Source organism: Kitasatospora sp. NPDC034023, assembly GCF_055575795.1.
On sequence record NZ_JBVIRY010000034.1, the window covers coordinates 55,258 to 110,094 of the forward strand.

Consider the following 54,837-nt stretch of genomic DNA (forward strand, 5'->3'; position numbering starts at 1 on the left):
GAAGTGACGCTGCGGATCCACGGGACGGTCGAACAGATCCGCGCCCGACTTCCCGCCAGTGTCGCGATGGTGGAGGAGTCCCCCGCCCCCGCGGAAGGCACGGATCCGCACGCCGAGCGTTGGTTCCACGTCGAGTTGAGAGCAGAGCGGCTCGACTGGTTGCCTCCGGTACTCGCCTCGCTGGACCGGCCGTTCGTCATTGAGCGACCGGACGAACTCCGAGACCTTGTCATCGCGCTCGCCGACCGGCTCACAGCCTCTGCCCGCCGAGCCTGACGCCGCCGCCTCCTCCGAGCAACGCGACGACGGGCGGTGGCGGGTCAGGCCCGTGCGGACGAGGCCTCAGCGACCGGCACGACGGCCTCCCAGACGAAACCGTCCGGGTCCGCGAACGAGTCCGCCGTGCTGCCGAGGACGATGCGGTGCGAGCCGGTGCCGTCGACGGGGACGCCCACCTCCTTGGCCAGCGCGCGGCGCTTGTACAGCGCCAGCTTGACGGCGCCGGTCTCGCCGGTCTCGCCGGTCTCGCCGGGGGCGAACTCGGTGTACTTGCCGCCGAAGCTCTTGGCCACGGTCAGGCCCCGGCCGACGTAGAAGTCCCTGGTGGCCTTGACGTTCTCGACGCCGAGCAGCAGGACGACGTCGTCGATCTCGCGGGTGGCCGGGCCGGTGTCCTTCTTCGCCGAGGTCGCGACCTTCCAGGCCGTCCCGTCCGGTGCCTGGACGACGCCGCCGTAGCCCCACAGCGACTTCGCCGCGGGCTTGAGCACAGTGGCGCCGGCGTCCACGGCGGCGGCGAGGAAGGCGTCGACGGTGGCCGGCCGGGACACCGTGAGCGCCAGGGCGAAGCCACGGAACCCGGTGGACGGCGCCTCGGACTTCTGCAGGCGAACGTGCCGGTCCACACCGAAGGCGGTGTAGAAGCGGTGGGCGGCCCCGGGGTCGGCCACCTCGAGGGTGACGGACGCGAGGGACGCGGTGGACGCGGTGGACGCGGTGGTTTCGTTGTTTCCCATGTCCGTCACGCTACGGGCGGCCGGGCGGCCGGGGCTTCTCGATTCCTGATCGGTCTCGTCCGCGACGCCCCGGTTACGCTGACCATGATCAACACGAGAAGGTCGAAGGAGGTACGCGCATGGATCTCGCCGGGAAGACCGTGGTGGTGACCGGGTCCTTCCACTTCGAGCAGCTGTAGGCCCCGACGCACACACAGGGCGCCGGGGCGGACCGGAGGCCGGGCCGATCAGACGACGGAGGCCCGCTTGGGATCGACCGGGTCGATCGCGTGCTCGTCGAAGAGGCTCTCAAGGGCCTCCAGTCCGCCCTCCCGCCGGAAGTCCTTCTCGGCCCGGGTGATCGGCAGGAGCCACAGGATCCGGGCATGGGCCCCGCCGTCCCAGCGGCAGACCTCGAACTCCGGCCCCAGCGGGTACGGCAGGCTCACCAGGTAGTGGTCGCAGTCGGATTCGTCCAGCCACGGCCGGCCGATGGGAACGGTGTGCCCGACGTCGAGTCGCTGATGAACGGGCCCGCAGTGGTAGTACGCGTTCATGGTGACGCTCTCCAGGTTGGCCCACTCGTCACGTGGCGCCGCGAGGAAGAACTCCGTCCCGTGACCGTCGTGCTGCGTCGCCTCCCAGCAGCCCGACGTCACGTAGAGCCACCAGTCGCCCGGATTGGCGGGATGGATTCGGAAGATCCGGAACCCGGGCACGCGGTCCTCGATCGGTCCCACGACACCGGCGACCTCGTCGATGACGCGGCCGGGAAGGGTTGTGCGCAGGTGGTCGAGGAGGGCGGTGCGTGCTGCGGCGTTCGGCATCCGCTCATGATGCCCCAGACCACCCCGGTCCAGCCGGCGGGCTGTAGATCATCTTGTAGTAACCTCGCTCCGCCGAGGGACGGGGGAAGCGGCGTCACCCTCGTGCGGAGGCCGTGCACGGGCCTCCCGCCGATTGCGAAAGTCGTCGAAGATGTCCGTCCTGACCTATCCCGAGGCCGTCGGTGTCGGCCTGCTGCAAGGTGTCACCGAGCTGTTCCCGGTCTCCAGCCTCGGCCACGGAATCCTGTTGCCCGCGCTGGTCGGCGGGCGCTGGCGACACGACCTCGACGTGTCCGCGCCGGGCTCGCCGTACCTGGGCATCCTGGTCGGACTGCGCCTCGCCACCACCCTGGCGCTGGTGATCAGGTTCCGGCAGGACTGGGCGCGGATCACGCGGGGCCTGTGCAGTTCGGTCCGCCGCCGGATGATCCGCGAACCGGACCAGCGCCTCGCCTGGCTGGTGATCGCCGGCGCCACGCCCGTCGGTATCGCGGGGCTGGCCGTCAGCGGGGTGTTCAAGGCCGCGCTGGGCAGGCCCGTCCCCGCCGCCGTCTTCCTCACCGTGAACGGCCTCATGCTGTTCGGCGTCGAACTGCTCCGGCGCGACGGTTCCGGTCGACGACGGGCACAGCCGTACGTCGCCGCAGGCGACGAGCACCTCTCCGCCGAGGGACAGTCGGACCGCCGAATCGTCCAGCTGAGCTACTGGCAGGCGGTCGGCATCGGGGCGGCGCAGATCACCGCCTTCCTGCCCGGGATCAGCCGCACGGGGATCACCATCGGCGCCGGCATCCTCAACGGCCTGTCCCACGAGGACTCGGCCCGCTTCGCGTTCCTCCTCACGGCACCCGTGATCGGGTCCGCCGCCCTGTTCGAACTGCCCTCGCTGATCGCCGCGTACGGCGCCGACCTCGGCGCGCAGGTCCCGGTCGCGAGCGTCCTGGCCTTCATCGGCGGGTACGCGGCCGTGCACTTCCTCAGCAAGTACTTCAAGACGCACACGCTGAAGCCGTTCGCCTGGTACTGCTCACTGGCCGGGCTCGGCGGGCTGGCCTACCTCACGCTCTGAACTCCACCGCGAACGACCGCACGGCCCGGGGGCCGCCGCCCCTTCTCCGGCCCGGGGATCCGCCGCCCCTTCCCCGGTGCGGGCACGGCAGTCCCCGCACGGCTTCCCCCACGGCCGTCCCCCGTACGGCCGTCCCCGCACCGCGGGCCCGTTCAGAACCCGGTCGGCAGCCGGGGCGTGTACGGCGCTTCCAGGGTCTCCGCCTCTGCGTCGGTGAGGTGCAGCCGCAGGGCGGCCGCGGCGTCGTCGAGGTGCCCCGGGCGGGTCGCGCCGACGATCGGGGCGGCGACGACCGGGTTGCGCAGTACCCAGGCCAGTGCGACCTGTGCCATCGGCACGCCGCGGGTCTCGGCGAGGGACCGCACGGCGTCCACGATCGGCCGGTCGACGTCCGCGAAGAACCGTCCGGCGACCGGGTCCCCGGCCGAGCGGGCGGTCTGCTGCCCGTACGGGCGGGCCAGCCGGCCCGAGGCCAGCGGGCACCAGACCAGGCCGGCCACCCCCTGGTCGGCGAGCAGCGGAAACATCTCCCGCTCCTCCTCGCGCTGCACCAGGCTGTACTGGTGCTGCATCGACACGAAGGCGGGGCCGCCGTCCCGGGCCGCGGTGTGCTGCAGCTTCGCGAACCGCCAGGCCCACATCGAGGAGGCGCCGACGTAGCGGACCTTGCCCGCCGCGACCACCTCGGCCAGGGCCGCCACGGTCTCCTCGACCGGGGTCGCCGGGTCGAAGCGGTGCAGCTGGAAGAGGTCGAGACGGTCGGTGCCGAGGCGGGCGAGCGAACCGTCGACCTGCTCCAGGATGGCCCGCCGGGACAGCCCGGAGCCGCCCGGACCGTCATGCATCGGCAGGCCCGCCTTGGTCGCGAGGACGACGTCGTCGCGGCGGGTGTAGCGCCGCACCGCGCGGCCGACCAGTTCCTCGGAGGTTCCGCCGCCGTACACGTTGGCGGTGTCCCAGAAGGTGATGCCGAGTTCCACGGCCCGCCGGAAGAGCGGCGCGGCGGCGTCCTCGTCCAGCGCCCAGGGGTTGTGGCCCCGGCCGCTGCCGCCGAAGCCCATGCAGCCGAGTGCGATCCGGCTGACGGTCAGGTCGGTGGTGCCGAGCTTCACGTATTCCATGTCCTGCGCCCCGCTCACGCCGGGTACGGGGCGGCGGCCCGAGCGGCCTTCAACGCGCCTGCCCACCAGTCGAGTTGGTCGAGCAGGACCTTGGCGTAGCCGGGCGCCTGCGGGTCATCCGGGCGGCCGTCCGTCCAGGCGGTGAAGTAGTTCGGGAACGCCAGGCCGTCCCGGATGGTCACGGCGTGCAGTTCGGTCAGCACGTTCTCCAGGTGCAGCACGGCGTGCCGGCCGCCGGCCGCGCCGCCGTAGCTCACGAAGGCGACCGGCTTGGCCGTCCACTGGGTGAAGTGCCAGTCGATGGCGGCCTTCAGCGAGGCAGGGTAGCTGTGGTTGTACTCCGGTGTGACGATCAGGACGGCGTCCGCGCCGTCCAGGGCATCGGTGAGCTTCGCCATCCCGGCCGGGCGGGGGTAGTCGGCGCCCGCGAACTTCGGCGAGGCGGCGGGCAGGGCCAGCGGCAGGTCCACCTCGGCCAGGTCGATCACCTCGACGTCGAACCCACCATGGGCGGCCGCCTGTTCGGCCACCCATGAGGACACCACCGGTCCGAACCGGCCTTCCCTGACACTGCCGACCAGGACGACGAGCTTGTGCGTGTTCTTCTCCATGCCCACCACCCTCGTCCCGCCGGCCCACCGCAGCCAGACCGTGCCCAGACTGGCCCCCGCAGGGCCACCCTCCCCCCGCGCGGGCACGCCCTGCGCCTGGACATCGGCGGCCTCACCCTCTCCCCCGACCGTCGCCGCCTCGCCGTCCTGTCCGCCACCGACGACAACGGCGGCTGAGGCCGGCACCCGACCGGCTGGGGCCGCGCCGGCCGCCCGGCATGGTCAAAGCGCCAGGCCCTATGGTGATCCGATGGACGTGGGGGCGGTACTGATTGCGATCACCGGTGTGACGGGCACGCTGGGCGGTGCGTTGCTCACTCAGCGGGGCGCCGACCGGGCCAAGAAGCGTGAACTCGAGATGGGCCACGCCATCCAGGAGGCCCGCGAGAACCGTGAACTGCGGCGGCGGAGCTACACCGAACTCCACCGGGATTCCCGGCAGTTCGCCACAGCGCTGAGCCGTCATCTGTACGTCGTACGGGACCGTGCGCCCGGAGAGGAGGACATCCGGGCGCTGGAAAGGGCCAAGGACGCCCATCGCGACCACTGGTCCGAGACTCTGATGGTCGCCCCCGACACGGTGATCGGGCCGGCCAGCGAGCTGAACGACGCCCTGACCCGGGTCTACGGGCAGATCAAGCGCATCGAACAGGGCAACCCCAGGAGCGGCGAAACCCTGCGGTCCGCCGCCGAGGCGCAACAGGCACTCTGGCCCCTCATACGCGCCACCAGGGAGGCGATGCGTGGTGACCTGGGTGTCACGGGAGCCACCCCCTGGCCACAGTCGAACTCCGCCGACGACCCGGCGATGATCGGCGACTTCGAGGAGCCGCTCGGCGAGCCGGATTCCTGAGCCGGGCTGCCGGGCTGCCAGGCTCCCGGGCCCATGAGAGAGCCGCCGGAGAGCTTTGACCGGGACATCGTCGAGCGCCGGCACTCAAGGCGACCCCTCGGCCTCCCGGCTGCACGCTCGTCCGCGCACTGCCTCCGGACGAAATCCTCGGGTCTTCTTGTCGGCCTCAGATCTACTCGGCGCTCCACGACCACGCTGGTGTAGCCGAGGTGAATGATTGGCACACTGTTCCTTCACCTCGGCTGAGAGGGTGTCAGGGTCGCTCCAAGGACACCGGTGCCCCGGAGAGCGCCTTCCCCATCGGACATCGCCGCCCTGTCCGGCTCTCACCGGGCGGGGGCCGGGTCCGTCAGAAGTCGAGGTCGACCGTGACGCGCCTCGTGCCGGGAGCGATCGTGTCGGCGTGGACCATGCCACGAGCCCGGTCGAACTTCCCGGTGCCGCCGGTGATCCCGTTGTCGAACGAAGGCGGAGGGCCCGGGTTGAGGAAGCCGAAGACCATCCCCTGTACGGAGAGCTGGCCGCCGGGCAGGTTGTAGGTGACGACGCACTCCTCCGCTCCGCCGTTGTCGACCCGGGTGGTGGTGCAGGTGCCATCGGTGTCGCCGACCTGGTTGCCGTCCTGGTCGAACAGGACCGAGTGGAAGACGGCCCGGTCGCCCTGGGCGGGGGCGCCGCCGGGGTTGACGGGGAAACGGGTCTCCTGCGCGAGGTGACCGATGAGTGTGAAGACCCGGTCTCCGCCCTTGGCGGGGGAGGAACCGGTGTCCGTCGCGGCGGCGGCCGCGACCGGGGCGCAGGCGAGAAGGGCGGCCAGCGCGGTGGCCGCGCCGAGACAGGCTGTTCTGATGGGGCGCATCGGGTGGCTCCTGAGGTTGATGTTCGTGGATGGCCGGGTGGCTGGATGGCCAGATGACCATTCATAACCTCGGCGCTGCCGCCGCCCGGAACGTCCCGGCACGACCCACCGCAGATCCGACCTATCGGACCAACCCGGGACGCGAGACGGCCCACCCGACCGGACGCGTCGCGCGGGCGGGATCCATGCCGTGAGCGGCCGCCGTCTCATCGTCGGCCCACCGCGGCTCACGATGATCAATGGCGGCCGCACCGGTCCACCCACCGGACCCGGCCGGCACCATCTCGCACGACGAGATCACGCTCGACGAGGTCACGCTCGACGGGATCACGTTCTACGAGGTCACTACAAGCGTTCGGTGAGCAACTCCGCCAGGCCGTCGACCAACTCGGTGAGCCAGTCCAACCGCGGTCCGCTGCGGGCGATCCGGAAGCCGTGGCGGCGGCCCCAGAACGCAGCCTGGACGGCGTGGAACTGGGCCCACCGTTGGACGCGTTCACGGTCGAGTTCCGCGGCCTCGGCGAAGACGTCCAGGATGCGGTGGACAGCCTTGCGCGGGTCGCCCGCTTCGAGGAGCGTCAGCGCGCGGGACTTCAGCAGCGTGCCGCTGTCGTAGGCGGGATCCCCCGCGTACCCCTTGGGGTCGACAGCCAGCCACGGCTCCCGACCGGCGCGCAGGATGTTCCGGGCATGCAGGTCGCCATGGATGAGAGTGTCCGGCTGGGCCCGGCCCAGCTCCCGCACGGTCGCCACGGCAGCGTCCAGCACCTGACGCGGCAGCGCGTGCGTCAACTCCTCGGCGTCCTTGCGTAGTTGCTCCTCCCAGGCATCGGCCTGCGCGCGCAGCCGGGGCAGGCCGGGCGGTGCGGGGACGGCCAGGCGGCGATTGAGCCGTCCGGCGACCGTCACCACCTCGTCGCCGTCGTGGACCTCCGCCAGGGTCGACGGCTGAACCCGCTCCAGCAGCATCGCGAACCGCTCGTCGTCGCGCTCGTGCAGCAGGACGGCGCCGCACCCGCCCCACGCGACGAACGCATCCGGCTCATGGACGTTGCCGGGATGCGGGAACGACACCTTCAGCACGGCGCGCTCCTCAGCCCGTCGCCGTGCCGGAACAATGATGCCGACGCCACCGTGCATGACCTCGCCGTCCGGCACGCACCCCCAGCGCCCCAGCAAGTCCTCCACGATGCCCGGCAGATCGGCGAGCCACGCCGCCCCGGCCTCCCCCTCCCGGTCGACAGTGCCCTGTGCGAACTCCTCTGGCATCGCGATCATCCCAGCACCCTACGCGCCGGCCCGCCGCAGGCACCATGCCCAAGCCGGTCGCAAGCCGGCCGCAGACCGGCCGCTGCCGCCCGGCAGGCCGGGCACTCCGAAGGTCGCGACGACCGGCTCACGGCCGCTGAGCAGGACTAACCGCAGAGCAGGACGAGCTCAAAGAACTCCGCGAGGACGTCGCCGAGTTGAGGCGGGCCGACGAGATCCCCAAGGCCTCCGGCGCACCGTCACCGGGTGGCCCAGGCTCGGCATGCGGGCTGGTGCCAGGTCGTCCGCACGACCCGGCCGCCGGGCACCGTACGCTCGCTGGCCCAGGTCCGGCAGCACCCGGCCGCCGGTCGGCGCGGCCCGGCCGGTGCCGGGCCTCCGGTGGCCTGGCGGGCGGGCAGAGGCGTGGGCGCGGGCTTGGCCGTCCGGCTCCGGCGGCGTCTGGCGGAGGAACTGGTGGAGGAAGTCGTCATGCCCGCCGTTGTGCCACCCACCGCCTCCACCCAACCGCGCGTCATCCGAACGGGTGACCCACATGGGGCTCTACCGGCCAACGAGACGAGGGGCGAGTGGGGGCCGCGGCCGGCGGGCTCGTCGTCCCGGGCCAGGGCGCGGCAAGCGGGGCGGGTGCCGATGCAGGGGCCGGTGGTTCGGATGGTTCACCGGGCGGTCATAGGCGGCGGACACCGGCACCTCCCGCTCGGCAGCGTGCGACGGTGTCGCGAGACCGAACGCGGCGCCCGCCACGACGGCGTTCGTGACGGCCACACTCGCGAACCCACCGGTCATATCCGGCATGTGATACCGCCCCCGTTCATCACCCGCCCTGGTGGCGGGAGTTGATACAGAAAGAAACTCACCGGCCGCAGGCGCTCACGTTCCTCGGGGCGAGCCGCAACCGGAGGCCGCGCGGCGGCGTCCACTCGGATACGAACGGCCGACCGGCCGCCGTAATCCTGGGGGGATTTCACACATGGCGATCAACGACGCCGTACCTGCGCCACCGCCGCACAGCCCTCTGCCGCCCTGCCCGAGCTGCGCGCTGACCGACCAGGTCCGCAGCGTGCCGGCGGTCCACCTGAGCGAGCGGCGCAACGTCACCGTGCGCGACTCCGGCCGCGACGGCGGCACCTCGACCCGCGAAGAGGTGTCCGCCCTCGGCCGGGCCTTGGCGCCAGCGCCGCCGACGACCAGCACGGTGGTTCAGGCACTGGCGATCCTGGCCTTCATGACGCTGGTCGGGGCGGTCTTCACGTTCATCGAGGGCATGAGGCAGCGCAATGCGCGCGTCCACCAGGAGCCCGACCTCTCGCCGCCAAGCTGGGTGACCAAGCACCCGGGGTTCCCGGGCGACTTCCCCACCGATCTCCCTGGTTTTCCGAAGGCCGCTCCGGCCTCCCCGGTCCCGCACGCGACGGCGGCGCTCGCCGACGCGAACGACATGCCGGTCCCACTCTTGGTGTCGTTCCTGCTCCTCGCCGTCGTGATCGCCCTGGTGGCAAGCGCGACCGCGCTGGCCCTCGCCAGGCGGCGGCGTCTCGCGGGCCGGCCGCAGGCCGAGCGGCTCTGGAACCAGGCCTGGTACTGCGCCCGTTGCGGCACCGCGCACTTCCCGCCCACCGCCGGGCAGGGCACCAGAGCGCTCGGCCTCGTGGAGTTCCGCACCGTGGTCTGGACGGCGGGCGGCTACGGCGACCTCGCCGAGCGGTATCGGCTGTAGACAGGTCCGACACCTCCCGCCCGTCGTCCGGCCGCGCCCCGTCGCGGCCGGACGACCCGGCGGGATGAGATGCCGATCCATGCCCGCACATGTGACCAGGCCACACCCTGCCGCCCTTGGCCGGACACCCTTCGCCTGCCGCACCCGCGCCCCCGAGCAGGTGATCAGCGGCTGTTGTCCGGGGGGTAGACGCTGAGGTCGCCGTAGGCCGGCAGAACGCCGGCCGGGTCGCCGGGTTTGCCGTGCAGGACGGCGTCCAGGAAGGCGAGGGTGGCTGCGGCGACGACGCGCGGGCTCTCGGTGCGGCCGAGGGAGCCGACTATCGAGGGCACGGGCGGCAGGTACAGGGCGCCGTCCGTGAACGTGAGGTGTGCGGCGCCGGGGATGGTGAGCCGGTAGCCCGTCGCGGTGCTGGACTTGAGCGCCTCGGTGAGGCGGGGCAGGTAGCGCGGGTCGGTTCGCGGGGTGACGGCCTGGGTGAGCGCGAGCGTCGGCTGGTCGAGGGCGGGCGAGGTGGGGCCGTGGGGGTAGCCGTCCAGGTCGATGACGGCGTCGAACCGGCGATCCTGCCGGGCTGCCTGCAGGGCGGCAGCACCACCCATGGAGTGGCCGGTCACCGCGACCCGGCTGGTGTCCAGGCGTCCGCGCAGCGGGTCGGCGGTCTCACTTCGGTCCAGACCGTCCAGCTGGGTGAGGACGAAGCTGAGGTCGGCGGCTCGAACCGCTGTCCAGCCGGCCGCCAGCTTGTCGTCCTGGTCCGGGTCGCCGGAGGACGCGGTCTCGGTGGTGATCGTCCGGCCGTCGGCGAGGACGACGGCGGCGGAGTCGTACGGGTGGTCGAGGGCGGCCACCACATAACCGTGGCCGGCCAGTTCCTCCGCCCAGGCAGTGTTCTGGGTGCGCACTCCGCCCGACCCGGGAGAGAACAGGACGACGGGGAACCGTCCCCCCGTGCCGTCCACCGGGGCGTCGAAGACCGAACGGGTGCGGGCACGCGGAATACCGTCGAGCAGGAAGCCGGGCAGGCCGACCCCACGGGCGAGGGCGTCGGAGACGGTGCGCGCCTCCTGCTCCGTGCGCCCGAGGTACTGGGCCCGCTGCGTGCCTGCGGGGCTCGTCTGCGCGGGGTACCAGAGCTGGACCACGACGGTGCGCCGGTCGTCCGGATCGGCGGTGAAGGTCTCGGGACGGAGTGGGTCGGTCCACTGCACCACGCGGGTGCCGACCGCGAAGTCGCCTGACGGCTCGGGGAACACGGGTACGGGAAAGGCCCAGGCGGCCACCGGGCCCGTGGCGATCAGGCCGACACAGGCCACCGATCCCGGCAACGCCAGCCACCAGCGGGCCCGCCACGCCGGCCGGCCGGTACGGCGTCGCAGCAGGGGAGCGAAGGCGAACGGCAACGCGAAGGCAGCGCCTGCCAGTACCGGCAGCATCTGCCAGCGGGGCCCCGCCACGCTCAGCACGATCGCGGACACCACGAGAACCGCCCCGGCCGCGATCGTGACGGGTGGGCGGGCACTGGGGGGAAGCCAACGCGCCACCACAAGCGCGACGGCAGCCAGCACGGCAAGGAATTCCGGAGGGGACATGTACAGTCCCGCGATGATCTCGGTCACCCGGCCATACTCGGCGCCGGGTAGGCGCTGCCACATCGATCCCGGGTCGCCCTCGTGTGCAACCGGGGTCGCCATCCGTGGCAGGTCCCCTTGCCACCGGAGCAGCAGTCGAGCACGCCGGACCATCGGGCGCCCTGCGACCACGGGAGGTAGCGGGACTCCTCCTGCGGTCGTACCTCGGCACGGTGCGATCAGCCGGTGGACTCATGTGCTTCACGGGCCCTGCGGCCTACCGTGACAGGGCTGCGGCATGTGCCGGGCAATGCGAGGCGTACGTTCCCCGGACCCGGCCCGGGTCCGGCCGTACACGGTGGCGGCCCCGGCCGGGGCCACCATGACGCTGAATCGAGAGGAACGTGTGATGACCGAGACGGCCGAGGAACCCGGCAATGCCCACCGGGCACGCCACCGGAACCGGGTGCCGGACCGGGTGCCGGACCGGGTGCCGAACCGGGTGCGGGAGCCGAACCGGGTGCGGGAGCAGTGGGCGAGGACAGCCCTACGGCTGACGAGGTACGCCGACCCGGCCGCCGCACGAGCGGCGCGAGTGGTGGCAACCAGCGGGCGCTGGGCCTCCCGGCTGCCGCCCATGGCGTGGGACTCGCTGCTGCCGACGCTTCTCCTCCTCAACGTCGTGACCACACAGCCGCCGCAGAAGCTGCCGGTGGCCGTGGCCCTCACCGCCGCCCTCGCGCTGCCCCTGGTGTGGCGGCGCCGGGCCCCGCTCACGGTGTTCGGCGCCGTGGCGGCCGCGGCCTTCGTCCAGTGGCTGACGGACGTCCAACTGCCGGCGGACATCGCCCTGTTGGTGGCCCTCTACACGGCGGCCGCGCACTCGGGCCGACGCGGCACGCTCGTCGCCGGTGCCGTCGTGGAGGCGGGGGTCCTGCTGGCCTGCCTGCGCTGGGCGACGGAAGGTGCGTTCCTGACCCCCTTCGTCGCGGTCACCGCGATGGCCGTCGCCGCCGCCGTCCTCGGTGTGAACGTGCGGACCACACGCGCCTACCTCGCGGCCCTTGAGGAACGGGCGGCACACCTGGAGCAGCAGCAGGACCAGCAGGCACGACTGGCCGTCGCCGAGGAAAGGACACGTATCACCCGGGAGATGCACGACATCGTCACCCACAACCTGTCCGTCATGGTCGCGCTCACCGACGCAGCCGTCTACGCGCAGCACCGCTCGCCCGACAAGGCCACCACCGCGATGCTCCAGATCTCCGAGACAGGCCGACAGGCCCTGACCGACATGCGGCGCTCGCTGGGCATCCTGCGGACCGACGAACCGGACGCGGAGCGCCACCCGTTGCCCGGCATCGCACAGCTGGCGGCCCTCGCCGACCAGATGTGCGCCGCCGGGCTGCCGACCCGCCTCGAGGTCCGGGGCGGCCACACCCACATACCCGCCACCGCACAACTCACCGTCTACCGCCTGGTACAGGAAGCCTTGACCAACACCCTCAAGCACACGCCCGCCGGCACCCACGCGAAGGTCCGGATACGGTGCTCGGCCGAGACCGTCACCGTCGACATCACCGACAGCGGTCGCCGCCCGCCACGTCCCGGCGCCACACCATCCGGCCACGGCATCCCCGGCATGCGCGAGCGCTCGGCCGCCTACGGGGGCACGTTGCGGGCCGGACCGCTTCCGGGCGGCGGCTGGGGAGTCCATACCCGCCTCTTCCTCGGCAGCGACGGAGCGGCGTCCACATGACGATCCGCATCCTGATCGCCGACGACGAAGCGCTGCTCCGGATGGCCTTCAGCACCGTCCTGGAGGCGCAGCCCGACATGGCGCCGGTCGGCGAAGCCGCGGACGGCACCGAGGCCGTACGCCTCGCCCGGGAGCTGAGCCCCGACGTCGTCCTCATGGACGTCCGGATGCCCGGGACCGACGGGATCGAGGCGACCCGGCAGGTCATCCGGGTCTCGCCGCACAGCCGGGTGCTGATCCTCACCACCTTCGACCTCGACGACTACGCCTTCTCCGGACTCAACGCCGGAGCCTCGGGCTTCCTGCTGAAGAACACCAGGCCCGAGGAGCTTCTCAACGCGATACGCAGCGTCGCCGCGGGCGACGCGGTGATCTCCCCGCGGATCACCCGACGCCTGCTGGAGAACCTCCGCCCACACATCCCCGACGGCCGCAGCGCCGACCACGACGAGCGGCTGGGCCGGCTCAGCGCCCGTGAACGCGAGGTGCTCGTCCAGGTGGGCCGCGGTCTGTCCAACACCGAGATCGCGGCCACCCTGTACCTCGCGGAGGCGACCGTGAAGTCCCATCTGGGGCGTATCCTGCACAAGCTCGAACTCCGCGACCGGATCCAGGCCGTGATCTTCGCCTACGAGAACCGCCTCATCCACCCGGCGTGACATCGCCGCCGGAAGCGGCGCACCGGGGCGCGGGGCGCGAGGCGATCGAGCGGATGTTCCGCGACACGGTGACCGTCCATGCCGACGGCGCTTCACCGAGCGAGGCGTCCGGATCACCCTCGTCGTCGACGTCGGCCACCACCTGCGCGCCCCGGGCACGCACCCCTCATGAGCGGCGCTCATGGCGCCCGGCGCGGCATGAGCAGCGTGCCGCCCGGGTGCGGTCAGACGGGCTGCCAGAGCTCGATCCGGTTGCCCTCCGGGTCGGTGACCCAGCCGAACCGGCCGACGGCCGCCATCTCCTGCGTCTCCTCCGCCACCTGCGCCCCGGCGGCCCGCAGCTGCGCGAGCATCGCGTCCAGGTCGCGGACCCGGAAGTTCAGCATGGTCTGCTGGGTGCGGGAGCCGAAGTAGTCCGTCCCGGACTCGAAGGCCGCGAACACCGTCGGCCCGGCCTCCTGGCCCCACAGGCCGTGCTCGTCGGCGTCCAGCCCCAGGCAGTCGCGGTACCACGCACTCAGCGCGTCCGGGTCGGCGGCCCGAAGGAAGTACCCGCCGATTCCAAGCACTCGTTCCATGCCGCCATCCTGCCAGCCCGGCGCTGCCGGCTGCGGGTCTCGGCTGTGGAGTCGCGGCCCCGTGTCGTGCCCGATTGACCGGGTTGCGGAGCAGGCGTCGGGTAGCTTGCTTGCCTGAGAGCCGTCCACGCGCCCCGGCTGTCCGATCGAGCGCCAAGTCGATGCTGTCGCAGGGAGAGTGAGCCTCGCATGCCGGAGCTGCTCGGCCGCCATCGCGCGGTCATGCCGAGGTGGATGTCGCTCTACTACGAGGAGCCGATCGAGATCGTGAGCGGCAAGGGGCGCCGCGTCACCGACTCCGACGGGCGCAGCTATCTCGACTTCTTCGGCGGCATCCTCACCAACATGCTCGGGTACGACGTGCCCGAGGTCCGGGAGGCCGTCGAGCGGCAGTTGCGCACCGGGGTCGCGCACACGTCGACCCTGTATCTCCTCCGCACCCAGGTGGAGTTGGCCGAGCGGATCGCGGAGCTTTCGGGCATCGCGAACGCCAAGGTCTTCTTCACCAACTCCGGCACCGAGGCCAACGAGACGGCGCTGCTGCTCGCCACCAACGCTCGCCGGTCCGACCAGGTGCTCGCCCTGCGCAACAGCTACCACGGGCGCTCGTACGCGGCCACTGCCGTCACGGGCAACCGGAGCTGGAAGAACTCCTCGCTCTCGCCCGTCCACGTGCACTACCTGCACGGCGCCGACCGCGCACGCTTCCCGCAGCTGTCGGACGAGGAGTTCCTGGCCTTCTGCGCGGACGATCTGCAGCACGTCGTCGACACGGCCACCGCCACGGACGTCGCCTGCCTGATCGTGGAGCCCGTCCAGGGCGTCGGGGGTTTCACCGCCGCACCGGACGGGCTCTTCGCGAGATACCGGGAGGTCCTGGACCGGTACGGGATCCTGCTCGTCTCGGACGAGGTGCAGACGGGCTGGGGCCGTACCGGAGAGCACTTCTGGGGTATCCAGGCCCATGGCGTGACACCCCAGGTCATGACCTTCGCGAAGGGCCTGGGGAACGGCTTCGCGATCGGCGGTGTCGTCGCGGACGGCACGTTGATGGACGCGCTTCCGGCGAACGGCATCTCCACGTTCGGTGGCAACCCGATCGCGACGGCGGCTGCCAAGGCCACACTCGACTACCTGCTCGCCCACGACCTCCAGGCCAACGCGCACCGGCTCGGCAGCCTGCTGATCGACGGCCTGCGGACGGCGGCGGAACGGCTTCCGGTCGTGCGGGACGTCCGGGGCAAGGGCCTGATGTTCGCCGTCGACCTGGTCGACCCCGAGACGGGAGCGCCGAGCCCGGCGCTGGCCGCCGCCGTGCTGGAGCACGCGAAGGAGCGGGGCCTGCTCGTCGGCAAGGGCGGCCTCTACGGCCACGCCCTGCGGATGGCTCCCCCGCTCACCCTGACCGAGGACGAGGCCGGGGAAGGGCTCGGCATCCTCGTCGACTCGCTTGCCGCCGTCTGCTGACACCGCCCCGGGCGACGGCGAGGGCGACGACGACGGCCACGGCCACGACGATGGCGATGGCGATGGCGGAATCCTCCGCGATTGCCTTTAGAGGCCGCACAGATAGGCGGCTGATGGGACCAGTCGGCGGACGAGACAGGCACAGGATCAGCGACCGGATCGTCTTCGACAAGCTGCTGCAAGTCCTGCGGTTCGGCTGCTCCTACGAGGCGATAGCGGACTCCACCTGCTCGGCCGCCACGATTCGAGGCCGCCGCGACGAGTGGATCGGCCTGGGCCTGTTCGCGCGGTTGAAGCAGATCGCCCTCCAGGCCTATGACCGCGTCGTCGGCCTCGTCCTCGACCAGATCGCCGTGGACGGTGCCATCACCAAGGCCCCCGGCGGCGGCGAAGCGGCCGGACGCTCACCCGTCGACCGGGGCGAACAGGACATGAAACGGTCCGCAATGACCGATGGGTACGGCATCCCGCTGGGCCGCATCCTGGCCGGCGCCAACCGCCACGACTCGCCGCTTCTGGCCCCAACTCTGGACCTCCTGGACGGACTTGGGCCGCTGCCCGGTGAGATCACCGTCCACTTCGACGCCGGCTACGACTCGGACAAGTCCCGTGCCGTGCTCGACGAGCGGAGGCTGCGCGGTCAGATCGCACGCAAGGGGACCAAGGCACCGGTCCAGGCCACCCGGCGATGGCATGTCGAGCGCACCCACGCCTGGCAGAACGCCTTCCACCGACTCGCCTGCTGCTACGAGCGCCGCTCCAGCGCCATCGACGCCTTCTTCGACCTCGCCGACACGATCATCACCGTCCGCAGTCCGATCCGCCGAGCCTGGACCACCCATCGCTGGGATACCCACCCCCAACGCCGACCATGACCGGCCGCCATCTACACGATCTTTAAAGCCACATGAGTCAGCCGTGGCCGAGCGGCGCGCCGTGCCAGCGCCAGTTCGTCCGGCGGGGGCGATCAGGCGTCTCGATGCGTCCGGTGGCCCACAGAAGAGTCGACCACGGCGTGTCGATGACGAGGACGTCGGGGAACAGCCGCGCCAGGACTCGCTCACTCAGGTCCTGCGGGGCTTCCCAGACGCGATTCAGCCCCTGGGTGATGTCGTGGGTGTGGACCAGGGTCTCGACGACGCCCATCGCCGCAAAGCCCTCCGGGTCGGACGCGCCGAAGACGTGCGGGGCCAAGGTGGTTGCGTCGGTGGTGTCGACGACCGTCGCGAGCAGTCCGCCGCAGGCCTCCACGACGGTCAGGAGTCCCTCGGGCCCTGCCTCGTGATCCCCGAAGATGACATTGGCCGGGCCATCCGGTCGATCACTGGAAATGCGCAGTGGGACGCGCGGTACGGCGATGGGCTGCGCGAGCCCGAACCGTAGCGCGTAGGTGAGCAGGTCGTCCGCGAGGTGTTCGAGAGTCTCCCAGCACGTCCACTCCAAACCGCCAGCCGGGGCGTGCCATCGGGCAGCCGGGACATCTTCCAGGGCGTCGACGCAGTGGGCGACGGCCTGGCGCACGTGCTCCCCGCGCACCGGCATGTGAGGTTCTCCGGGCTGTGGCATGCGGGGAGCCTACAAGGCCGAAGCGATGTGATCGGCCAGCAGCCCTGGCCGCCTTGGCCACCGCAGCCGGGTCCGTGTCGGTCTTCGACGCGACGAGTCGCACGAGGTGCCCTCACCAATCGCCTATCCGCGCGTCCTCTTAGTTGAATTCGAGACATTTCATGTGCGGCCGCCGAATTCCCGACTGAGACGCATGTCACCCTTCCATTCCGGTACACCGGAAAAGGCCGCTGATGGGGCCTCAGTTCGCCATGGAATCAGCCCAACGGCAGGCTCGCGGCTGCGATCCGAAGGTCCATCAAGGTGCTAGCCTCTCTTCTTGCGAGTGGGAGGCCAGTTCCTCCTGACTTCGCCTCAGTATCGACCGAATGATCTGTGCGCATCCGGCTTCCCGGTGCCGCCCGCTCGGTCCGTTCTCCTCACAGCCTCAGAGCAGGAATTGATGCCGGTTCAACCAATAGCGGAACTCATACGGTTCGCGCGCCGCAATTCGCCCTTCTACGCCGAGCTGTACGCCGGCCTGCCGGACCGGGCCGTGCGACTGACCGATCTCCCGGTCGTCCCGCAGGCCGAGTTCTGGCAGGCGAACACACCTCGCGGCAACCGGCTGCTGACCGGGCCGCTGGAGGAGGCGGTGGTCTTCAAGAGCGGTGGCACCACCGGCTCGCCGAAGTTCTCGTTCTACAGCCGGGAGGAGTGGCGGGAGTTCACCACCTCCTTCGGCGCCGGGCTGGTCGATGCCGGACTGCGCCCGGGGCACCGGGTCGCCGACCTCTTCTACGCGGGCGACCTGTACGCCAGTCACACCTTCATCCTCGACGCACTGCACCGCTCGCCCGTCGCCAACGTCCGGCTGCCGATCGGCGGGGCCGCGCCGCTGGAGTCGACCGCGCAGACCCTGGAGCAGTTCGAGGCCGAGGTGGTGGCCGGCACTCCGACGACGCTGTGCGCGCTGGCCGACCACCTGCTGGCCTGCGGTCGCGAACTCCCCTCCGTGGAGCTGCTGTTGTTCGGCGGCGAGGGCCTCTACCAGGACCAGCAGCCGCTGCTCGGCAAGGTGTTCCCCAACGCCCGGGTCTCCTCGATCGGCTATGCCGCCGTCGACGCCGGGCTGCTCGGCCGACCGGTGCCCGGAGCGGACACCCGGGTGCACCGGGTGTTCACTCCGGAGACGGTGGTGGAGATCCTCGACGAGCACACCGGCGAGCCGATCACCCGTGCGGGCGTGCCGGGGCGGGTCGTGGTGACCGACCTGCGACGACGGCTGATGCCCGTGCTGCGCTACCCCGTCGGGGACCGCGCGGAGTGGACCGACCCCGCCGCCGGGCAGTTCCGCATCCTCGGTCGGGCCCAGGAGGGCGTCCGGGTGGGACCGGTGTCGCTGTACACCCAGGACGTGCTCGACCTCGTCCGGGCCGCCGACCCGGACGGCCGGGTGACCGGTGCGCAGCTGGTCGTGCGCCGCTGGGACGGCCGGGACGGCCTGGTGCTGCGCCTTGCCTGCGACGGGAATCCCAGCGGGCTCCCCGAGCTGGCCGCCGGTGTCGAGGCCGGGATCCACGCGGCGCGGCCGCTGTACCCGGAGGCGGTCGCCGCCGGATACGTCCATCCGCTGTCCGTCACGTGGGTGCGCCACCAGGAGCTCATCGTCAACGCGCGGACCGGCAAGCTGATCCGTGTCCTCGATGAACGGCCGCACTCGTGACGGGCCCCGCAACGGCCTCCGGAACAGCCCCCGCGACGGCCTCCGGAACGGCCCCCGCAACGGCCCCCGCAACGGCCGGCCGCCGCCTGCCGCTCGTCCTGCGCAACCGGTTGTTCGGCGCCGTGTGGGCCGCCCAGGTCCTCACCCAGGCCGCCGGACGGATGTTCCAGGTCGGCGCGGTGTGGTGGCTGGTGGGATACGCCGCCGGCGCGGACCGCGGTCTGGCCGCCGGCGTCTTCCTCGCCGTCAGCACCCTGCCCGCGGTCGCGCTGGCACCGCTGGTGGCCAGGGTCATCGCCCGCTGCCCGCACCGTACCGTGCTGGGTGGCTCGGCCGCCGTCGCCGGTCTGGTCGCCCTCGGCACGGCCGTCTGGACGTACACCACGGCACTGCCGATGGCCGTCGCGTACGGCTCGACGCTGCTGCTGGCAGGCTGCCAGGCGGTCTTCGACCCCTGTCTGACCACCTCCGTGCCCGAGCTGGTCGAGGATGCCGACATCGAGGCCGCGACGGGTTTCGAGCTCAGCACCCAGTCGCTGGCCGGCGTGGCCGGCGGGCTGCTGGGCCCGCTGGTGGTCGACGCCGCCGGTCTGGCGGGGATCATCACCGGGTGCGCCGGCGCCTACCTGCTGGCGGCCGCCCTGATCGGCGCGACCCGCTTCCCCACCCGCCCGGACGCCCCGGCCCCGGACGGCCCGGCCCCGGACGGCGGCGGGCCCGCCGCGGCACGGCCGCTTCGCCGGATCCTGGCCGAACTGCCTTTCGTCCGACGGGTGTTGCTCTGCTTCGCCGCGGCCAACCTGTTCACCACGGCGGTGTTCGTGGTGATGCCCCTGTTCACCCGGACGGTACTGCACGCCGACGGCTCGACCGTCGCCGCGCTGGAGGCGGCGCTCGGCGCCGGCACGCTGGTGGGCTCGTTCACCGGCGGTCGTCTCCCGGGGGCCCCCACCGTGGTCGGCGCCGGATGTCTCGGCCTGCTGGCCGTCGCGCTCGGCCTGCCCGGCCTGGTCGGTGGCCAGGCCGCGGCAGTGGGGTCGATGGCGGTCGCGGGCTGGTGCGTGGGCGTGATCGGTGTCCGGTTCGTCGCCCTCTTCCAACGGCTGGTACCGGCCGGGGACCGGGCCGGCTTCTTCGCCATGATGCAGGCGCTGCTGGGTGCCACCTTCCCGGTGTCCTCGCTGGTGTTCGGCCTGCTCGGCGACCACCTCTCGCCGCGCACACTCTGCCTCGTCCAGGCCCTCGGCGTCCTCCCGGTCGCCGCCGCCCTGTGGTGGACCGGCCGGCGCGAACCGGCCGCCCCCGGCCCCGTGGCGGCCCCGCCGGAGGAGCTGCCCCCGGCCCCGCAGGAGGAGCCGTCCCCCGCCCCGCAGCCGATCGGAGACGCGCGATGACCGTGACGATCGCCCCCGCCGCCCCGCAGGACGTCGCCCAGCTGCGTCAGCTCTACTTCGACGTCTACGGCCACGGCTACCCGGTCGCGCTCGGCAGCGACCCCGCGGAGATGCGTCGCCTGATCGCCGACCCGCACACCCACTGGCTGACCGCACGACGCGAGGACACCGGACACCTGGCCGGGTCGGTGGCCGTGCAGACCGACCCCGGCAGCCGCATCGGCAAGCTGGTGGGCCTGGCGGTCCACCCCGAGCAGCGCGGCGGCGGCCTGGCCGGCCGGCTGACCGCCGCGGTCTGCGCGGACGCCTTCGCGACCGGCGCTCCGGACTCGATCTACGCGACCGTGCGGGTGGTCACCCCGGGCCCGCAACAGGTCTTCGCCCGCAACGGCTTCCGCGCACTCGGCCTGCTGCCGAACGCCGTCGAGGTGGCCGGCTGCGAGAGCCTGGCGCTGTTCGCCCGGCACGCCGACGGTGTCCTGGCCCGACGCGAGAGCGTCGACCAGGTGCCCGGAGCCCTGCTCCCGCTGCTGGAGGCCGCGCGGCAGAGCACCGGCCTCGGCTACGGCGACCCGCAGCCTTTGGACGCCCCCCTCGCCCCCACCGGGCGCAGCGCTCCGGTGACCGCGCCGATGGAGCTGATCACGGCGCCCGGGTTCGTCCGCCGCCGGTTCCTGGAGCTCTTCCCCGATCCGGCGCAGCGGTTCTTCCCGCTGCACGTGCCGAACGCCGTCCTCACCCCGCCGGACGGCGCGTTCGAGGCGTACGCCGACCTGGACCCGGTCGCGGCGAGCTGCTCACTGGTCGCCGTGCACCCGTCCCCGGCAGCCGTCAGCGGCGCGCTGGAGCCGCTGATGGCGGCGGTCACCCGCGCGGGCGCCGACTACGTCGAGACGCTGCTGCCGCTGGCCGACACCGCCGGGCTGCACGCCTTCCTGGCGGCCGGGTTCATCCCGAGCGCCGTCTACCCGGCGATGCGCCGGATCGGCGAACGGTTCCACGACTACGTCGTGCTGTCCCGCACCAGCCGTCAGATCGACTTCAGGACCACCGCCGTCGGCAGCCCGCTCCAGCCGTACCTGCCGGCCTACCTGACCGCCTGGACCTCGACCTACCTGCCCCTTCCCCTTGCCGAGGTCGCCCCATGACCAATCCCGAGGTTGCCCCGTGAACATCCATCTCGCGCCGGTCGAGGTCCCCGACCCCGCCGCGCTCCCGCACGTCCAGCAGCTGTGCGACCTGGCCTCCCCGTACGCGGCCGGGCCGGAGACCGACCGGCTGTTCGCCGCCGCGATGGCGGAGAGCCACACCTGGCACGCGCAGCGCTCGCCGTTCTACCGCTCCCTGTTGGACGGCCCGGCGGAGGTCGCCGCACCGACCGTCGGCGCGGACGTCCGCACTCCCCTGGTACACGCCAACTTCTTCAAGCGGCACGAGGTGCTCTCCATCCCGCGGGACGAGGTCTTCCTCCACCTCACGTCCTCCGGCACCACCGGCCAGAAGTCGCAGATGTTCTTCGACGGCTGGACGATCCGGTCGGCGCAGCGCATGGTCGCGCGGATCTTCGACCACTACGGCTGGATCACCCCCGACCAGCCGGTCAACTACCTGCTCTACAGCTACGAGCCCGCTCCGCAGCTCAAGCTCGGCACCTCGTTCACCGACAACTACCTCTGCGACTTCGCCCCGGCCAACCACACCACGCACGCACTGCGGCACACCGGCGGCGGCCACGAGTTCGACGTCCACGGCTGCATCGCGGCGCTGCAGCGCTACGCCGAGGACGGCCTGCCGGTACGGATCCTCGGCTTCCCCGCGTTCCTGCACTTCACCCTGGAGCGGATGCGGTCCCTCGGCCTGCCGCCGCTGCGGCTGCCGGCCGGCTCGCTGGTCCTGCTCGGCGGCGGCTGGAAGGGGCACACCGACCGGCAGATCGGCAAGGACGAGTTCTACGCCGCGGTCACCGAGCAGCTGGGCATCCTCCCGGAGCGGATCCGGGACACCTTCGGCTCGGTCGAGCACTGCGTGCCGTACATCGAGTGCGAGCACCACCGCCTGCACGTCCCGGTCTGGTCGCGGGCCGCGGTGCGCGACACCCGCACCCTGCAGCCGCTGCCGTTCGGCGAACGCGGCTTCCTCCACCTGGTCTCGCCGTACATCACCTCGGTGCCGGCGCAGAGCGTCGTCATGGGCGACCTCGCCTCGCTGCACCCGGCGCAGGAGTGCCCCTGCCCGCTTCCCACGCCGTGGTTCACCATCCACGGGCGTGCCGGGGTCAGCCGCAACCGCAACTGCGCGGCGGCCGCCGCCGAACTCCTGAAGGGACTGTCGTGAACCCCGAACTCGTAACGGCCGGAGCGCACTTCTGGCAGGGATCGTTCGTCGACGACGAGGAGGCCGGCCGCCGGCTCGCCGAACTGCCCGAGCTCGCCGCCCAAACCCTCGCCGAACCCCTGCCCACCGAGCTGGTGCTGAGCGCCTGCCAGCGCCTCGCCGCCGCCCTCGCCACGCCGGACGGCCCCGTCCGCACCCGCCTGCTCGGCGTGCTGACCGACGGCGGCACCGACCCGGAGGAGGCGTCGGCGACCCTCTCCGAGATCGCCGTCGCGATCACCCGCCCGGCCCTGGAGCGCAAGCTCCGGCGCGAACTCGGCGGGCTGCACCCCGAGCGCCTCACCCGACCCGACGCCCGGGAGACCACCTTCGAGGCCTGGGCACCGGTCGGGCTGCTGGTCCACATAGCCCCGGGCAACGCCGCCGCCGTCGCACCGCTGACCGTCATCGAGGGCCTGCTCACCGGGAACCTCAACGTGCTGAAGACCAGCAGCGGCGACACCCCGCTCGCCCAGCACCTGCTCGCCGAGCTGGCCGCCGCCGACCCGACCGGCGCCCTGGCCCGCCGCATCGTGGTGCTGCGCTTCTCCTCCGCCCGCACCGAGTGGCTGCGCCTGCTGTGCGCGCCCGCCGACGCGGTGGCGGTCTGGGGCGGCGAGGACGCCGTCCGCTCGGTCGCCGAGCTGGCTCCGGCCGGCTGCCGGCTGATCGAGTGGGGCCACCGGATCTCCTTCGCCTACCTGACCCGTGACGCCTGGTCGGACGGGGTGACGCTGGACGCGCTCGCCGCCGACGTCTGCCGCTTCGAGCAGCAGGCCTGCTCCAGCCCCCAGGTGATCTACCTCGACACCGAGGACGACGGTGAGGTCTTCGCCTTCGCCGAGCGCTTCGCGGCCCACCTCGCCGACGCCTCCGCCGAGTTGCCCCGGCCCGACCTCGATCCGGCGGAGCACGCCGAGATCACCACCACCGAACTCATCGCCCGGTTGGAGGAGCACCTCGGCCTCACCCGGGTCGTCGCCGCCGAGGACGGGTCCTGGCGCGTCCTCGCCGACACCCGCCGCGCCCTGGCGGCCTCGCCGCTCAACCGCAGTGTCTGGGTCAAGCCGCTGCCCCGGACCTCCGTGATGACCGTGCTGCGCCCGATGCGCCGCTACCTGCAGACCGCCGCGATCGGCGGCAGCCGCGCCGACGTCGCCCGGCTGTCGCAGGCCGTACTCGCCGCGGGCGTGTTGCGGGTCACCCCGGTCGGCGGGATGCTCGACGGCTACCACGGCGAGCCCCACGACGGCGTCTACGCGCTCCAGCGCTACAGCCGGCGCGTCAGCGTCCGGGCGGACGAGGCCTTCGCCACCACCGCGTGCCTGGACGACCTGGCGGCCCCCGCCGTCCTCCCGGCCGCTCCGAACGGCCCGCTGCTGGACAAGGCCGGCGTGCAGGAGCAGTTGCGCACCCTCGCGCCCGTCCACGCCCACCTGTACTTCCGCAGCGGCGGCAGCACCGGTGCCCCGGCCCTGTCGGTGTTCACCAACGCCGACTACGACACCCAGATGCGGGCCGCCGCCGACGGCCTGCTCGCCGCCGGGTTCGACCCGGCCCGGGACCGCGCGGCCAACCTCTTCTACTGCGGCGGCATGTACGGGAGCTTCATCAGCTTCTTCTCGATCCTGGAGCGCCTCAACGCCACCCAACTGCCCATCGCCGCCGGCTCCGACCACGCCGCCACCGCCCAGGCGCTGGTGACGTACGGCGCGAACGCGGTGTTCGGCATGCCGTCCTACCTCTGGCAGCTGTTCCACTCCGAGGGCGCGGCACTGCGCGCGTACGGCGGGATCCGCAAGGTGTTCTACGGCGGCGAGCACTTCACGACGGAACAACGCCGGGTGCTCACCGAGGAGTTCGGCGTCGAAGTGATCCGCTCGGCGGCGTACGGCAGCACCGACCTGGGGCCGCTCGGCTACCAGTGCACCCACGCCGAGGGCTCGGTCCACCACGTCCTGACCGACCTGCACACCCTGGAGGTCCTGGATCCGCAGGCCGACCGCCCGGCCCCCGCCGGGCAACCGGGCCGCCTGGTCTTCACCAGCCGCACCCGCGCCGGACAGCGCCTGGAGCGCTACCAGATCGGTGACCTCGGCCGCTCGGTCGAGGGCGTCTGCCCGTGCGGCAGCCACACCCCGCGGATCGAGCTCCTCGGCCGGTACGGGGACGTCGTCCGGGTCGGCACGTACTTCTTCAACGTCCGGCGCTTCATCGCGGTGGCTGAGGAGAGCCTCGGCTACCGCGGCGAGCTGCAGCTGGTCCTGGACGCCGGCGCCGGCCGGGAGCGGGTCACCGTCCGCCTCGACCGGAGGTACGCCCCCGACGCCGCGGCCGCAACGGCTGCCTTCCCCGCCGCCATCCCCGAACTCGCCTCCGCCGTGACCGAGGACCTGCTCGACTTCACGGTCGAGACGGCCGACAGCGGGGCCTTCGAGCGGACTGCCACCAGCGGCAAGCTCCGCACGGTGATCGACCGGCGGCAGCCCACGGCGTGACCCCGTCGGTGCCGGTGCAGGGCCCGGTGCAGGGCCCGGCACCGGCACCGGCACGGAGACCGGCACGGGCACGGGCTCGGCGCGTTCGACGCCGGAGCCGGCGCTCGGATCGGGATACGGGGGAACCGGACCTCCCTCGTCAGTCGGGCTCCCGGTAGGCCCGCACCAGCGCACGCCCGGCGAGTGCGCCGCCGTAGACGGTGTAGCCCACGCCGATCAGCCAGGACTGGACGACCAGCACCGTGCCGACCGTCCCGTAGGAAGTCGCGTTGGACACCAGCAGCGGTGCGAAGACCAGCCGGGAGAACAGCCTCAGGCCGGCCAGCGCCACGATGGCTGCGACCGCCCCCGGCAGCAGGTCCCGGTACGGGACGCGACCGGCGAGCAGCAGGTGCTGGAGCCACCAGAACAACAGGACGCCGCCGAGGGTCGTGACAGCGATGCGGAAGGCGGGTTGGACGCTCGCGTGCCGCCAGGGCGAACCGCTGGAGGCGGCCAGCAGGATGTATCCGATCAGTCCGGCCAGGCCGAGCGTCTGGCGCCAGACCGAGTGCCAGGGACCGCGGTCCAGCCCCCAGGTGCGCTCGTAGACGCCCTGCACGGCGGCCATCAGGGAGATCCCGAAGACCGCGAGCGCGGCCAGGCCGAAGCCCGTGGTGGTGCTGAGCACCTGTCCCCGGGAGGCGAAGAGGCCGTGCACGGCGACGGCGCCCCGGCCGGTCAGACCCAGGCCGTCGGTGATCCACTCGGTGATGCCACTGCCCCGCGACGGGAAGGCGGCGGCGATGACGATCAACAGCGGCACGAGGGTCACGAAGAACAGCGCCGCGAAGGCCATCGACCGCTGCAGCAGTTCGATGGTGCGGCCCCGCTCCCACACGTCTGCCGCCGTCACCCGGAGGACCTGCCACCAGCTGCGGTGGGCCGACGTGAACGAACCCCTGCGGCGCATGTCACGGTACCCGGGGGCCGTTGTCGAACACCCCGAGCCCGGTCCTGGACCCGCCCGTCATATCGCCGTCCCGGGGCCTTGTCGGTTGACAACAGTCGGGCATACCGGTTCCTTGCATCTCTGGTGCGGTCGCACGCTCCTTTCCGACGTGTGGCCGGAAGCACCGGCCGTCAAACCGGCTCTCGGGCACGAGGCCCGCGTCGGCGCGGTTCGTGCCCGGCGGCGGCGTCGGTGGCCCGGGCCGTTCACTCGGTGGCGCTGGGCACCTTCAGGGGGTCGCGGGTGGCGGTCCTCTTCGCCTCTTCGAGCCGGTCGCCCAGCTCCTGGAGGCGGTTGCGGCCCATGGCCTTGCGGACGTCGGGGAACCAGTCCTGTTCGTCCTCCTCGATGACGGCGTGAACCGTCAGTTCCTCGATCACCTGGTCGGCGATCCGGCGCTTCTCCGCGAACGCCTCATCGCCGGCCTTCTCGAAGGCCTTGAACAACTTCTCCACGCTCTTGTGGTCTTCCCTCAACAGCACGATCGCGTCCTTGCAGGGTCCTCCCGGTGTCGCTGGGACTGAAGGTCGGTCGCACAGGTACCCGCCGAGCGAGCCCCCAGACAGGCACCCGGAGTGGACCACTCGCATGCCGCAGGACCCGAGCGGCCTCGGCGACAAGCCCGCCGCCCCCGCGCTACGAGAGGGGTGTCTCCCCGTCCGAGGGGCAGCCGGTTCGCCGACGCGGACGGCACGGGAGGACCGGGGGGTTCGTTCTGTTCGCCGACGGGTGCCCCCGGAGCCGACCGGCCCGGCGGCACGAAGCCGTACCGTCATGGCAGGGGTGCGGTTTCCACCACCTGGATCCGGGCGGGGCGAGTCAGCACTCGGTGGCGCCCCTCTGCGGTGATCTCGACCTGCAGACGACCGTCACAGTCGGTGTAGACGAGATGCCCGGCAGGGCCCAGTCGGCTCGTGGCCGCGACCAGCGAGGACCTGAGGACGCCGGTGGAATCGCGTAGCCACAGGAGATAGCCGGTCGCATACGGGCGGGGCGGCCCGGCGGTGGTGACCGGCTTCACGGGCTCAGCCCCGAAGACCGCACGGACAGGGCTGCCACTCATGGCGCCAGGCTGTCGGCGGCCGGCGGCTCCGGGCCCTCGTCTTCCTCCGCATCGCCCTCGGCCTTTGCCCGTACGTCCCGCGGGGTGGGAGCCACGATGCTCCGTTCCTCCGCGGACCGTTCCCGCGTCTCCTCGTCGGGCCGAGTGTCGTCGTTCTTTCCGCTGCGGGAGGTGCCCATTGCGTCGTCCTTTCGTCAGTTTCAGGGTCGAGGTCCTCGGACCGGGCCGCAACGCGAGCCCGTCCGCAGGCGTCACCCCGGGAGGTGACGCCCTCGGTCCGCAGGGCGGGAAAGAGGTCCTGCGGCCCAGATGGGCGCCCCCTCGCTCGACCACAGGTTGCATCGGTAACCTCCGTTGCGCCGCCGTCGGAATCCCGCGTGTACCCGGGGCGGCCGGGCTCCACGCGGCCGTTTCCGACCGTCACTGACCCGGGCGACTGTGCCGCGTCGTTTCCGTCCCGTCCCGTTGGGCAGTCGCGAGAACCGGGAGCCGACAACAATCGCGAGCCGACCACAGCGGAAAGGGTGTTCACCAAGGGCCGGCGGACGGGCACCGGGGACGAAGGTCCTGCCACGACCGACCACCCCGGCCGCCGGAGCGGCGCACACTTCGAAGGAGTGACGACATGACGGACCCGGACGGCGAGCGCCTCCTCGCGCTCTACCTCAACGACCACCTGGCCGGCTCCTACGCCGGTGCGGCACTCGCGCACCGGATCGCCCGCGAGCACCAGGCAGAGCCCGCCGCACCCGAACTCCGCGCCCTCGCCCAGGAGATCACCGAGGACCGCGACGAGCTCGTCCACCTGATGCGGGCCCTCGGCGCACGACCCCGGTGGCGCCGGATGCTGATGGGCGCCGCCGCCGAAAAGGCCGGCCGGCTGAAGCTCAACGGGCGCCTGGTCCACCGATCCCCGCTCAGTGACCTCCTGGAACTGGAGGCCATGCGCTCGGGGGTCCAGGGCAAGCTCGCACTCTGGCGGGCGCTGCGGGCGGCGACCACCGACGACCTGCTCGACGCCCGCCTGCGACGGCTGGAGACCCGGGCCCAGCACCAGGCGGACATCCTCGACACCCGGCAGACCGAAGCCGCCCAGGTGCTGCCGCCGGTGCGCGCCCGAAAACGGCCCATGCCGGAACGCCCGCAACCCGTCCGGCCCGCAGGACCGCAAGTCCTGTGACCGACCTGCCGGGATTCGGAAGGAGCGAAGGAATCCCCGGCTCTCGACCGCAGGCCCCCACCGGGAGAACGAGCGCGGCGACAGCACCGGAACCCGCAACGTCCGACCGACCGCGATCCGGTCCCTGTTCTCCTACGCAGCTCTCCAGCACCCCGAACACGCCCTGCTCGTCCAGCGCGTCCTGAAATGAACGCGCCACCGGCAGCATCGGTCGGCGCCCGCATCACCTCACTCGCCTCCTCGCCGCGACCGTGCCGAGTCGGCAGCTCGGAAATGTGCACCGCCACGTCGCCGGGCACGATCGACGCCTCAACGGCCTGGCGGTACGCGACGATCGCAAGAGAACCGCTCCCGTCGTGATCACTGTGGCCGCAGCTCGTACAGTCCGGTCCGCGCGGTGGGGTGTCTCTCAGCGGTGGGAAGGGTGAGCCGGTCCGCCAGACGGCGACGACGGCCACGACCACGCCCGCCAGCGTGACGATTCCCACCAGACCGATGATGGTCTGCGCAGCCATGAGCGCCCCCGTGTGCGACCGGTTCCCCAGGCACCATCAGAGCAGCCGTCGGCCGTTCGCGTCGACGTCGCCGGCCAGCAGACCGTCCGGCTCACCGAGTGACCCGGGCCGCCGAGCCCTCCCATATCCCGCATCTCCGATCAAACGTCACATACCTTGCCAGCGAGCAGAAGCGAGGACGCGTCCTGCGTCCGTCGCCCCGTCACTGCGCGCCCGGCCGCGGCAGCCGAATCCGGCCCGACCCAGGGCCCGGGCTTCGGCGAAGCCCCGGCCCTCAAGGAGGCAGCACACCGTGCAGAAGATCACTCGACTCGCCGTCGCCGTCGCAACCGCCCTCGCGACCGCGGCCGTTGGTGCCCCGGCCGCGTCCGCCGCGTACGGCGGCGAGGGCCATCCCCACGGCGGGGACCACGCCGTCTTCGTCCAGAACGACAACCCTGCGGGCAACCAGGTCATCGCCTACCGGCGAGCGGACGACGGCCACCTCACCCCTGCCGGCACCTACGACACCCACGGCCTCGGCGGCGTGCTGGCCGGATCCGTCGCCGACCACCTGGCCTCCCAGGGTTCCCTCACCTACGACCCGCGCCACGCCCTGCTGTACGCCGTGAACGCCGGCAGCGATACCGTCTCCGTCTTCTCGGTGGACGGCGACCGGCTCGCGCTGCGGCAGGTGGTGGGCTCCGGCGGCCGCTTCCCGGTGAGCGTCGCCGTGCACAACAACGTCGTCTACGTGCTCAATGCCCTGGACGGCGGCTCGATCCAGGGCTACACCGTCCGCGATGGACGCCTCCACAAGGAGGCGGGACGCAACCGCTGCCTCGGCCTCGACCCGAACGCCACGCCCCAGTTCACCACCACCCCGGGTCAGGTCGGCTTCACCGGCGAAGGCTCCCAGCTCGTCGTCACCACCAAGGCGAACAGCAACAGCCTCCTGGTGTTCAACCTCGACCGCTCCGGCGCCCCCGCCGACACGCCTGTCACCACCCTGCTGCCCGGCGCCGTCCCCTTCGCGTTCGTCCCCAACGGCCGCCACGGCCTGTTCCTCACCGAGGCCGGCACGAACGCCGTGGCGACCTTCACGATCCACCCCGACGGCACCGCCACGCAGGAGGCGTTCGCGGCCACGAACCAGGCGGCCACCTGCTGGATCGTCGCCGTCCACGACCTGCTCTACACCTCCAACGCGGGCAGCTCGACCCTCACCGGCTTCCGCACCGCCGACCGAGGCCGCCGGCTGACCGCCCTGGGCAACACGCCCACCGACCCCGGCACCGTCGACGCCGCGGTCTCCTCCGACGGGCACTACCTCTACGCCCAGACCGGCGTCAACGGCATCCTCGACGAGTTCGCGGTCAACGACGACGGCTCCCTCACCCCGCTCGGCTCCCAGACCGTCCCCGACGGCGCCGGCGGCGAAGGCATCGTCGCCTTCTGACGGGGAGGACGTTCATGAGCGTCTCCCGGCGGGGCCAGACCCACCCTCTGACCGACCTGGGGTCCTCAACGGGATTCGTCAGCCCCGTCCGGGAGCCGCTCGGGTACATCCACCGCCCCGCCCGATCAGGCCCGTTCCGCCGCTCCGCCGCCCTCGATCTCTCTCCGGCCTCCGCCGCCGCGCTGTGCGAGGCTTCCGTCCCAGGGCAGGCGAACGGAGTATGCCCTTCCCGTGTTCTCTCGTCCCGGCGGCGCGTGCCGTGCCGTGCGACTGCCGGCGGTGCCGTCTCCCTGACGAAAAACCGAGCGAGGGGAAAGCGAGGAGCACGGCCGACGCGGGACCGGCTACTGCGGGGGCCAGGACGCCGGCGGGGCCGGGCGATGTGGGCGGACCTGACCTACTGCGCTCAGGGCGCCGGCGAAGGTCCCGTGACCGACTGCAACAGAGCCGCCCGCTTGGACATCGATGGCGGTACCGAGCCGCCGGGGCTGGCATGATCCATGTCGCCAGAATCGACATCACCGGGGGATTCGCCACCATCATGTCCATCAGATCTCGGGGGGCCGCCCTGGCGGCCGTCGCCGCGCTCGGCCTGAGCGCCGCCTGCACGCCCACGTCCACGCCCACGTCGACGTCCGCATCCACGTCCGCATCGACCGGCCCCACCGTCACCGCCACCGCGCCCACGAGTGCGGCCACGAGTGCTGCGAGCACTCCGGGTTCGACCGCGGCGACCAGTGCACCCGCCCCGGCCACCACCACGCCACCGGCACCGGAGCCGGCACCGGTCGGCGATCGGGGCCCGGGCTGCCGGACCGACGACCACGACCAGAGCAAGCCGACCGCCACCCCGCCGGGGACGGAGTTCAAGCCGCTGGGCTCGCTGCTGGTCCCCACCTCCCGCACCACGGGCCCGCTCCTCTACGATGGCGGCTTCTGGCATTGCTTCGCGCACACCCCCGAAGGGGCCTCCAGGGCCGCCGCGGTGCTCGCGGCGATCGACACCGGCCACGACGACTGGGAGCAGGCCGCCCGGGCCCAGATCTACCCGCCGAGCGCCGCCAAGGAATACGCCGACCACCGGCTCCAGGACCCGCTCCACGCCGAGGGCATCGGCTCGGTGAAGGTGGTCGCCTTCTCCGTCATGACCTACACGCCGGAGCGGGCCATGGTCATGCTGATCGTCGACCTTCCGGGTGCCCGGCCCGGAAGCCACAACTCGACGACCGCCAACCTCCGCTGGGCGGACGGCGACTGGCGGCTGGACATGTCGGCCGAAGGCCACCTGCCCAAACTCGGCCCGGGCCTCAGCGGCACCAACGGGTTCGTCACCTGGTAGCGGCTCAGAGCCGGTAGCGGCAGGGCCCGCGTTGTCCGCGGCAGAACCGAGCCGCGGCGACCGGGCACGGCTCGGGCAGGCCGTACGCGTCGGTGGGGACGGGACTCGGGGGACGCCGCGGTTCGGGTGCCTCGGGTGTGTGTGGGGGGCCGGCTGGGGCTTCGCGCACGGAGGAGGTGGGGCTTTCCCCACCTCGAGGTGGGGAGTTCGCCGGATCTGCGGCGACTCCCCTGGCTGGCACGATCTCTATCAGCAGCCAGCCGACCGGTCGGGTGCGCAGATCGCGGGGGGAATGGCAATGCGGGTTCGATCGATGGTGCCGCTGGTGGCCGCGGCGGTGGCACTGGTCGCGGGAGCGTCGACGGCGACGGCGACGGCGGCCCCGGCCGCACAGCAGGCCGCACAGCAGGCCGTGCAGGATGTGGACTTCCGCAGCGGGGACGTCACGTTGCACGGCACGATCACCGAGGCCGCCGGTGCGCCGGGCCCCAGGCCGGGCATCGTCCTGGTGCACGGCGCGGGACCGGAGAAGCGGGCGGGGTACCGGGCCGAGGCCGAGGCGATGGCGCGGGCCGGGTTCGTGGTGCTCAGCTACGACAAGCGGACCACCGGCTACTCGATGACCCAGCGGTCGTACTCCCAACTGGCCGATGACGCCCTCGCCGGGGTCCGCACCCTGGCGGAGCGGACGGACGTGGACCCGCACCGGATCGGGCTGTGGGGGTTCAGCGAGGGCGGCTGGGTGGCCCCGCTGGCCGCCAGCCGCTCCGAGCAGGTCTCGTACGTGGTCGTGGTCGGCGCGTCCGGGCTGGCCCCGGCCCGGCAGCAGGCGTGGCACCTCGACAACAAGCTGCGGCATGAGGGCGCTTCGGGCTCGCTGCTGGAGACCGTGTCGGTGACGGGCACCCGGTTGCTGAGCGACGCCGGGCTGTTCCCCGAGGCGGACTACGACCCGGTACCGGTGCTGGAGCACCTGCACCAGCCGGTGCTCGCCCTGTGGGGCAACGACAAGCAGGTTCCGCCGGCCGAGAGCGCCGCCGTCCTCACCGACGCACTGCACCGGGGCGGCAACGACGATCTGACGCTGCGCTTCTTCCCGCAGGCGGACCACAAACTGCACGTCTCCGCGGACGGGTTCGCACGGGGCGAGCAGCTGACGCCGGGCTACGTCGACACCGTGGCCGACTGGGTGGCCGGCCAGGGCCACCGGGTGAACGACCCGCTGCCCCGGCAGGACCGCCAGAGCCAGGCCCTGGCCGCGGTCCCGGCCTATCAGGGCTCGGTGGCGCAGGCCGCCGCCTTCCTGCTGATGGCCCTCGCCTCCGCCGGCTACCTGCTGTCGGGCCTGGTACGGCGGCTGCGCCGGCGTCCCGTGGCACCGGGCGGCAGGGCCGCGCGATGGCTGGCCGGTACCGGCCTGGCGGCCACGCTCGGATTCCTCGGCTACTTCCTCTTCGTGACGACGACGCTCGCCACCGGGCCGCAGCTCGGCGGGCGCCCGGTGGTCTGGTCCGTCCTGCAACTGCTGGCCGTCGGCACGGTGGTGGCCACCGGCGTGACGGCGGTGCAGGCGTGGCGCGGCCGGCGTTCGGCATCGGCCGGCGCGCGGGTCCGGCTCGGCGGGCTGCTGGTGGCAGGCGTGGTGTTCGTACCGTGGGCGCTCTTCTGGGGCCTGCTGCTGCCGTGACCGCACGCGCCGCGAGAGAGCGCCTCGCAGAGGAGCCGACGAGCGGATGAACAGAGGGCACCGGGAGAACCCGGTGCCCCCACTTCGTTCACTCCAAGGAGAGCGGGACGGACTCAGTTGATCGGACCGCAGTCGTGGGTCTGGCGGGTGCCGTTGTACCAGCGTTCGACGCACGCCTGCATGTGATGCCCGGGTCCGTCGGCCCACCAGTGCCCCGTGCAGCCGCAGGCCCGGGAGTTGAGCGCGCGGCTTCGGGAGACCCTGCAGGAGCGGCGGCTGACGGTGCTGAGCGAGCTGTTCGCCGGGCCGGCTTCGTCCTGAAGTCCCGGGAACAGCACCGGGTCTACTACCGACTGAGCGAACGCGGCCGCGCCCTGGCCGCCGTGTACGGCCGATAGTGCCGCACCCGGCGTGGTGTCGCACGCTCAACGACCGACCGACCGACCGACCGGCCGTCCGGACGGCTACGGCCGAGCGTCGTCACCGCCCGCAGGCGCTCGGGTCGGGTCTTCCGCCGGGCGGGCGGGGAGCGAGGTGGGGAGTGAGAACCTGACCTTGGGCCGGGCGTGGGCCCCCGCGCGGTGGTAGAAGCGGATGGCGTCGGTGTTCCAGTCGGGCGTCTGCCACTCCATGTGTGCGGCGCCGCGGGCCGCCGCCGCGTCCTTCACGGCGTTGAGCAGGGCGTGCCCCCAGCCCTCTCCCCGGTGCGGTTCGGTGACGAACAGGCAGTCCAGGTAGACGTAGTCGGCCGCCTGCCAGGTGGAGAACTCCCGGGAGCAGGTGGCGTAGCCGATCAGTTCGCCTCCGTGGTCGACGACGAGGCACCAGGCTCTCGGGTGTGCCGAGAACAGCACGGGTTCCAGGCGGGCGGCGAGGTCGGCGGGCACGGGTTCGGCGTGTTCGAAGGCGGCGTGGGCCGCGCACAGGCGGGCTATCGCCGGCAGGTCGGCCGCGGTGGCCGGACGGATCACGCCGCCCGGCCGTGCGGTGTCCGTCAGCATGCGCAGGAGATGCCCGAGCGCGGGGCGGTCAGGTCGTCGATGGGACGCTGCTCGGTGCCGGCGGCGGTGTCGAAGGCGAAGCCCTCGCGAACCCAGTACTCGAAGCCGCCGAGCATTTCCTTGACCTGGTAGCCGAGGCGGGCGAAGGTCAGCGCCGCGCGGGTCGCGCCGTTGCAGCCGGGGCCCCAGCAGTAGGTGACCACGGTGCAGGCCGGGTCGATCAGCTGCGGTGCCAGGTCGGCGATCCGCGCGGTGGGGATGTGGAGGGCACCGGGGATGCGGCCCTGGTCCCAGGCGGCCTTGCTGCGGGTGTCGACCACAACGACGCCGGGTGCGCCGGATGCCAGATCGGCGTGGACATCGGAGACGTCCGCCTCAAAGGCGAGACGGGCGGCGAAGTGGGCGGCGGCCTCGGCCGGGGCGGCGGCGGGCACGCTCAGGACGGCACTGGCGATCTCGGCGGGAGCGGTGGCAGACATCGGGGTACCTCTCGTTCTGGCTGGTCGGGACGGGGTCCGGTGGGGCCGGTGGGCCGGTGGGCCGGTGGGCCGGTGGGCCGGTGGTCCGGCGCCGGGATTCCCCGGTCGGCGATGGCTCCATCCTCTGATCCCCGGGGCCCGCCCCACGAGTGGCGTAAACGCCTGAGATCACCAAGATTCCGCCAGGCGTGCGGAGTGGCCCTGCCCGGCTTCGGCGTTTCAAGGTGACGGTGATGGAAGACGGTGGTGGAGGACGGTGATGGAGGCGGCGACAGGTGGGAGGAGCGGGCAGGTAGGGCCGGCCCGGAGCACACCCGACGAAGGCGGTGCGGAAAATGTCGGGCGATCGGGACCGGTGCCGCTGCACGCTGAGGGCATGGATGACACGACCTTGGTATCCCGCTTCCTGCGCGACGGCTTCGTGAAGCTGGAGGGTGCCGTCGCGCCGCGCGTGGCCGCGGACTGCGCGCGGCTGCTGTGGCGGGAGACCGGCTGCGACCCGGACGATCCGACGACGTGGACGCAACCCGTGCACCGGGTGGCCGGCATGGCGCAGGGGCCGTTCGCCGCCGCGCCCAACTCCCCCTCCCTGCACCGCGCGTACGACCTGCTCGTCGGCGCGGGACGCTGGGAGCCGCGCTACTCGCTGGGCACGTTCCCGCTGCGCTTCCCGCACGAGGAGGAGCCGGACGACGCGGGCTGGCACATCGAGGGGAGCTACCTGCCGGAAGGCGAGAGCTGGTACTTCACGAATCTGCGCTCCCGGGAGCGGGCGCTGCTGATGCTGTTCCTGTTCAGCGAGGTCGGCGAGGAGGACGCCCCGACCCGGATCCGGGTCGGCTCCCACCTCGACGTGCCGAAGGTGCTGGAGAAGTACGGGGAGGACGGCGCCAGCGGGCTCGCCATTGCGCCCGACCTGGTGGCGGCGTCCGACCACCGTCCGCTCGCGCTCGCCACCGGGTCCCCGGGCGACGTCTTCCTGTGCCATCCGTTCCTGGTGCACGCGGCGCAACCGCACCACGGGGTGCGGCCGCGCTTCATGGCCCAGCCGCCGCTGATGCCGGCCGCGCCGTACGAACTGGAGCGGGCCGACGGCGCGTACTCACCCGTGGAGATCGCGATCCGCCGGGGCCTGGGACAGGACACCCCGGCCACCGGTCCGCGCTGAGGAACGCTTCAACTGAGGAACGCTCGACCTTCCCTGCGGAAGGTCACGGCGCATGCCCGCACGATGTCGCCCCGGCTCCCGGCCTGGAGCCGGGAGCCGGGGCGGAGGAAACCGGGGCGGAGGAAAGGGTTCGGTGGTTCAGTCGGTGGTGCGCCGCCGCCGGCGGACGGCGAAGGCGCCGCCCGCGAGCGCGAGGGCCGCGCTCGAACCGCCGACGAGCACCGCCGTCGAGGGCGTCGAGGACGAGGCGTTCTCCGTCCTCTCCGTCCTCTCCGCGATGCCGTAGCCGCTGGACATGCCGCTGGACATGCCGCTGGTGTCGTACCCGGAGCCGGGCAGCTTGTCGGCGTAACGGGCCTTGACCAGCTTCTGGTAGTCGGACAGCGAGAGCGAGGCCCGGCCGTTCAGTCCCTGCCGTGCCTGGTCGTTGAGCGGCTCGACCGTGGTGAGCTTGAGCTGGTACCAGCCGCGGATCTGCGGCTCGGTGAACACCAGGGTCCCCACCGTGGCCTTGCCCGCGTACGTGGCGTCGCTGTCGCCGTCGCGCACGGCGGCCAGGTGCCAGCCGCCGCCCTGGGTGGGAGCGAGCATGACGGTGGCGTTGCGCCCGTTGACCGGGGCGTTCAGCGCGGAGACCAGGTAACCCAGCTTGATCGCTTCGGAGGCGATCGGCAGGGCCGTCCCCGCGACGAAGCCGGGGGTGATCTCGTTCAGGGCCAGGGGGTCGTTGACGGTGAACGCCGGGATGCCCTCGCACGGGTCGGCCTTGTCAGGGATCGACTGCGGCGTCCCGGCCCCGTCGCCCTGAGGTACCGGGACGCTGAGAGATGGTGTCCTGCCCGGCCTGGGCATTGGCCTGGCCTTCGGCGGCAGCGAGCAACGCCGAAGCCGTCAGTGCGACGGCCGTCGCCGTGGTCGCGAACGTGGATCTGCCCATTGTTCCGCCTTCCCGCGCAAGTACGATGAGTGCCGGGGAATCTGGCAGAGCTATGACAGCACGAAATGACGCCGCAACAGATAGTAAGCGAAGGAACTTTACCTGTACGGGTGACTGAGACGCCCCGAAGCTGCGACCCGGGCGGGCGGCCGTGCGTTTCCGTCGGGGTTCCCCGCCGGGACAGGCGCCGTTTCCGGCCGGTACAGCAGGCGTCGTTCCCGGCCGGTACGGCGGGCGTCGTTCCCGGCCGGTACGGCGGCCCGTCAGTCGCTGGGGCAGCCCGTGCCCGGCGCCGGGAGCGTGCCCTGCGTCAGGAAGGCGTCGACGGCGGCACGGATGCAGGTGCTCCGGGCGTTGGCCGTGTGCCCGTCGCCGCCGCGGGTGAGCAGGACGGCGTTGCCGAGTTCGGCGGTGACCCCATTCGAGGCCGGCCTGCGACGAGCAACGGCCTGGTCCAGCTGCAGCTGCGCCGACGCCCTTGAAACGCCCCTACGGGGCGAAGATCGTGGCCGGCTTCTGCTGCACGCTCTCCAGGCTCTTCAGGCAGAGGGTGTACTTGTCACTGCGCCGCTCGTAGGTGAAGTAGCCGTCGGCGTCGGGGAAGGACTTCCGGCACACGTGCTCACCGTCGTTGGTGTCCTCCACACGGCCCACGACCCGGGCCTCGGCCCTCGGGTCGGAGCAGGGGACCACGACGACGTCGGGGTTGCTGTCGACGACACCCGACAGGACGATCGGGTTGTTGTTGTGGATGCAGTCACCGGCCTTGGCGAACTCGGGGTCGCCCTTCTCGATGAAGACGATCAGCGAGACCAGGATCACCGGGATGAGCACACCGAGGATCGTGGGCCGCAGGTACACCGGCTTGCCGGGGTTCATCGGTGCCCGGGGCGCGCCGGGCAACGGCTCCGGCAGCTTGTTGACCTTCAGGCGCTGCGGGATGTTGATCAGCATGACGATGGGGTTGACGATCATCGAGGGGATGCCCCACCAGCCCTGCCAGAGGCTGTCGGAGGTCATCTCGCGGTGCGTGGCGATGCCGCAGCTACGGCAGAACGGTCCCCGGCGCTTCAGGTACTTCAAGATCACGACGAGGCCCAGGTGCCCGCGGAAGGTCGCATCCACGGCCGGGACGGAGCCGCAGGACTGGCAGCTGAGTTGCCCGTCGCCGTAGCCGGACAGGCCCGGGTCCGCGGCGTCGGAGGTGGGCGCGGTGGGCTCGGTGGGCTCGGTGGGCGCGGCGCCGTGGGGCAGCTCGGCAGACTGAGTGGAAATGGTGAATCCCCCGTGATGATCAAGAATGTGTGCCTCCGCAACCTATCGCTGCTCGAACGTCAGGAGCGCTGATAAAAGCCCTGGTGGGCAGAAGGTCGCCGAACCGTGATCACAAATCGGTCGATCGATACCGAAACTCCCCGGACACGGGCCGGACGCGCGAACGCGCTGTGACCGAGCACCTCGGCTGGCGAGTCGAGCGAGCCTGTGACCAGCGGGGACCCCGATGGCCGCGGCCGCGAGGAACGTCACCGCGTTGCTCGCAGTAGCGGTCACAGTCGTCGAGCGCTCGCCCCGCCTGTCACCGATTTCAGCGAAGGCCCCGTTTCGTCGATACGGAATCCATCGTGGCTCGTCGCACCCGAAGCGCGGGTGTTACAGGCCCCGGGGCCATCCCGTGGCGGAGGAGGTGGGGGTCGAACCCACACGGGTGCTCGCGCACCCCAACGGTTTTCAAGACCGAGGCCGGCGCCGCCTGTCGGCTGGCTCCTCCATGACACTGCCGCGTCGCGCGGAGAGTGCGCGGATCGAACGCGCGCGGGTGTGACCCCGACGACGGCTTAGCAAGCCGCTGCCTTACCACTCGGCCAACTCTCCATGTGCTGCGCTGCCGGACGAGGATTCGAACCCCGATCGCCTGATCCAGAGTCAGGCGTGCTGCCAGTTGCACCATCCGGCACGGTGGGCGGCACACGGGAAAGGGCCGCCCGGGCGGGGAACAGTCCCCGGGGCGGCCCGGCAGGAAGCCGGTCAGCGCACTACGAGGACGTCCCGCTGCTCATCTGGGGACTTGAGGAGCGCTGATACGACTGGACACGGGTGACGGTGTTCACGGTCGCGCTCCTTCCTGGGCCTGTGTGGCGCGATGTGCCCACTCTGCCGGACCACCGCCCGCGGGGACAACCGGTTTTCGCGCCTCCGCCCGAGCGGAGTCAGCGGACCTCGACATAGGCGACGAGGACGATCGTGCCCAGGACCGTAGGGACGTACGCGACGCGCACCCCGTCCTTGGCGTACTCGCGCACCGGGCTGTCGGCGCGCATCTGGACGCCGGCGGTCTTCGGGGCCAGTGCGATGCTGTCCAGGTGGGGGTCCAGGCGGGCGAGGGCGGCGTCGTCCATGTCGGCGATCTGTCGCTCGGCAACCTCGTGGAAGAGGACGGTGGCGCGGCGGGTCGGACGGTCAGGCAACGCGCTGCTCCCCGGTGGCCTGGGTGTCGTTGACGAGGCCGCGTTCGGCTTTGATGTCGTCCCAGGTGCGGCAACCGTTCAGATCGATGCCGCGGTCGGCCAGGTCGAGCAGGACGTACGCCAGGGTCGGGTCCTCCAGCGCCGCGTCACGGGCCGTGGCGCGCAGCGCTTCGGCCTCGTCGGGGTCGAACACCATCCGCATCACGGCCTCCAAGCGCCTGGGCGATGCATCGAGGCTAGCGCAGCCGGCCGCGCTGCGGGGCCGCCCCGCTCTGCGACAAAAACCGGCGAAAGCCCGGCGGGTGTCGGCGGGTGCCGGCTCAAGGTGACGAGGTGCGTGGATGGTGCGGCGGCTACTTGGGGACCGTCATCGCCTCGCGGATGCGGCGGGTGCGGTCGGCGGCGGCAGCCTGGTGGAGGGTGGCCGGAGTCCCTTCGATCCCAACGGGGAAGCTCACCGAGCCGGCGGTGTAGTGGTCGGTCCAGAGGCAGATGGAAATGACGAGCAATGCCTCGGTCGAGACTCCGCACTTGAGTCGGCCCTGCGGGTCGTGCGGGTCGCGGGCGTCGACGTCGGGCAGCGGCACCGTCCAGGTGGCCTTTCGGGGACCGCATCGCGGCAATCGCGGATGTCGCCACCGCGTCGGGATCGGTGATGGTGCCCCAGGCCCCTCCGATGGTCAGGATCCCACCGGAGTCAGCGGTGTACGTGGCCACCAGGCTGCCGTCGAAGCTTTCGTAGCCGGCCGGCTGCGGGCCTGCCGAGTGGTCGGCGCGGACCGTGGCGGGGCCTTCGGCCCGGTAGCCGCCGGGAAGGGACTCCGGAGCGGTCAGCCGCAACGAGCCCGGCGCCGTACCGGCGGAACTGCCGGCCACCGCCGGAGCGGCCTCGGGCGGCGGCGAACCGTCTCCGCAGCCTGCCAAAGTCCCCACCAGCAGAACCGCGGCCCCGACCCCCGACACAAACCTCACAACGCGCACACCCGCCCCGGCCTTCATGATCACAATAGTGGGGCCCGCGCGCTCACCTCGGTCCCGATCGTCGCAAGACGCAATCAAGGGGTGCGGGGGCCCGGGAGCCGCGAGGGGCGCGGCACAATCGGGCCGTGGGAACGACTATTCAAGGATTCGTGGAGTGCCGCACCTGGGGTCCTGGCCTCGGCATCCAAGAGACGGCGTGGTACTCGGCCATCGAGCTGTCCATGCTCGGTATGACCCGGGACTACAGCGCCTTCGCCTGCCTCTTCGGCGTCCGGGACATCAGTGGCCACTGGCAGCCGGTCGCTGCCGACCGCGGCTTGCCGGTCGACGTGTCGGAGAACGCCCGAGCCGAGCACGCGTCATGGGGGGAGACCGCGTTCGGCGCCACCTGGTTGAGCTGGAACGAGATCCTCGGCATCGATTGGGACGAGCCGGCGATCCCCCGGGCAACCAGAATCACCCGGTACCGGCGGCTTCCGGACGGCGCGCTGGAACTGACACGCCTGGAGGACTGGAGTCGGGCGTTCGCAAGATCAAGCGGCGTGAACACCCTGACCGTCGATTCCGACCGCATAGGTGAACTGTGGGCTGAGGGTACTGAATGGGACACCGGCGCCACGGTCTTCCGCGCAGAACGCGCCCGCCGCCGCGACGCTGTCCCCGCCGACGGCCCCTGGCGGCCGGTGTGGACCGTCATGCGCACCCTCGCCGAGGTGCACGGCGAACAGAACGTCCGGCTGATCGTCTGGTTCGAGGAATAGCCCGCCCACCTGACGGCCCAGGGAGCGGGCGGCCCAGCGATGCGGTCGGCCGTCCACCCCCGGTCCACGCCGGACTGACCGCCCACGGGGACTCCGGTCCCGTCGAGGGCACCGTCAACCGGATCATTCGGTGGAATCGGCGGAATCTGATGTATCGACCTCACGCGTATTGAGCAGTTTCATCGTCCACTCTCGCTGTTCGGCTGTGTCCGGGACGGCGAGCCCGCGAGCCCGTTCGATCAAGTCCCAGGCGGTGTCGGGATCGATGCCGTTGAGGATGAGGAGTGCGGCGGCGAGGAGGGCGTCGCGCGCCGCCCGGCCTCCGGGAGGCGCCGGGGGCAGCGCCCTCGTCCGGCGGGCAGGCGGCGGCAGCTGAGGGCGTGTCAGCTCTCCGCGATGTCGTCCGGGCGGACCTCGATGTGGTCGGCCGCGAGGTCGACCGCCACCCGGTGCTCCATGCCCAGCGCCTCCAGGATCGGAACCGGCAGCTGCACCCGCCCGGTGCGGTCCGGCATCACGTACTCGCGCTCGTTCACGACGGTCACGACGATCTCGACGGCCTGGCTGGTTCGGCTGGTCCCGGTTGTCGGCCGGCGGTCGGCGGTCGGCCGGCTCGGGTGGTCCGCACGGTCACGGCCCGTCCGTCCGGTTCCCGCGTCATTGCGGCTCCCCCGCGCGCAGTTCGGTGGCGATCTGGCGCCGGCCGGCGACCAGCGTCTCCGCCACCACCCCGAGGCAGACCAGCAGCGCCAGGCCCAGCGTGGGCAGCAGCACCGGCATCAGCGTGGGGGTGACGGCCTCCCCGACCTTGGCGCCGACCAGCGTGGAGATGTCGAAGGCGGGCCCGAGCAGGCCGACCGCCGCCACCGCGACCAGGCCGCCACCGACCGCCGCCGCCAGGGTCTGTGGCAGCGCCTCGGCGATGATCAGCGCCAGCCCCTGCCGGGGTCGCAGGCCCATGGTCCGCAGCCGGGCAAGGACGGCGGTGCGGTCGGGCGCGGCCCGCAGCAGCGTCAGCAGGACGGCGAGCAGGGCGAATCCGGCTCCGGCGGCGGCCGCGTACCAGAACAGCCGCCCGGCGGCGTGCTGCAGCGGGTCGTCGCCGAGCGCGACGGCGGTCTCCTGGCTGCTGTGCACCGTGTATCCGGCGGGCAGGCCGTGGGTGTCCTTGCCGGTGGCCGTGGCGCTGTCGGCGATCAGCTTGGCCATACCGACCGGCCGGTCCCCGCTGTTGTCCCGCAGGGCCGTCCTGACCCGCTCGGGGTCGACGTCGCCGACGGCGAACCACTTGTTCACCCGCTTGGTGTCCGGCAGTCGTTCCCAGGTGGGGCCGGCCGGGACGACGACGAACGGCTTGCCCGGGTCCGGCAGCGCGGGGGTGGCGTCGACGATCCCGGCGACGGTGGTGCGCAGGCTGTTGCCGTTGGGCGTGCGCACCTCGGCCGGGCCGGCGGCCAGGCGCTTGGCCAGGTCGCGGCTGAACAGCGCGGGCACCGGGGTCTCCCGGCGGCCGGACGTGCCGGACGTGCCGGACGCGCCAGGCGTGCCAGGCGTGCCAGCCAGCTTCGCCGGGTCGAACTCGCCGGCCCCGAGGGTACGGGCGATCTCGGCGTAGGCCGTCGGCTCGACCACCACCAGGTAGGCCTCGGTGTAGTCCTGGTCGGCGCCGAAGAAGCGGGCCCTGGGTTCGACCCAGGCCCCGGTCGAGGCCCGGACGCCCGGCAGGGCGGCGGCGGCCTTGGTGAACGACTCGGTCAGGGTGGCGTAGTCCGGGATGACGACGGAGACGTCGCCGCCGGTCGCGATGCGCGCGGCGCGGGCCCGGACGTGGTCGACGGTGTCGAGCACGGTGGCACCGAATCCGGTCGTGGTGACGGCGATCAGCAGGGCCAGCAGCGGCAGCACGGAGGGCCGGCGCCGGCCCGAGGTGTCGCGCGCCGCCCGGGCCAGGCCGAGGAAGCCGATCAGGCCGCGGCCGCGGCCGACGAGGGCGGCCAGCCGGCCGACCAGCACCGGCTCGATCCGGGCCAGCAGCAGCCCGCCGGTGACGGCGAGCAGCAGCGGCGCGGCGACCAGCAGCGGGTCCACCCCGGCCCCGGGGTGGCCGACGCCACGGCGCCGGACCTCCGCCACGGCCGCGACGGTGACGGCCAGGACGGTGAGTTCGCCGACCAGTCGGCGTCGGCCGCCGTACGGCCGCCGACGGGACCACAGCAGGGCCGCCCGGGTCGGGAAGGCCAGCAGCGCGGTCAGGGTCGCAACCAGGGCCGCCAGCACCGAGCGGTCCCACCGGACGGTGGGCAGCAGCACCAGGGCGAGGGCCGTGCCGAGCGCGGCGGCGGGCAGGACGGTGACGGCGCCCTCGGCGATCAGCCGCCCCAGCACCCCGGTGCGGGAGCCGCCGCGGGCCTGGAGCAGCCGGATCTCGGCGGTGCGCCGGTCGGTGGTGAGGGCGGCGGCGAGGAACAGCACCACGGTGGCGACGCCCGCGACGCCGGCCGGGCCGATCGCGCTGAGCGGCAGCGAGGCCCGGTAGCGCTCGTCCGCCCGGGTGAGCACGTCGGGCAGGCCCGAGGCGGTGTGCAGGTCGGCGCGCCTGGTCGCGTCGGCCAGGGCGGTGGCGTCGCGCCCGGTCAGGAAGGAGCTGATGACGCTGCGGGTGTGGTCGAGCCGGTCGGCGTGCAGCGAGGCCGGGTCGACGGGCAGCCGCCAGAAGTTCTCGGCGTTCGAACCCCAGCGGGTCAGAGCGGGCAGGCTGCCGCCGTCGACGAACCCGTTGGTCATCCAGTGCTCTTGTCTGGGGTCGGTCCTCAGGCAGGCGCGGGCCGGGCAGCCGAGGTCGTCCCAGAACGGGTCCTGGGGGTCGTTGACCTGGTAGAGGCCGACCACCACGGTGGTCCGCTTGGTGCCGGAGCCCTCGACGCCGTTGTCGATGACGTCACCGAGCTTGATGTGGATGGTCTCGGCGGCCTGCTTGCTGATCACGATCGGCAGCGGACCGCCGACGGTGCCGGGGGTCGGCCAGGTGCCGTCGGTGAGGGTGGCCCGTGCGGCCAGGTCGGGCACGTAAAGCAGGCCGAGGACCGGGTCGGTCCGCTTTTCCGCGATCCGGACGTACTCCGGATTGCCCATGCCGCGGTCGGCCAGGGCGCGGGCACCGTGGGCCTGGCCCGGCTGGGCCAGCGTCAGCTGCCGGCCGACCATCTCGGTGAGCTGCCGCTGCACCCGGTCGAGTTCGGCGCCGTTGTCGTCGTCCTGAGTCTTGGAGGTGGTCTGCAGACTGGTCTGGTTGAGGCCCTTCTGGCTGACGAAGTCCTGGAGCGCCGTGTCCGCGCCCCGGTCCGTGACGCGGGGGAAGGCCGCCGCCAGGAAGACGGTGACGAACGCGAGGGCGGCCATGAGCAGCGCGGCCATCGGGTTCGCGCGAAGCCTGGTGCGGACCCAGCGCGCGGGGCGGTGGGCGGGCTGGCGGGCAGGCTGGTGGGCGTTCTGGCGGGCGGTGTCGGGGGTGGGCACGGGGGTGCCGGCCTGGGTGGTCACTTCTCCTCCACGTGGCGCAGCCGGCCGGCCACGTCTCGACGGCGGCGTCCGACGAGGAACGCCGACAGCAGCGGGGCGGCCGCGATCGCGGCCGCGAACAGCAGGGACACCACACGGTCACACCGGCGCGGTGATCATCGGCCTTCGGTCGCCGGATAGCGGACGATGCTGTCAGATTCGATCGGCGAACGGAAGGGACTTGCGCGAATCAAGTAAGCGATGAGCAAATTCCTTGCATTGGCAGCTTCCCCGCCCGGGAATAAGCCCCTGCAATGCCATGCACGCTTCACAACTTCGGCTTCATCGCACCCCTTTGACCTGGGAACTTTCCTTTCACGAATATTCCTGCCCGGGATTCTGAACCCGTGAAGCCTCCGCATCCGTTGCCCCGGACAGAACCGGGCCGTCACCACCCCCAGGGGGCCGCCGCATGACGGCGGCGGTGTCGGTCATCTCGCCGCGACGGAGCACGCGGTTGCGGACGTCCGCCAGGTCGAGGGTGACGACGTCGATGCGGGGCGCACGGCGACCCGCCCCTTGGGAGACGGGGGATCAGCGGGGGCTGACTCCTGGATCCGCACGGCGCGCCGTGCGCACGGTTGCTCCCCGGGGGTGACCATCGACCTGCCGTGCGGCTCTCGGGAGCCGGACGGCAACACAATGAGCCATGAGCTCCCGCCTCGATGATCCCGGCGAACCGTCCCCCGCGGGTCGGTCGATGGAGCCGGCAGAGCCGCGCGGCGAGCACTGGTGGCCGGTGGCGTCGGCCGTCCTGGTCGCCGCGCTGCTCCATGTCGCGCTCCCGCGCAGCTATCGCGAGAGCCCGTCGTGGGTGCTGCCGGTGGTCATGGTGGTGCTGATGGCTGTCCTGATCGGAGCCGACCCCGGCCGGATCGATCGGCAGACACGGTGGCTACGGGTGGTGACCGACCTGGTGATCGCGTTCATCACGCTGGCGAACCTCTTCGCTGCCGCGTCCCTGGTGGCGGACATCCTGACCGACAGCAAGCTCTACGCCAACAACGCGACGGGCCTGCTGGCGACGGGCGGGGTCGTCTGGGTGACCAACGTGATCGCGTTCGCGCTGTGGTACTGGGATCTGGACCGGGGCGGCGCCGCCACGCGGGCGCACCACCCCTTCGCGGACCCCGCGTTCGTCTTCCCCGAGATGCAGCTCCGGCAGGGCACCTCCCCCGCGTGGGTGCCGGTCTTCGTGGACTACCTGGCGCTGGCCTTCTGGACCTCCAGTTCGTTCGGTCCGGCCGACACGTCGCCGGTCAAGTCGTGGGCCAAGCTGCTGATGATCACTCAAAGTGCCGTCTCGCTCGTGGTGGCGGCCCTGGTGATCGCTCGGGCGATCAACATCCTCCAATAGACCACTCCACCCGAACGGGACCGGCCTGCACCGTCCGTCCGTCCGTCCGTCCGGCTGGTCGGCCGGCCGGCCGGCCGGCGGTGCGGGGGTTCACCGGTTTGCAGCACTGCGCATGGCGGGCGCCCCGGCCGACTCCCAGCGTGGGAGCGAGGCAGGACCGGCGGGGCCGAGGAGAGAGACGCGGACGATGGCGGGCAAGCCGACATTGTGGTGCTCTGGGGCGACGACATCGGGATCACGAACCTGAGCTGCTACAGCGACGGCCTGATGGGCTACCGCACGCCGAACATCGACCGGATCGCCGCCGAGGGTATGCGGTTCACCGACTACTACGCGGAGCAGTCCTGTACGGCGGGGCGTTCGGCGTTCATCACCGGCCAGAGCCCGTTCCGCACCGGCCTGTCGAAGGTGGGGCTGCCGGGGGCGGAGCTGGGCATGCAGCCGCAGGACCCGACCATCGCCCGGGTCCTGAAGGAGCAGGGCTACGCCACCGGCCAGTTCGGTGGCGCCGGTCAGGACGTCCTTGGGGTCGACCGAAGGTGATCCGGAGTTCTGCCAGAACTCGCCGCTCCCGGTGGAGTCCGCAGAATTGAAGAAAACCATTGGTACCTCCCGGTGGTACCTATCGGATCGGCGATGCCTCCCGACTGAAACGGGCGGCAATTCCACAGGAAGCGCGCACGGCGCAATTGACGAAGGCGCCCTGCGTCAAACGTGCACCTGCAAGATCCGTTGACGAAACCGGGTCGGAGGCTGCGGACCCGTAGCAATCGATCTGCTTTTGGCGTCTGACACAACCGTAGTCCTGCACCTTACTGCTCCGCCAGTGCTTGACGCCCCCGGAGAAACACTTCGGCCTCCTGGATTCCGGGCCTGATGACGGTCTGTAATTCTTGCCGTGACGGTCCTGGCCACCAGCGGTCGAGTGAGATGTCTGAAATCTCGACTGTTCCGCCCGGCAGCCTCGTTATTCACCTGCCCCGACGCACTACCCCAACGCACTGGGCCCTGCCGCACGCGCTCGTTGACCGGCGTCGACGAGGTCAATCGGCCGTGAGCCGGATCTGGTCCACGGACGGCAGGGAGGTCGGCATCTCATCGGTGACCCAGGCGTACTCCAGTGCTGACAAAGTCGTGCCGCCCTCGACCCACACCAGCAGTTCGCCGATGTATTCGCCGGAGCGGTCGTGAACGAAAGCGCCGACCGGCACGAGCGTGAACGCCGGTGCGGGATGCGGCTCCAGCCCCCGCACCCGCAGGTCGACGCTCACGGACCGGGCTCCCCAGGTGGCCACGACCTCGGTCCGGTCCAGTTGGCTGCGCAGCGCCGAGGCGCCGACGAAGTCGACTGTCAGGAGGTGGTCCAGCACGGCTCGCTCGGAGTCGTTCAGCGGACGAGGTTCGACGGGCACGACAGACATGTGCTCATCTTCGCAGTTCGCCGCCCGCCCCCTTCGCCGTACGTCGTGGTCCGTGACGGATGGATGCCGAGGGGCCGGTTCGTGAAATCTCCGCAGTTCAGAGACCTGTGGCGGCGCGGGCCGGAACCGTCAGCCCTGCCGCTCCGGGTCGGAGAAGGTCAGTCCGCCGACCGCGAGCGGGCGCCGGGCCGGGGCGGGTACGGGGACGGTCTCGCGCGGCGGCTGGCGGAAATCGGCGCCCTGCTCGACCGGCAGCGGCCGACGCCCGTCGGACCAGGCGGGAACGGGCGCGTCGATGGCGGGCTCGGAGAAGGCGGGCAGCGAAAGGGTGGGACGATCGGTAGTCATGATCCAAGTCTCGCAGCCCGGAGGGGCAGAGTGGGACAGTCTCGCCGTCGGGCTCAGGTCCTGGAGGCGAAACGGACGGGGTGACGGGGTGGTGGCCGAGCGCCTCCTGGATCACGTACTGTCCCACAGTTCCGTGATGTCGAGCGGTGGCAGCTGTGACAGCGTGGTGCCGGCGGCGTTCATGGCGTCGGCCTAGCAGGAGCCCGTGTCGCTTGTAGAGCGGGGTCAACTCGGGTGCGATGTCGGTATCCCAGAGATCCAGGAGCACCGGCCGAGACCGTTGTCCGCTGCGAAGAGTGGCAGGTTCAGGACCTTCGCCGCGAGCGTCAGGCATCAGACATCAGCGACGGGTGACGGCGGCTTCCCGCGAGAGGCACGGGTCGTCCGGACTTCCGAGGACAAGAACCTGGAAGGCCGCGCCGGCGTTGACGGCCAGGAGCCGGGCGATTCTGCGGGGCGTGTGGCGCATGGTGGCGTGCCTGCTTTCCGGTCGGGTGCTGTCGGTTCGTGCTTGCTCCCGGTTCGTCGGGTGTTGCCGGAGTCACCAGGAGACGGCGTCGTCCAGCGACTGCTGCCAGTAGGTGACCTTCAGGGAGTCGTCCACGTAGACGCCGTTCGCGGGCAGCGACGGGTGGGCTCCCGCGCCGACGCTCTCGTTGCCTGAGCGCCCCTGGAAGTAGACGACCAGGGACGGCGCCGTGTGGCCGTTCGAGCCGTCGATGCCGTCGGTGGAGGACAGGTTGACGGAGGCGTAGCCGGACTCGCCGAGCTTGAGCGTGACGACGGCCTGCGGCTTCGAGTCGGTGATGACCGGGGGCAGGGACTGGGCCTCACCGAACCGGACGGCCGGGTAGCCGTAGAGGTAGCAGATGCCGGAGCCGGTGTTGGTGACCGTGAGCAGCATGTGGTTCACGGGGCGGTTCAGCGGGGCGGCGGTGGTCTTGGTGTTGGAGCCCTCGCAGGTGCTCGGGTTGGCGGCCGCGGGGGCGGCGGGTGCTGCGGGGGTCTTCGGCGCGGGGGTGCCGGTGGCGGGCTTCGGGCCGGTGGGCTGGGGCGCGGCGGCCGGGGGCTTGCCGGTGGAGACGGCGGTGCCGGCGGACGGGGCGGCGGATGTCGCGGGGGCCGTCGGCGAGGCCGGCGTCGCGGCGGGCACGGTGGCCCTGAGCGACGGGCCGGTTGCCGTCGCGATGTCCCCGCTGTCGTTGCACGCGGTCATCGAGAAGGCGGCGAACGCGACGCTCGCGGCGGCGGTGATCAGACGGGTGCGGGAGGTACGGACGGACATGTGGTCGTGCCCCTTTCGGCAGTCGGTCGGGTGGTGGGTCGATCGGATGACCGAAGCTTGTGCGGTGATCCGTCCCACCCGCCACGTCTGACGCCCCGATGGGTAGGGTGGAACGGCGATTGTGGCTCTGACCAGCAGGGGTGGAACGGGCCTGGAACGCTGGAACGGGACGCGGGGGGAATGGAGGGGACGGGTGGCGGAGGACATGGGGGCCGCGGCGACGGAGGAGTTCGCGCGGCTGCTGCGCGTACTCAAGACCCGCTCTGGCTTGAGCTACGGAACGCTGGCCAAGCGGCTGCACACGAGCACCTCGACGCTGCACCGCTACTGCAACGGCACGGCGCTGCCCAACGAGTACGTGTCGGCGGAGCGCTTCGCACGGGTGTGCCGGGCGACTCCGGACGAGCTCGTGGAACTGCACCGCAGTTGGATCCTGGCGGACGCGGCGCGGGGGCGCCGGACGGATCGGGCCCCGGAACCGGAACCGACGCCGACTCCGACGCCGGCCCAGGTTCAGGCCCAGGCCCCGGTCGCGCAGCAGCCCCGGACTGAACCGACGGCCCCGGCCGCCCCGGTGGAACCCCCCTCCGCAGGGGGCACGGGCGGGGAGCCGGTCGTCGGGGTGGCGGAGCCCGCCCCGCCTCGGCGCCACCGTGGCGCGCTGATCGCCTCCGCCGCGGCCGTCGCCCTGGTGACCGCCGTCGTGGTGGTCGTGCGTCCCGCCGTCTGGGGCGGCGACGACGATACGGTCGGCCGGCCGGCGGCCGGTGCCACGACGGCGGGCCCGGGGGCCGTACCGGCACCATCCGTCTCCGGCCCCACCGCCTCCACCGCCTCCACCGCCGAGAATGCGCCCGCGAGCCCGACCGCCACTCCCACCCCGCCCGGCGACGCGCCCGCGCCGCTCACCGTCGGCGTCCGCCCGTACGTCTACGCCGATCCGTGCAGCCAGCACTTCCTCGTCAACAGCGCGCCCGCCCAGGTCGGGCCGCCCGCCCCCGAGCGCGACGCCCCGCGCTGGTCCGCCGCCTACGGCGCGGTCTCCTCCGGCGAGCAGGAGATCGCCCTCACCGTCCAGGGCACCGGAGCGGACACGGTTGTCCTGGAGGCACTGCACGTGCGGGTCACGGCCAAGGGCGCGCCGCTCGCCTGGAACGACTACTCGATGGGCGTCGGCTGCGGCGGCGAGGTCGACACCAAGTCCTTCGACATCGACCTCGACCGGGGCAGTCCCGTGATCACCGTCCAGGGCGGCCAACGCGAATTCCCGTACAAGGTCAGCAAGTCCGACCCCGAGGTCTTCTACGTCACCGCGCACACCAAGGCGCATGACGTCCGATGGGACCTCGCACTGGACTGGTCCAGCGGCAGCCGCCGCGGCACCATCCGCCTCGACAACGGGGGCACCCCCTTCCGCACCAGCGCCGACGTCAACCGCCCCGGCTACGACTACCCGCTGGGCGGCAGCGAGTGGATCAAGCGGACGGACGGCTAGGGATCCCGCGAAGGCCGCTCGAAAGGGCCGGACCCCTGCGCGATCTGCGGGCCGGACTCACCGAAGCGGCCGCGTTTCTCGGGGTGCTTGAACTCGACGCCGAACATCGGCTCCGCGTCGAAGCACCCGGACGGGTCGCGGGGCGCAGAACGGCGTCGATCAGCAGGTAGCCGGTGGCCACGCGGCCGGGCGGTTCGCGAACGATGAACCGGGCCCGGGCGGTGGCCCGTTGGAGTCGACAGAAGAGACGTTCGCATCCGATCACCCATCAGGACTCCGATTCCGGAGGTTTCTTGTATGCCGATCAACCGTAGGACCCTTCTCCGAGCCGCCGCGCTCACGGCCACGACCGGTGCGCTGGGCGTCGCCGGTTCGGGCGCGTTGGCCTCCGCCGCACCGGACCGCCTCGTCCGCCGCCCCACCGAGAAGTGGATGTCGCTGCTGGGCGACAACGTGAAGCTGTCGCAACTGACGATCCCCGGAACCCACGAGACCTGTGCGCTCTACGACGGCGGCGCCTTCGGCTATGCCCAGTGCCAGGAGTGGCGGATCCCCCAGCAGCTCCAGGCGGGGGTGCGATTCCTCGACATCCGATGCCAGGTGATGGGCGATGTCTTCACCATCCACCACGACAAGATCTACCAGAAGATCAACTTCGGTGACGTGCTGAACCTGTGTATCGACTTCCTGAAGTCGAACCCCCGCGAGACGATCATCATGCGGATCAGGAAGGAATACACCGAGGGGCAGGACTACCGGTTCAGCGAGATCTTCAACTACTACATGGACGGCATGGACGGGAAGGGCAACTACCGGCCGTGGTTCTGGCTCCCCAAGACCGGTTCGCTGCCCGACGGGCTGCCCACCCTGGGCCAGGTGCGCGGCAAGATCGTCCCCATCATGTCGGACTTCACCTGGGGTGACGGGCGCTACGACCCCCTGCGGTGGGGGGACAGCAACCGGATCTGGCTGCAGGACGAGTTCGGCGACGGGTCCAGCCGCAAGGTCCAGCGGGTCAGGGCTGGACTGGACACGGCGTTCTACCACCAGGACGACGGCAAGCTGTACATCCACTTCGCCAGCGCCAGCGCCTTCCCCGAGGATCCGTACAGGATCGCCAAGGTCGTCAACCCCTCCATCCAGGACTACCTGACGCCGCGCATCTCCCAACGCGCGCACTACGGCGTGATCGCGATGGACTTCGTGGACGAGCGCAAGGACCTGCTGCAGATGATCGTCGACTGGAACTTCGGGCTCTGACGGCACAAGGTGAACGCCCCGAAGCCGACCTTGGGTTCCAGGGTTCGGGGCCTTCACCCTGACAAACCGTCCGGACGCAGTCCGAGGATCGGACGATCCATGGGACGGCAGCGAACTCCGGTGGGATGCTGTGACCTTGGTCCGACCACCGCACCGACCCGTGGGAGCCCCCCATGCCGCTGTTCGGCAACCGCAAGAACCTTCCGAAGCCGCTGTGCGACGAGCACGGCCCGTGCAAAGCGCTGGCCGCGATCTCGGTCTTCGAGGTCCGGGACCGGCTGCGGCTCCTGGTCACCCCGACCCGCACCCTGGGGCCCGACCCCATGGCCCGGCAGATCGACGACGAACTGTCGGTCGTCCTGTGCGTGAACGGCGGGAAGCGGGGCGGGACGACCGAGGCCCTGTCGATAGCCGAGCACGCCGCCGACCAGTGGAGCGTCAGCCGGGCCGAGCTCTGGGAGCGGGCCTTCGCCAACCTGGCCACCGAGCAGCTCAACCGGCAGTCCTTCAACGCGTCGAACGGCGACATCCTCTACGCCGTCAACGGGACAGGGGTGTGGCCCGGCGCCGCCCAGGCCCTGCGCCTGGAGAACGCCCTCGGCGGGGTCGAGCTGCCCCACGGCGCCCTGGTCACCCTGCCGACGAACAACGCGTTCTGCGCAGCGCCGATCCGCAGCGGCGCGTCACTGAACGCGATCCGCTTCATGATCGACCTGTCGAAGCAGCTCCAGGCCAACGATCCGGCCCCGCTGACCTCGTCGATCTTCTGGTACCGGGACGGCTGGTTGGAGAACCTGAACGTCGGGGACAACGGCATGATGCGGCCCTCCGCCCGCTTCCGGGAGCTGGCGAGCAGCCTCCCCGCCACCTGAGCCCGCCCGCCGCCCTGCGCGCCGCGCCCCGCGCGTGAGAGGGGACGCCGTGCCGAGCGGCGTCCCCTACGTCTGTCACCGCGGTCCGGCTGACTCCTCCTCGGACGCGGCACGCGCGCGCAGCTGTGAACCCCCGGAGGCGATCTCGGGGAAAGGCCGGCGGCGATCAGTCCGAAGCGGCCGGGGCGCCGGGGTGGTCGTCCTGTCGCGCGACGGCCGCCGTCCACTGCGGGAACTGCGCCACGGGTATCGCGGACGAGGCGACGAAGTCAGGGCGCAGCGACGCGGCGGGAAGGAACGCGACGCGGCATCGTCGGCACAGCCAACTCGCCCGCCACACCCCTTGGAGCTGCTGCCACTGGTCGTAGGTCCGCGGCCACTCGCCCGCGGTGTCATTCCGACGGCTTCGGTGGTCGGAATGGATGGTGAGCCCGATCCCCAGCAGGATCGCGGCGACGAGGAACGCGCCGTAGTGGTAGCCGACCTGGTAGGCGGCGTCGGAGCCGGCGTCGCCGTCTCCGGAGAACAGCGTGCGCAGTCCCAGCAGGGTGAAGAGGCCGGCCAGGACGAAGAGGGTGATCGCGGCCCCGGTCGTGCCCCCGGGCTCGGGTGGCATCGACAGCAGCTCCCGCGTCGGCGAGTCGAGGGGCCGGTCAGCATCCAACAGGGCTTTCCGTACGGCGATGGTCTCGTCCGCCGCGGCGCACGTCGGGCAGGTGACGCTCATCGAGAGGTGGCTCCAAAGGTGCGGCACGGTGTACACGGAAGAGCACGTAGTACAGCACAGAGCCTGACTGCCCGTACGACCGGTCCTGACTCCAAACGGACGGCCTGGTGCAGTCGTTGCGGGTTCGGCGCGCGGCTGCACGGGCCCGGCGGAGAGCGCAGGACCCGCATCGCCCCGCCCCGCCCCGCCGGCCCGCTCGCCGCCCGGCTGGCCGCCGATCAGGGTGCGGCCGGGTGTTGTCCGGCCGGCTGGAGCCCGTTGGGCCGTCGTGCGAACGCAGAAGTGCCTTCCCTGCCGGGTTGACAGAGACCTTCGACAAGGCCTCATCTTCCCGGCACGGAAGGCACTTTCGCACTTTTCGCATTTCCGATGACGATGACGATGACGATGGCATTGGCGATCACGATCCGGGCATTGTCCCAGGTGAACGCCCAGGCCGACTCACTGCCATGAGCCCGGGCGCCGGCATCTTGCCGAATACCCACTCAACGTCACGTACGTTTCGGCGACCCAGACCCGCGAGGAGTGGCGGCTGCGCCCCCAGCTCAAGGCGACCATGCTCGACAGAGGAGACGCGCTGGTGTGTTGGCAGAATGTCAGCGGTGCAGGACGTTGACGCGTTCATTGGCGGCTGCGGTCCGTCAGCGGGTGGTGAGGAGGCCGTCCACCAGGGCTCGGAGCCCGTCCAGGTAGGTGTCCTCAGCGGTCAGCGACGCCCAGTGGTCCGCGACCTGTGCCAAGCGGGGAAGCTCGCCCGGGTCGAGATCGGCGAAGACTTGCTCCCGGTAGGTCGCACGGTCATCGTCTGCGCGCCGCCGGGTCGCTGCCGCGCGGACCATGATTTCACCGGCGGTGTAGTACCAGATCGCGCGGTAGCCGCGCACGGCCTGCTCAGGGGTCAGTCCGCACTCGACCAGGCCATCGACGATCTGCTCGACGAACCACAGTGCGGACGTGGACATCAAGTCGTCGGCGGTCAGCACCTCAGTGATCCAGGGGCAGGCGGCGAGCGCCTCGTGGATCGCGGCGGCAGCGGCGACGATCCGCTCGCGAGGGTGGGCAGGCAGTTCGGGTCGGCGCAGTGTCCGCGTGGCGTAGTCGTCCAGTAGCAGGACGAGCAGGTCTTCCTTGTTGCGGACGTGGTGGTAGAGCGCCATCGGCGTACTGCCGATCTCTGTGGCCAGTCGCCGCATGGTCAGCCGGTTCACGCCTTCCTCGGTCACGATCCGGTTGGCCGTCTCGATGACCTCCGCAAGGAGGATGCGGGGAGGTCGGCCGAGGGTTTTACGCGGTGCGGACGGTTGCGGCATGCCTCCCATCATCCCCCAGGTGTCGACAGCGGCGATCCCTTCGCGCTACTTTCCTTACATGTATAAAAACTTACGGGGGCGCCCCGGAGCGGTGCTGGCGGCAGCAGCCGTCGCCCAGTTCGTCCTCGCCCTGGACATGTCGGTGGTCAACGTCGCACTGCCCGCGATCCGCACAGCGCTGGGATTCGCGCCGCTCGACCTGTCGTGGGTCGTGCACCTCTACGCGCTCACGTTCGGCGGGTTACTGCTGCTGGGTGGCCGCGCTTGCGATCTGTACGGCCAGCGTCGACTGTTCGTGCTGGGCT

General features: G+C 71.7%; 53 protein-coding genes, 3 tRNA genes and 1 pseudogene (2 of these 57 cut by a window edge). 26 read left to right on the forward strand and 31 right to left on the reverse strand.

The window, feature by feature from the left end; genetic code table 11:
- On the forward strand, window positions 1-276 hold the final stretch of the coding sequence (locus tag ACZ52R_RS34120) for a helix-turn-helix transcriptional regulator (protein ID WP_465623913.1). 717 nt of this gene lie to the left of the window's left edge; only the last 276 of its 993 coding nucleotides appear in the window; its start codon lies beyond the left edge, outside the window; the stop codon is at window positions 274-276.
- Between the two features lie 44 nt (window positions 277-320).
- On the opposite strand, the gene ACZ52R_RS34125 is transcribed toward ACZ52R_RS34120, so the two are convergent.
- Window positions 321-1,016 (reverse strand): glyoxalase, encoded by a 696-nt coding sequence (locus tag ACZ52R_RS34125; RefSeq protein WP_465623915.1) that lies wholly within the window; start codon window positions 1,014-1,016, stop codon window positions 321-323.
- A 227-nt stretch (window positions 1,017-1,243) separates the two neighbouring features.
- On the reverse strand, window positions 1,244-1,822 hold the full coding sequence (locus ACZ52R_RS34130) for a suppressor of fused domain protein (protein ID WP_465623916.1): 579 nt from the start codon (window positions 1,820-1,822) through the stop codon (window positions 1,244-1,246).
- A gap of 151 nt (window positions 1,823-1,973) precedes the next feature.
- On the opposite strand from ACZ52R_RS34130, the gene ACZ52R_RS34135 reads away from it, so the two are divergent.
- Entirely contained in the window at window positions 1,974-2,891 is a 918-nt protein-coding gene (locus ACZ52R_RS34135; protein ID WP_465623917.1) for an undecaprenyl-diphosphate phosphatase, read from the forward strand.
- 152 nt (window positions 2,892-3,043) lie between these two features.
- On the opposite strand, the gene ACZ52R_RS34140 is transcribed toward ACZ52R_RS34135, so the two are convergent.
- Both ACZ52R_RS34140 and ACZ52R_RS34145 read right to left on the reverse strand, forming a co-directional pair.
- The gene (locus tag ACZ52R_RS34140) at window positions 3,044-4,012 is read right to left on the reverse strand and encodes an aldo/keto reductase (protein ID WP_465623918.1); all 969 of its coding nucleotides are present in this window, start codon (window positions 4,010-4,012) and stop codon (window positions 3,044-3,046) included.
- A gap of 14 nt (window positions 4,013-4,026) precedes the next feature.
- Entirely contained in the window at window positions 4,027-4,623 is a 597-nt protein-coding gene (locus tag ACZ52R_RS34145; RefSeq protein WP_465623920.1) for an NADPH-dependent FMN reductase, read from the reverse strand.
- Between the two features lie 250 nt (window positions 4,624-4,873).
- On the opposite strand from ACZ52R_RS34145, the gene ACZ52R_RS34150 reads away from it, so the two are divergent.
- On the forward strand, window positions 4,874-5,476 hold the full coding sequence (locus ACZ52R_RS34150) for a hypothetical protein (RefSeq protein WP_465623921.1): 603 nt from the start codon (window positions 4,874-4,876) through the stop codon (window positions 5,474-5,476).
- A 349-nt stretch (window positions 5,477-5,825) separates the two neighbouring features.
- Here ACZ52R_RS34150 and ACZ52R_RS34155 read toward each other — a convergent pair whose 3' ends face one another.
- Complete coding sequence (locus tag ACZ52R_RS34155) at window positions 5,826-6,335, reverse strand: allene oxide cyclase barrel-like domain-containing protein (protein ID WP_465623923.1); 510 nt, start codon at window positions 6,333-6,335, stop codon at window positions 5,826-5,828.
- A gap of 239 nt (window positions 6,336-6,574) precedes the next feature.
- Here ACZ52R_RS34155 and ACZ52R_RS34160 point away from each other — a divergent pair, with 239 nt between their 5' ends.
- Window positions 6,575-6,697 (forward strand): hypothetical protein, encoded by a 123-nt coding sequence (locus ACZ52R_RS34160; RefSeq protein ID WP_465623924.1) that lies wholly within the window; start codon window positions 6,575-6,577, stop codon window positions 6,695-6,697.
- Here the strand turns inward: ACZ52R_RS34160 and ACZ52R_RS34165 are convergent.
- Window positions 6,681-7,613 (reverse strand): aminoglycoside phosphotransferase family protein, encoded by a 933-nt coding sequence (locus ACZ52R_RS34165; RefSeq protein WP_465623926.1) that lies wholly within the window; start codon window positions 7,611-7,613, stop codon window positions 6,681-6,683. The genes ACZ52R_RS34160 and ACZ52R_RS34165 overlap by 17 nt on opposite strands.
- A gap of 964 nt (window positions 7,614-8,577) precedes the next feature.
- Here ACZ52R_RS34165 and ACZ52R_RS34170 point away from each other — a divergent pair.
- Window positions 8,578-9,324: a hypothetical protein gene (locus tag ACZ52R_RS34170; RefSeq protein ID WP_465754759.1), complete on the forward strand. Its 747-nt coding sequence runs from the start codon at window positions 8,578-8,580 to the stop codon at window positions 9,322-9,324.
- Between the two features lie 164 nt (window positions 9,325-9,488).
- On the opposite strand, the gene ACZ52R_RS34175 is transcribed toward ACZ52R_RS34170, so the two are convergent.
- Complete coding sequence (locus ACZ52R_RS34175) at window positions 9,489-10,979, reverse strand: alpha/beta hydrolase family protein (protein ID WP_465624004.1); 1,491 nt, start codon at window positions 10,977-10,979, stop codon at window positions 9,489-9,491.
- Between the two features lie 325 nt (window positions 10,980-11,304).
- On the opposite strand from ACZ52R_RS34175, the gene ACZ52R_RS34180 reads away from it, so the two are divergent.
- Both ACZ52R_RS34180 and ACZ52R_RS34185 read left to right on the forward strand, forming a co-directional pair.
- Window positions 11,305-12,654 (forward strand): sensor histidine kinase, encoded by a 1,350-nt coding sequence (locus tag ACZ52R_RS34180; protein WP_465754760.1) that lies wholly within the window; start codon window positions 11,305-11,307, stop codon window positions 12,652-12,654.
- Window positions 12,651-13,313 (forward strand): response regulator, encoded by a 663-nt coding sequence (locus ACZ52R_RS34185; RefSeq protein WP_465623932.1) that lies wholly within the window; start codon window positions 12,651-12,653, stop codon window positions 13,311-13,313. The genes ACZ52R_RS34180 and ACZ52R_RS34185 overlap by 4 nt, the downstream gene beginning before the upstream one ends.
- A 224-nt stretch (window positions 13,314-13,537) precedes the next feature.
- Here ACZ52R_RS34185 and ACZ52R_RS34190 read toward each other — a convergent pair whose 3' ends face one another.
- Complete coding sequence (locus ACZ52R_RS34190; RefSeq protein ID WP_465623934.1) at window positions 13,538-13,891, reverse strand: VOC family protein; 354 nt, start codon at window positions 13,889-13,891, stop codon at window positions 13,538-13,540.
- A 189-nt stretch (window positions 13,892-14,080) separates the two neighbouring features.
- Between ACZ52R_RS34190 and ACZ52R_RS34195 the strand changes: the two genes are divergently transcribed.
- Entirely contained in the window at window positions 14,081-15,358 is a 1,278-nt protein-coding gene (locus ACZ52R_RS34195) for an aspartate aminotransferase family protein (RefSeq protein WP_465623935.1), read from the forward strand.
- Between the two features lie 128 nt (window positions 15,359-15,486).
- Window positions 15,487-16,233 (forward strand): annotated as a pseudogene (locus tag ACZ52R_RS34200) (IS5 family transposase); the annotation flags it as partial.
- Window positions 16,234-16,270: 37 nt separating this feature from the next.
- Here the strand turns inward: ACZ52R_RS34200 and ACZ52R_RS34205 are convergent.
- Complete coding sequence (locus ACZ52R_RS34205; protein ID WP_465623938.1) at window positions 16,271-16,924, reverse strand: hypothetical protein; 654 nt, start codon at window positions 16,922-16,924, stop codon at window positions 16,271-16,273.
- Between the two features lie 442 nt (window positions 16,925-17,366).
- On the opposite strand from ACZ52R_RS34205, the gene ACZ52R_RS34210 reads away from it, so the two are divergent.
- Genes ACZ52R_RS34210 through ACZ52R_RS34230 form a run of 5 tightly spaced genes read left to right on the forward strand, consistent with a single transcriptional unit; the run spans window position 17,367 to window position 24,894 of the window.
- On the forward strand, window positions 17,367-18,629 hold the full coding sequence (locus ACZ52R_RS34210; protein ID WP_465664601.1) for a phenylacetate--CoA ligase family protein: 1,263 nt from the start codon (window positions 17,367-17,369) through the stop codon (window positions 18,627-18,629).
- Window positions 18,626-20,023, forward strand: a complete 1,398-nt coding sequence (locus ACZ52R_RS34215) for an MFS transporter (protein ID WP_465664602.1) — start codon at window positions 18,626-18,628, stop codon at window positions 20,021-20,023. Before ACZ52R_RS34210 ends, ACZ52R_RS34215 begins: the two co-directional genes overlap by 4 nt.
- On the forward strand, window positions 20,020-21,171 hold the full coding sequence (locus ACZ52R_RS34220) for a GNAT family N-acetyltransferase (protein WP_465664603.1): 1,152 nt from the start codon (window positions 20,020-20,022) through the stop codon (window positions 21,169-21,171). Before ACZ52R_RS34215 ends, ACZ52R_RS34220 begins: the two co-directional genes overlap by 4 nt.
- 19 nt (window positions 21,172-21,190) lie before the next feature.
- Window positions 21,191-22,357 carry a LuxE/PaaK family acyltransferase gene (locus ACZ52R_RS34225; protein WP_465623943.1) on the forward strand — a complete coding sequence of 389 codons (1,167 nt, stop codon included), beginning with the start codon at window positions 21,191-21,193 and terminating at the stop codon, window positions 22,355-22,357.
- A complete protein-coding gene (locus tag ACZ52R_RS34230) occupies window positions 22,354-24,894 on the forward strand; it encodes an acyl-CoA reductase (protein WP_465754761.1) in 2,541 nt (846 codons plus the stop codon). The genes ACZ52R_RS34225 and ACZ52R_RS34230 overlap by 4 nt, the downstream gene beginning before the upstream one ends.
- A gap of 139 nt (window positions 24,895-25,033) precedes the next feature.
- On the opposite strand, the gene ACZ52R_RS34235 is transcribed toward ACZ52R_RS34230, so the two are convergent.
- The 3 genes from ACZ52R_RS34235 to ACZ52R_RS34245 all read right to left on the reverse strand — a co-directional run bounded on the left by ACZ52R_RS34235 (window position 25,034) and on the right by ACZ52R_RS34245 (window position 27,290).
- The gene (locus tag ACZ52R_RS34235) at window positions 25,034-25,789 is read right to left on the reverse strand and encodes a ribonuclease BN (RefSeq protein WP_465623946.1); all 756 of its coding nucleotides are present in this window, start codon (window positions 25,787-25,789) and stop codon (window positions 25,034-25,036) included.
- 302 nt (window positions 25,790-26,091) lie between these two features.
- On the reverse strand, window positions 26,092-26,367 hold the full coding sequence (locus ACZ52R_RS34240) for a hemerythrin HHE cation-binding protein (RefSeq protein WP_465754762.1): 276 nt from the start codon (window positions 26,365-26,367) through the stop codon (window positions 26,092-26,094).
- Window positions 26,368-26,657: 290 nt separating this feature from the next.
- Window positions 26,658-27,290 (reverse strand): DUF6296 family protein, encoded by a 633-nt coding sequence (locus ACZ52R_RS34245; protein WP_465754763.1) that lies wholly within the window; start codon window positions 27,288-27,290, stop codon window positions 26,658-26,660.
- Window positions 27,291-27,573: 283 nt separating this feature from the next.
- Here ACZ52R_RS34245 and ACZ52R_RS34250 point away from each other — a divergent pair, with 283 nt between their 5' ends.
- The 4 genes from ACZ52R_RS34250 (at window position 27,574) to ACZ52R_RS34265 (ending at window position 33,107) form a co-directional block, all read left to right on the forward strand.
- Window positions 27,574-28,128 carry a hypothetical protein gene (locus ACZ52R_RS34250; protein WP_465623952.1) on the forward strand — a complete coding sequence of 185 codons (555 nt, stop codon included), beginning with the start codon at window positions 27,574-27,576 and terminating at the stop codon, window positions 28,126-28,128.
- An 807-nt stretch (window positions 28,129-28,935) separates the two neighbouring features.
- Entirely contained in the window at window positions 28,936-30,081 is a 1,146-nt protein-coding gene (locus ACZ52R_RS34255) for a lactonase family protein (protein WP_465623953.1), read from the forward strand.
- A gap of 541 nt (window positions 30,082-30,622) precedes the next feature.
- The gene (locus tag ACZ52R_RS34260) at window positions 30,623-31,420 is read left to right on the forward strand and encodes a DUF8175 domain-containg protein (protein WP_465623954.1); all 798 of its coding nucleotides are present in this window, start codon (window positions 30,623-30,625) and stop codon (window positions 31,418-31,420) included.
- A gap of 298 nt (window positions 31,421-31,718) precedes the next feature.
- Window positions 31,719-33,107 (forward strand): alpha/beta hydrolase family protein, encoded by a 1,389-nt coding sequence (locus ACZ52R_RS34265; protein WP_465754764.1) that lies wholly within the window; start codon window positions 31,719-31,721, stop codon window positions 33,105-33,107.
- A 464-nt stretch (window positions 33,108-33,571) separates the two neighbouring features.
- Here ACZ52R_RS34265 and ACZ52R_RS34270 read toward each other — a convergent pair whose 3' ends face one another.
- Together ACZ52R_RS34270 and ACZ52R_RS34275 are read right to left on the reverse strand one after the other, a co-directional pair.
- Entirely contained in the window at window positions 33,572-34,108 is a 537-nt protein-coding gene (locus ACZ52R_RS34270) for a GNAT family N-acetyltransferase (protein WP_465754765.1), read from the reverse strand.
- Entirely contained in the window at window positions 34,102-34,587 is a 486-nt protein-coding gene (locus tag ACZ52R_RS34275) for a rhodanese-like domain-containing protein (RefSeq protein ID WP_465623960.1), read from the reverse strand. Before ACZ52R_RS34275 ends, ACZ52R_RS34270 begins: the two co-directional genes overlap by 7 nt.
- 376 nt (window positions 34,588-34,963) lie before the next feature.
- Between ACZ52R_RS34275 and ACZ52R_RS34280 the strand changes: the two genes are divergently transcribed.
- Entirely contained in the window at window positions 34,964-35,755 is a 792-nt protein-coding gene (locus ACZ52R_RS34280) for a phytanoyl-CoA dioxygenase family protein (protein WP_465754766.1), read from the forward strand.
- 138 nt (window positions 35,756-35,893) lie between these two features.
- Here the strand turns inward: ACZ52R_RS34280 and ACZ52R_RS34285 are convergent, their stop codons facing one another.
- The 9 genes from ACZ52R_RS34285 to ACZ52R_RS34325 form a co-directional block, all read right to left on the reverse strand.
- Window positions 35,894-36,607: a hypothetical protein gene (locus ACZ52R_RS34285; protein WP_465754767.1), complete on the reverse strand. Its 714-nt coding sequence runs from the start codon at window positions 36,605-36,607 to the stop codon at window positions 35,894-35,896.
- A gap of 348 nt (window positions 36,608-36,955) precedes the next feature.
- Entirely contained in the window at window positions 36,956-37,156 is a 201-nt protein-coding gene (locus ACZ52R_RS34290; RefSeq protein WP_465624005.1) for an alpha/beta hydrolase, read from the reverse strand.
- A gap of 25 nt (window positions 37,157-37,181) precedes the next feature.
- On the reverse strand, window positions 37,182-37,712 hold the full coding sequence (locus ACZ52R_RS34295) for an LppU/SCO3897 family protein (protein WP_465754768.1): 531 nt from the start codon (window positions 37,710-37,712) through the stop codon (window positions 37,182-37,184).
- Between the two features lie 653 nt (window positions 37,713-38,365).
- Window positions 38,366-38,460 (reverse strand) — tRNA-Ser (locus ACZ52R_RS34300).
- Window positions 38,461-38,479: 19 nt separating this feature from the next.
- Window positions 38,480-38,564: transfer RNA gene (locus ACZ52R_RS34305), tRNA-Ser, on the reverse strand.
- Window positions 38,565-38,574: 10 nt separating this feature from the next.
- Window positions 38,575-38,646, reverse strand: a tRNA-Gln gene (locus ACZ52R_RS34310).
- Window positions 38,647-38,899: 253 nt separating this feature from the next.
- Complete coding sequence (locus ACZ52R_RS34315; protein WP_465623968.1) at window positions 38,900-39,157, reverse strand: hypothetical protein; 258 nt, start codon at window positions 39,155-39,157, stop codon at window positions 38,900-38,902.
- On the reverse strand, window positions 39,150-39,359 hold the full coding sequence (locus ACZ52R_RS34320) for a hypothetical protein (RefSeq protein WP_465623970.1): 210 nt from the start codon (window positions 39,357-39,359) through the stop codon (window positions 39,150-39,152). The genes ACZ52R_RS34315 and ACZ52R_RS34320 overlap by 8 nt, the downstream gene beginning before the upstream one ends.
- A 151-nt stretch (window positions 39,360-39,510) precedes the next feature.
- Window positions 39,511-39,744 carry a hypothetical protein gene (locus ACZ52R_RS34325; protein WP_465754769.1) on the reverse strand — a complete coding sequence of 78 codons (234 nt, stop codon included), beginning with the start codon at window positions 39,742-39,744 and terminating at the stop codon, window positions 39,511-39,513.
- A 543-nt stretch (window positions 39,745-40,287) separates the two neighbouring features.
- On the opposite strand from ACZ52R_RS34325, the gene ACZ52R_RS34330 reads away from it, so the two are divergent.
- The gene (locus ACZ52R_RS34330; protein WP_465623973.1) at window positions 40,288-40,899 is read left to right on the forward strand and encodes a hypothetical protein; all 612 of its coding nucleotides are present in this window, start codon (window positions 40,288-40,290) and stop codon (window positions 40,897-40,899) included.
- 383 nt (window positions 40,900-41,282) lie between these two features.
- Here the strand turns inward: ACZ52R_RS34330 and ACZ52R_RS34335 are convergent, their stop codons facing one another.
- Window positions 41,283-41,444 (reverse strand): hypothetical protein, encoded by a 162-nt coding sequence (locus ACZ52R_RS34335; RefSeq protein WP_465664616.1) that lies wholly within the window; start codon window positions 41,442-41,444, stop codon window positions 41,283-41,285.
- A gap of 112 nt (window positions 41,445-41,556) precedes the next feature.
- On the reverse strand, window positions 41,557-44,439 hold the full coding sequence (locus tag ACZ52R_RS34340) for a hypothetical protein (protein WP_465754770.1): 2,883 nt from the start codon (window positions 44,437-44,439) through the stop codon (window positions 41,557-41,559).
- A gap of 718 nt (window positions 44,440-45,157) precedes the next feature.
- Between ACZ52R_RS34340 and ACZ52R_RS34345 the strand changes: the two genes are divergently transcribed.
- Complete coding sequence (locus ACZ52R_RS34345) at window positions 45,158-45,814, forward strand: hypothetical protein (protein ID WP_465664618.1); 657 nt, start codon at window positions 45,158-45,160, stop codon at window positions 45,812-45,814.
- Between the two features lie 207 nt (window positions 45,815-46,021).
- Window positions 46,022-46,357: a sulfatase-like hydrolase/transferase gene (locus tag ACZ52R_RS34350; RefSeq protein ID WP_465664619.1), complete on the forward strand. Its 336-nt coding sequence runs from the start codon at window positions 46,022-46,024 to the stop codon at window positions 46,355-46,357.
- A gap of 500 nt (window positions 46,358-46,857) precedes the next feature.
- On the opposite strand, the gene ACZ52R_RS34355 is transcribed toward ACZ52R_RS34350, so the two are convergent.
- The 3 genes from ACZ52R_RS34355 to ACZ52R_RS34365 form a co-directional block, all read right to left on the reverse strand.
- Window positions 46,858-47,184 (reverse strand): hypothetical protein, encoded by a 327-nt coding sequence (locus ACZ52R_RS34355; RefSeq protein ID WP_465623985.1) that lies wholly within the window; start codon window positions 47,182-47,184, stop codon window positions 46,858-46,860.
- 180 nt (window positions 47,185-47,364) lie between these two features.
- A complete protein-coding gene (locus ACZ52R_RS34360) occupies window positions 47,365-47,583 on the reverse strand; it encodes a hypothetical protein (protein ID WP_465754771.1) in 219 nt (72 codons plus the stop codon).
- Between the two features lie 541 nt (window positions 47,584-48,124).
- Entirely contained in the window at window positions 48,125-48,868 is a 744-nt protein-coding gene (locus ACZ52R_RS34365; protein WP_465754772.1) for a DUF4232 domain-containing protein, read from the reverse strand.
- Window positions 48,869-49,061: 193 nt separating this feature from the next.
- On the opposite strand from ACZ52R_RS34365, the gene ACZ52R_RS34370 reads away from it, so the two are divergent.
- From ACZ52R_RS34370 to ACZ52R_RS34380, 3 genes are all read left to right on the forward strand, one after another.
- Window positions 49,062-50,363, forward strand: coding sequence for a helix-turn-helix domain-containing protein (locus ACZ52R_RS34370; protein WP_465623987.1), 1,302 nt, complete (start codon window positions 49,062-49,064; stop codon window positions 50,361-50,363).
- A 297-nt stretch (window positions 50,364-50,660) separates the two neighbouring features.
- Complete coding sequence (locus ACZ52R_RS34375) at window positions 50,661-51,623, forward strand: phosphatidylinositol-specific phospholipase C (RefSeq protein WP_465623989.1); 963 nt, start codon at window positions 50,661-50,663, stop codon at window positions 51,621-51,623.
- Window positions 51,624-51,796: 173 nt separating this feature from the next.
- A complete protein-coding gene (locus tag ACZ52R_RS34380) occupies window positions 51,797-52,495 on the forward strand; it encodes a hypothetical protein (protein ID WP_465623991.1) in 699 nt (232 codons plus the stop codon).
- A gap of 166 nt (window positions 52,496-52,661) precedes the next feature.
- Here ACZ52R_RS34380 and ACZ52R_RS34385 read toward each other — a convergent pair whose 3' ends face one another.
- The 3 genes from ACZ52R_RS34385 to ACZ52R_RS34395 all read right to left on the reverse strand — a co-directional run bounded on the left by ACZ52R_RS34385 (window position 52,662) and on the right by ACZ52R_RS34395 (window position 54,532).
- Window positions 52,662-53,222 carry a hypothetical protein gene (locus ACZ52R_RS34385; protein ID WP_465623992.1) on the reverse strand — a complete coding sequence of 187 codons (561 nt, stop codon included), beginning with the start codon at window positions 53,220-53,222 and terminating at the stop codon, window positions 52,662-52,664.
- A 323-nt stretch (window positions 53,223-53,545) separates the two neighbouring features.
- On the reverse strand, window positions 53,546-53,707 hold the full coding sequence (locus tag ACZ52R_RS34390) for a hypothetical protein (RefSeq protein WP_465623994.1): 162 nt from the start codon (window positions 53,705-53,707) through the stop codon (window positions 53,546-53,548).
- A gap of 156 nt (window positions 53,708-53,863) precedes the next feature.
- The gene (locus ACZ52R_RS34395) at window positions 53,864-54,532 is read right to left on the reverse strand and encodes a TetR/AcrR family transcriptional regulator (protein ID WP_465623996.1); all 669 of its coding nucleotides are present in this window, start codon (window positions 54,530-54,532) and stop codon (window positions 53,864-53,866) included.
- A 58-nt stretch (window positions 54,533-54,590) separates the two neighbouring features.
- Between ACZ52R_RS34395 and ACZ52R_RS34400 the strand changes: the two genes are divergently transcribed.
- Window positions 54,591-54,837, forward strand: the 5' portion of a protein-coding gene (locus ACZ52R_RS34400; RefSeq protein WP_465754773.1) for an MFS transporter. Its footprint extends 1,202 nt past the window's final position; the window shows 247 of its 1,449 coding nt (coding positions 1-247); the start codon lies at window positions 54,591-54,593; its stop codon lies beyond the right edge, outside the window.

What these genes read in the sequence shown, in the direction of transcription:
- ACZ52R_RS34125 (WP_465623915.1), bottom strand. Translation starts at nt 1,016, where the DNA reads ATGGGAAACAACGAAACCACCGCGTCCACCGCGTCCACCGCGTCCCTC.
- ACZ52R_RS34130 (WP_465623916.1), bottom strand. Translation starts at nt 1,822, where the DNA reads ATGCCGAACGCCGCAGCACGCACCGCCCTCCTCGACCACCTGCGCACA.
- ACZ52R_RS34135 (WP_465623917.1), top strand. Translation starts at nt 1,974, where the DNA reads ATGTCCGTCCTGACCTATCCCGAGGCCGTCGGTGTCGGCCTGCTGCAA.
- ACZ52R_RS34140 (WP_465623918.1), bottom strand. Translation starts at nt 4,012, where the DNA reads ATGGAATACGTGAAGCTCGGCACCACCGACCTGACCGTCAGCCGGATC.
- ACZ52R_RS34145 (WP_465623920.1), bottom strand. Translation starts at nt 4,623, where the DNA reads ATGGAGAAGAACACGCACAAGCTCGTCGTCCTGGTCGGCAGTGTCAGG.
- ACZ52R_RS34150 (WP_465623921.1), top strand. Translation starts at nt 4,874, where the DNA reads ATGGACGTGGGGGCGGTACTGATTGCGATCACCGGTGTGACGGGCACG.
- ACZ52R_RS34155 (WP_465623923.1), bottom strand. Translation starts at nt 6,335, where the DNA reads ATGCGCCCCATCAGAACAGCCTGTCTCGGCGCGGCCACCGCGCTGGCC.
- ACZ52R_RS34160 (WP_465623924.1), top strand. Translation starts at nt 6,575, where the DNA reads ATGGCGGCCGCACCGGTCCACCCACCGGACCCGGCCGGCACCATCTCG.
- ACZ52R_RS34165 (WP_465623926.1), bottom strand. Translation starts at nt 7,613, where the DNA reads ATGATCGCGATGCCAGAGGAGTTCGCACAGGGCACTGTCGACCGGGAG.
- ACZ52R_RS34170 (WP_465754759.1), top strand. Translation starts at nt 8,578, where the DNA reads ATGGCGATCAACGACGCCGTACCTGCGCCACCGCCGCACAGCCCTCTG.
- ACZ52R_RS34175 (WP_465624004.1), bottom strand. Translation starts at nt 10,979, where the DNA reads ATGTGGCAGCGCCTACCCGGCGCCGAGTATGGCCGGGTGACCGAGATC.
- ACZ52R_RS34180 (WP_465754760.1), top strand. Translation starts at nt 11,305, where the DNA reads ATGACCGAGACGGCCGAGGAACCCGGCAATGCCCACCGGGCACGCCAC.
- ACZ52R_RS34185 (WP_465623932.1), top strand. Translation starts at nt 12,651, where the DNA reads ATGACGATCCGCATCCTGATCGCCGACGACGAAGCGCTGCTCCGGATG.
- ACZ52R_RS34190 (WP_465623934.1), bottom strand. Translation starts at nt 13,891, where the DNA reads ATGGAACGAGTGCTTGGAATCGGCGGGTACTTCCTTCGGGCCGCCGAC.
- ACZ52R_RS34195 (WP_465623935.1), top strand. Translation starts at nt 14,081, where the DNA reads ATGCCGGAGCTGCTCGGCCGCCATCGCGCGGTCATGCCGAGGTGGATG.
- ACZ52R_RS34205 (WP_465623938.1), bottom strand. Translation starts at nt 16,924, where the DNA reads ATGCCACAGCCCGGAGAACCTCACATGCCGGTGCGCGGGGAGCACGTG.
- ACZ52R_RS34210 (WP_465664601.1), top strand. Translation starts at nt 17,367, where the DNA reads ATGCCGGTTCAACCAATAGCGGAACTCATACGGTTCGCGCGCCGCAAT.
- ACZ52R_RS34220 (WP_465664603.1), top strand. Translation starts at nt 20,020, where the DNA reads ATGACCGTGACGATCGCCCCCGCCGCCCCGCAGGACGTCGCCCAGCTG.
- ACZ52R_RS34245 (WP_465754763.1), bottom strand. Translation starts at nt 27,290, where the DNA reads ATGCAACCTGTGGTCGAGCGAGGGGGCGCCCATCTGGGCCGCAGGACC.
- ACZ52R_RS34250 (WP_465623952.1), top strand. Translation starts at nt 27,574, where the DNA reads ATGACGGACCCGGACGGCGAGCGCCTCCTCGCGCTCTACCTCAACGAC.
- ACZ52R_RS34260 (WP_465623954.1), top strand. Translation starts at nt 30,623, where the DNA reads ATGTCCATCAGATCTCGGGGGGCCGCCCTGGCGGCCGTCGCCGCGCTC.
- ACZ52R_RS34265 (WP_465754764.1), top strand. Translation starts at nt 31,719, where the DNA reads ATGCGGGTTCGATCGATGGTGCCGCTGGTGGCCGCGGCGGTGGCACTG.
- ACZ52R_RS34270 (WP_465754765.1), bottom strand. Translation starts at nt 34,108, where the DNA reads ATGCTGACGGACACCGCACGGCCGGGCGGCGTGATCCGTCCGGCCACC.
- ACZ52R_RS34275 (WP_465623960.1), bottom strand. Translation starts at nt 34,587, where the DNA reads ATGTCTGCCACCGCTCCCGCCGAGATCGCCAGTGCCGTCCTGAGCGTG.
- ACZ52R_RS34280 (WP_465754766.1), top strand. Translation starts at nt 34,964, where the DNA reads ATGGATGACACGACCTTGGTATCCCGCTTCCTGCGCGACGGCTTCGTG.
- ACZ52R_RS34285 (WP_465754767.1), bottom strand. Translation starts at nt 36,607, where the DNA reads ATGCCCAGGCCGGGCAGGACACCATCTCTCAGCGTCCCGGTACCTCAG.
- ACZ52R_RS34295 (WP_465754768.1), bottom strand. Translation starts at nt 37,712, where the DNA reads ATGACCTCCGACAGCCTCTGGCAGGGCTGGTGGGGCATCCCCTCGATG.
- ACZ52R_RS34320 (WP_465623970.1), bottom strand. Translation starts at nt 39,359, where the DNA reads ATGCGGATGGTGTTCGACCCCGACGAGGCCGAAGCGCTGCGCGCCACG.
- ACZ52R_RS34345 (WP_465664618.1), top strand. Translation starts at nt 45,158, where the DNA reads ATGGAGCCGGCAGAGCCGCGCGGCGAGCACTGGTGGCCGGTGGCGTCG.
- ACZ52R_RS34360 (WP_465754771.1), bottom strand. Translation starts at nt 47,583, where the DNA reads ATGACTACCGATCGTCCCACCCTTTCGCTGCCCGCCTTCTCCGAGCCC.
- ACZ52R_RS34365 (WP_465754772.1), bottom strand. Translation starts at nt 48,868, where the DNA reads ATGTCCGTCCGTACCTCCCGCACCCGTCTGATCACCGCCGCCGCGAGC.
- ACZ52R_RS34375 (WP_465623989.1), top strand. Translation starts at nt 50,661, where the DNA reads ATGCCGATCAACCGTAGGACCCTTCTCCGAGCCGCCGCGCTCACGGCC.
- ACZ52R_RS34380 (WP_465623991.1), top strand. Translation starts at nt 51,797, where the DNA reads ATGCCGCTGTTCGGCAACCGCAAGAACCTTCCGAAGCCGCTGTGCGAC.
- ACZ52R_RS34385 (WP_465623992.1), bottom strand. Translation starts at nt 53,222, where the DNA reads ATGAGCGTCACCTGCCCGACGTGCGCCGCGGCGGACGAGACCATCGCC.
- ACZ52R_RS34395 (WP_465623996.1), bottom strand. Translation starts at nt 54,532, where the DNA reads ATGCCGCAACCGTCCGCACCGCGTAAAACCCTCGGCCGACCTCCCCGC.